This is a genomic window from Photobacterium nomapromontoriensis (assembly GCF_050336815.1).
GTDB classification, from domain to species: Bacteria; Pseudomonadota; Gammaproteobacteria; order Enterobacterales; family Vibrionaceae; genus Photobacterium; species Photobacterium nomapromontoriensis.
The window spans coordinates 1-55,549 of sequence record NZ_JAKJSL010000052.1 but is presented as its reverse complement, the minus strand read 5'-3'; the positions used below and the strand labels follow the sequence as shown (position 1 = coordinate 55,549).

Below are 55,549 nucleotides of genomic sequence, written 5' to 3'. Positions count from 1 at the left end.
ACAACACCAGGTGTTGCCCCCAGAACCAGCGATAACCGACGGTTTGCTTTTTCTTACTACCCATGGCATTCCCTGCCTTGTTTGAATTTATTGATGACCGTTGTGATCAGCGGATCGCCCAATGCCAACAACTGATCGCAATCAGCCCCGTCTTTAACAAAGACAGCCCAGCTCAGGTTATGCGCCTCAAAGACTCCGCGAGCGCCGCTGCAACAAAAGCCAAGCGGGGCCAAGTCTCGGGGATAAATCCTGTTATTGCTGTGCTTATTTCCGAATCTTTCGATATGAAATATCCCCCCACCAATAGACAGTGCCGCTGGTGATTTTGACTTTGCCAAACACCACCCCCAATGGTTTGCCCTTTTCAATCACGGGCGCTTTAGGCTCCTGCAGATCAGGCGCATCATGCTCCTGATTAACAGCGCGATAACTGATAGCAATGGATACCACGGCCATGATGATACTGACCCAAAACATGACACTCTCCTTGTGAATAGGATGAAATTAGCGGTCGATAGGATCGCCGACATAGGGATTCTTGGTAGGCAGGTTGGCCGCGCCGCCAAAGTTAATCGCGTTGTTGAATCGGCGATGACAGGTTGCCAGCGAGCGGTCACAGCCTCGGACAATGACCGCCTTATCTGCCGGATTGAAGTGAGCAGAATGGAGTAACTTCAGCGTCACTCCATCCGGCTGGCTATCAATAAAATGGGTATTACCGCCTTGCTTGAGATAACCAAAACCGTATTCCAACGCGACAGGTTCAGTCAGGGTAAGACGTGTCCCCGAAGCCGATTTGATGGTGATGGCTCGCGGTGATTCAGTCACGCCACATTTTCGGCAGCCCAACGCATAGCGACACAAAGGGGTAATGGTTTCATTGAGGCCCGTCACCTGCAGTTCGGTATGTACCGCCTCCAGTTCGAGCGTCACAAACCCTTCGTTCCATACCCCAGCCATCAGACGACCTGCAAATACGGTGTAAAACGTGCTGCCATCTTCAGAGCGGAGAATGGTTACCCTCGGGGCGATATTAAGGGGCGGATTAAGTGCCAAATCAGCCAGCTCACTTCCCGCGGCAACTTCGAATGAGGTATCGGCTCGCAGCGGATCATCGGATTGCTCAATCGACGCATCGCGCTCAATGACATGGGCTCGCCAATGAATACCATTGACCATCACATCTTGCTGATGAGAGGTGAAATACCACACCTCATGGTGGATCTCTATTTTGTACAGCTCAATCACCGCCATCTCATGCCTCCTTTCTGGTGATTTCAGAGCCCTGCACCTCGGTATCAGACACTTCAACCATCGCCATCATTACCTGCATTCGGTGGCGTGGCAGATAACTGATTTTGACCTGATCATCATCCGGCCTCATCAATCGCATCACATGGCCGCAGAGCAGATCCCCCATATTGACGGCTATCAAAGGATCGCCACCGATATCGAGGATGTCATTACCTTCGGCATCCACACCATCGGGGCGAGCAAAAGCCATTTGCACCCCGTCCAGCCATTGCAAGTAAACATGGCACCCCCCGAACTGATTAAAACCCGTCGGCCTGACCACGATCTTTTGCCGATTCCCTCTCCCAGCTAGGCGTATTTCATGGTGATACGTGAGCCACCAACAGGTGTTTAAACGCCCTTTAAACTGATACAGAAACTGCCTCAGCTGCCAGCTGGACTCACGCCCGCTTGCCAACCATTCAATGGTGGTCGCATGCTGGCCATAGTCCCGCCCGGTCATCAGCATCTGCTGGCCACTGGCGGTGGTTTTATCTTTCCAGGTAAAGGCCATGTCATCGCGTACCCCACCCGATTTTCCACGCTTGATCACCACCGGTCTGCCAAGGTATTGCTGTACAAACTCGACCGGCCATTGTGTTGGAACGGGTATCATGAGTGGCTGACTGTTCACCCAGCTGATCTGCTGCTCGATACGAGCGCCACGGCGCACTGATTTCAGTCCGTCCGGTGCAATGGCGGTGATTGCGGGCATGACCACAACATTGGAGTGATCAAACAACAGCGGCTGCTGCAATATCAATCCCGTGGCAGTTACCCGATCAACAAAAGCCACCTCGTAATACTCGGCGTCCTTATATAGCACCATCATGCCATCGTTATTAAAATCACGGCCTGTGACGTCAGTATGAATTTCCGTTGCGCCGGATTGCACCGTGACCGGGGGTGTTGCATCACCCCAGACAGGAACAACATGCGGGTTTTTACCTTGTGCGGCATAACGGGCGGTTTGTTCAGCCCCGACACTAACGGGCAAGGTATAGCGATAATCAAGATGTTGAATAGGCTGGTTGGCATTACTCAGGCGCTGTTCACTGGAATGGGTTTCAATCACCGCTGTGAACCATTGCCACTCTTCGGTAATGGGGTAAATCGGTGGGTATGGCCACAGTGCTATCTTTGTTCCCGTTATACTCAAACAAGTGGTGACAACACCGTTATTAAACGACCATTCAAAGTGCGCCTCGATATTCATCTCAACATCGAGTGACACCGCCAGCTCATAGTCCCAGTGACCACCATAAGGAGCCAGAACGTCACCGGGTTTGGCCCCGTGCAGCGCCATGCCTTTATCATTGACGCGGACGATTTCATTCAAGTTGAGCGGAGTGGTATAAGAACTCCACATTTCAACTGGCACCCGAGAGGCGTTGACGACAAAACCCAGGTCTATTTTCTTTGGTTTGATAAAGAGAGTATTTTTGAAATCTCGGTCCCAAAAACCCGGATTAACCACCGCGACCATACTGGGTAATGTAGGCAACCACGCAGCTGGATCTGTTTTAACTGAAACAACAGCCGCACTCGCCATCATGACAAAGGGCGCTGGTTCCGGTAACGGTGGCGCAAGATATTGTTCACTGGCAAACGGGGCGGTGAGGCTATATCCAATTGCAACGACCGTGCTCATAGTTAGTCATCCACACGAAAAGCGAAACCCCTAGGCTCAGGATCTTTTCCGCCCGCATCGAGTTTGGTGAAAATCATCCAGCGTTTGTCCTGATAGGTTTCAATATCACCCTGACCATAATATTTAGTGCAGAGTGTACGAACCCCAGGCAACTCCCCTTTTAATTCACCATCATAAGGACTCCCTCGCCCCACCATATAACAAGGCATGAACAGTGTTGTGCCAGATTGCGTAAATAAGGTGTGATGAAGAATGTCAGGGTAAAGACAAGCATAGCCATAACTGCTGGCATAACGGATCATGGGTAAAAAACCAACCTGAGTAGTCATACTAATTCCAGAAGTGACATGACTGTTTTTCTCGCGGTCATAAGCCAACATGCTCGGATAGCTAAAACTACCATCTGACTCCACGCTCAGAAAAAATGAAGAACGATAACGCGCAGCACATGGGCCGGACGCAATTGCTCCCCAATAGCCGCTATCTCGCACATGAGAAATACCCATTATGCCCAGTAAATTTTCTTGGTTAGAAACAGCATCATGAAAATTAACGATAAATAGGTCGTTGCAAGCAATAATATACACCTCGCACGGAAGTGGGATCGGTAAATAGTTAGAACCTTGATTAAATAGGCCCGGCCAAAGACCACCTTGTATCCAATTACCCACCATGTTCCAAGCTTGCCCACCCACATTTGTATTCGCATTAATGTCCATGCAAAACAAATAACTGTGCTCTTTGTGCACAACACCCCACTGTGTCGATGACTCATTTGAAAAACGGGCCATCTCAAACGGTACATTGGTATTACTCGCCAAGAACTCGGAAACAAAAGGAATAATGGCATCAATACTATTTATGCGGCGTTTTTCGTAAGGCATTATGCTAACTCCACGGCCATATAATCGATAAATCCCGCACGATAAATATTCTGTAAAATTACATACTCGCGGCTGTTATCTGGCGATGTTAACCGTTGCCAGGTCGCGACATCGCGGCCACTAAGATAAAAGCACCCTTGAAACTCACCCAATGCACCGTGCTCATTGTGTATCGCGAACATTTGGATCATCCAGCGGTCATTACTGCTATTTATGGGCTTACCATCAAGCGCAGGGAAGCCGCCCTGACGGGGGTAGTTTCTCGCCACATTTAAATAGGTGTTATCGACCCATAACACCGCATTGGCACGAGGAATGATGTTTTGGAAAGTTGAATAATCCCCGCCTTCATTGGACCAGCGGCCGGACGCAATATCACTCTCACCAAAAACCACCACTTGACGAGGCCAATGACCCAGCGAGCAATATTGGCGTAATTTTCCTAAATAACAGGCATGTGATTTTGTCGACACTTGGGCAATCACAATTATTCTGTCCTTATTAACAACAAAGTAATAAGGGATCGTGTTCTTCCACAAATAGATATATTTGTTGCTGGATGAATTGGGCATTTCATGAAAAAGAGCGCCTTCTGAAAACATCGGTGAACAACGCAATGCCACATTAAATCGGTCATTTGCCGGATCGGACTCGGTTCTAAAACCAACAAAAATCGTTTCTTTCCCGGATTCCCCACCACTTTGCAGCCAAAGCTCATGCTCACCATCCGCTGGCGTTAACGACCTCACAACGCCCCAACCTTGAGCGACCGCAAATACAGCCAGTTTGGCCAATACGTCACGATGGTTTGTTGCTGTCCCTGTTTCCCATGCCATCTCAATTCCTTTTCAGTCTTTAATTCAAGTTTGACCGGTTACGCTGGACGATTTTCACCACGGCTTGTTCGCCGGCATCGCTGCGCAGGTAGGCTTTCAGCTGCTCCTGGTTATCGAGGAACGCGACATGCACTGCCGGGGCGGCGACGTTGATATTCGGATTGCCGCCCACACCCATGCTCTGTTGCTGCATCTGCAGGTGTTGCTGGCTTTGCATCGCCTTCATCTGCTGCATCATCGAAACCATCCAGCGGAAGTTGTCGGCCTGCTTGGGGTTAAGCACCATTTCATCTTTACGCAGCATCCAAGTGCCTTCGTTCTGAGCCGGTACACGATCAATGCCGTCATGGGCCTGGCCCGCCAGCGCTTGTCCAGCAACGATCCCAACCGAGGCATAGCCCATGGCGCGCACAGCAGTAGACAACGCCATCCCGACGGGCGGTGGGCCAAAGCTCAACGCCTTGGTCGCCGCTTCTTCGGTGGCCACCACCATCGACGGGATCGCCGCCAGTTTCTGCGCCGCAAACAACACCCGGTACAGACCGCCTTGCTCATCTCCGGCCTGTTTCAAAAAATCTGTAGTAATACTCAGCTGCTGCTGAGTAAAGTTGAGGGTCGATTGAGCCACCTGATACTGGTATGCCTGGCGCTCATCTTCGGCCTTACGTTTAATATCAGTCAGGTTGGCTTCATGGTCAGCCCGCAGTATTTCCCGATTAGCAAAGTATTCCCGCTCCAGTTCATCCTGCAGTTGGTTGTTATCACGGGCTTGGGCATACGCGGCTTGGAATGACGCCGACAACTGTTTCCGCCGCTCGTTATAGGCATACTGTTCTTGGATCTGCGCCTGATTTTCCATATCAGCCTGCATGGCCAACCGCATCAGCCAGGCGGTATTCAGTTCGTCAGATTCCTGATAGAAAGCATCAATAGCCGAAGTGTCTTTGCCCTGCAGCGAATCCAATTTCTCTGCTTCCAGCAGCAGCTTCTTGGCCAGCTCTTCGTTAATGCCTTTTAGGGCTCCATGCTCGATGTCATAACGCAGTTTGGCCGCTTCAGAGGTTTCCCCAAACAGGGCAACTTGGCGCTGCATCAGGGCCAGTTGCTGTTGGGCGGTTTTAGTGTTCCCGTCATCGACTGGTGGTTTAGGTGTGTTTTGGGGTTTATCCGGATCGATCCAGTCGGTGGGCAGACCATCGTTAAAAATAGCAGTCTGCTTGGCCGAGATTTCAACGAGCTGCTGATCGAGTGCCTGCGCATGGGCATTTAAACTTTCAATTTTACTGCGGGATTCAACCCGGCCAGCAGCATCGAGATACTGCAGACTGCCTGACAGTAGTTCAACCTGCTGACGGGTCTGCGCCAGTTCGGCTCTCACTGTATTGGCCTGTGTGCCTAACTGGGTGATCATCACCCGGCGCTGGGCATCATTTAAGTCCCGGAAACTACCGGATAGCTTATTGACCTCATCATCGAGGTTGATGGTGGGGGTTTTAGCCTCGCTGGCCTGCAGCGCAAAGTAACCTATTGCTGATGCGGCCAACATCACCACGCCCACCGGGCCACCAAGAAACGCCATGGTGGCATTCAATGCACGACCGGACACACTGGCCGCCGCTTGGGCTGCTGATAGCTGATTTGTGGCGGCGGTTAACTGCCCCCTCGCGACTGCTAGCGCCTTCTCTCCACCGGTGGATCTAAAAATAAACGCATTGGTCAGCTGCAAGGTTTCCAGTCGAGCAACTTCTGCTGCCGTCACCGTTATCGTGGCCTGAACCTGTTTGATTAACGCTGCAATTTGGCTGCGGGTTGCCAGCATGTCGCGGGTCTTGGCGGCGGTCATATTCATCAGGGCTGCCGTACCGCGACCAAGCGCCAAGGCCATGGTCACACCGACGGCGGTTGAGATCAGTTCAGCGTTACCGGCTAACAGATCTAAGCTGTCAGTCAATGACAGCACCAACGGTGAGAACGCATCAGAAATAGGCACCTCAAATGCCACTACCGCTTGGGTGTAGGCAGTCGAGAGATCGCCATACATCGCATTGACGTTACCCGCTGTTCTGGCGGCGGCCCCGTCATAGGAAGCCAGTGCCTTGACCAAAGTTTCCGCGAAAAACGCCGAAGTCACTTGCCCTGCATTGACCATCTGGCGAAATCCCCCGGCACTGAGGCCCGCCGCCTTATCCATTCTGGTCAGCAGACCAGGCAAAGGTTCTACCGTCTGATTAAGCTCTTCGGCTCGAACAATCTGGCTCGCCATTGCTTGCTGCAAACCAAACATTGACTGACCCAGCTGATCATTGGTGGCACCATAAGTGGCCGCCGCATTGCTCATCCCTTCAAAGATGGCAATAGTCTGCTGGCGGGTGATCATCCCTGAATCTTCAATCGAGGCGACACGGGCATAACTGCCCGCCATCCCAATCAACGCCTTGTTGTGTTCTTTACTGACTTCAATCAGGTATTGCTCGGTTTCCAACCACTGCTGCTGCCCACCGACTAGCGAGGTGATTTGGGTGCGGATGTCCTGGTACGCGCCCAGCCGTTCGGTAGCCTGCTGCGCCACTGTAATGGCCGAAAACCCGGCTGCAACGCCTAATAACTGATTGCGTAGGGACACCATCTGCCCCTGCATCATGTCAGACTGGTTCGCCATCGACTTCATCTGGCGGCCGGTTGTCACGGATTGATCGCCCAGGCTATTCACTGCCTGGCCCGCCCCTTTTACCTCGCCAACAAATTGCTTGGTCTCAGCATCAAACTTGAGCGTAAACGTCAGGTTATTACTCACGGCAGTTCAGTTCCTCGGTCATGGTGTGGGCGATCAGTTTCAGCTTGTGGTAATCATCGGGGTTGATAGTGCGGTTTGACAGATCGGCATCGGCTTTGACCTGGCATACATCCATGCCTAGGCACACCGGACCATTCCATCGCAGAAAAGCCGGGATATCCAACCACCATTCCAGCACACTCTGGTGCTCATCCCAGACAGTGACCACCTCGGTCTCTGCCTCGGCCCCGATCTTGACGAAGGGATCGGATTCAATCCCCCAACTGGCCAGCTCGTCCTGCCAGTCCTGCTCTTCTTTTGCCGTAGCGGGGCGACGTTGAATAGCCGCCCGCACGGCATCTAGGAGTTTTTTGTGCTGGCGACCCCGCTCATCGCCTTCATGTAGCCTTGCAGCGCTCCAGCGGTGAAATGCTGGTTCTGGCAAGCGGCAGTTAGATTATCAGGGGTAAATGGCAGCGGCTCTCCGTCTTCCCCAGCGATACCACTCCAACCGGTTACCACCTCATTAAACAGTTTGCTGTCGCCTTGCTGGCTCATCTGACGAAACTCATCACTGCCCACCAACTTGAAATCCAAGGTGATATCGCAGGTTTGCACCTTGCCGCCATCCATTGGCACGGTAATTTTGACTGGCCATGCTTTTACTTTTCGCTCTGATACGAGTTTGAACATGCTTATTATCCTTTTATGCATAGATTCGAGGTTCGAGTAACGAGGAAAGGCAAAAGACTCGAACCTCGTCCCTCGCGACTCGTGACTGTTTAACGGGTAAAAAACTGGTCGCTGTCGGCGATTACCGTCAGCGGAATGCTGTAGGTCTGGGTGCCTTCCTGCTCGCCATAACTCGGGCGGCCAAACTGCACCCGCGAGCTTTGCCAGCCCACCTGATTACCCACCGGACCATTGCAAAATACCAGCTCATGCTCTGCGCCAGCCTGAGCCAGCGCGAACACATCCAGCACCGACAAGGCCGGGGCTTCAATCACCATGGTGGCGGTCGGCTTGTAGTCGGTGATCATCACTTCTTCATGGCCGACGTATTCCTGATACGGCACTTGGTTAGCCTGGTCGTATTCCAGCGAGATCAACTTGATGGCAGCACCATCAATGGTAAAGCTGGAGTGCTGCACCCCAATCTTGAGTGGCGTCACCCAGGCACTGAAATCCGGCACGGGGTTATTAGCGGCAGTCACTGGCGCAAACAAGCCGGTGAATGCAAACTTGATCCCACCAAAGTTTTTAGCCGATGCGGTGAAAGACAAACTGCCCCGCGCGCCGACCATCTTGTGCAATGTGCCGGACTGGTAGAAATAGAGCGTCAGGCTACCGGTTGCCTCTTCATCAATGCGATAAAACGTCTCTGACTGGGCGGCGCTCTCTTCCACCGTGCGCAGACAGGCTTTCATCAAGTCGCCCCATGGCGCAGCCTTGGCCGGATTGGTTGAGGCCGCCAAATCCACGGTAAATTCCACCGTGACGTAGGTTTCAGTCATGATTTGCGGGGATTGCCCCATCGCCCCGTTGTCATATTCCAGGCTCTGTGACTCACCGGCTAACGGCGTAATAGAGAACTCTCGCCCCAGCACATGCTGCATGACTGCGCCTATTGCTCCGCTCTCATCCGGCGTAAAAGCATCGAGGCCGTAGCTGGTTTCCAAAGCAAAGCCGATAATTTTCTTTCTGTTTTTACGGGCCATACGCGTTTTGATCCTCGGTATATTCAGTTACAAAGTTATCCAGCCAGCTTGCGCGGCCACTTTCAATCGTCAGCAGGCGACCACCGCCGAGCCAGTACGGCTCAAAAACATCCGATCCCGACCAGCCAAACAGCCGTTTTCGCAACGCCTGGCGCAAGGGCTGGCGCAAGGGCTGGAGGTCAATCGGCTTGCCGTTGCGCGAGGTATCCACAATCACCACCCCGACGGTGGCGGTCAGTGATTGCAGGTAAGCGCCGGAGCCACGAACATCCGGCCCCGGCGTTTCCCCTACTAAAAACACATACAGCGCAGGGGTTCGGGTGGTGCCCGTTTTCTTCAAGTCCAACTGACTCAGGGCATCAATCTCGCTGACATCCTTCCACAACGGGTTACCTTCCTTGAGCCGGGCCACCGTCAGTGCCACCACATCTTCCATCAGATAAAATCATCCATCAGATAAAGCCCTTGCCGTTCTGACGGCTGAACACCGCCCCTGCACTGGTCATGGTCGCGGTATTGTGGGTCACCGGTTGGTGGTTGTTGCGATCAAGTCCCAGCTGCAACACCCCGCGCCCGACCTTTTCCAGATACCCGATGGCCTCGGCATAGCGCTTGGCGGCCTGATGCTCGTCACCCAGTTGGTCGTCATAGAGGTAATAGCGGGACAAATCGCAAGCGGTGCGCGTCAGTACCCGTGGCACCACTGGCAACGGCAGGTCATAACGGCCGCCGAGATAACCATCAATGGTGGCGCTGGCATCGTCCATCACCTGATCCAGCACGGCATCAACAATGCCGCCAGCGTTGCCGTCACGGTCAGTCAGTTCGGTCAGTTCCTCTTCACCAAAGCGGGCAACCATGTCGTCACGGGTACAGTACATAAGCGATCCTTGTTTAAAGCCGTTAGGGGCTAGGTTTTAGGGACGAGGGGCTAGAGAAGCAAGAGCAAACAACGCCTGCCCTGCATCTCACAGTCTTACGTCTTATTCATCTTTCTTTGTGGGGGTTGCTTTGGCAGTGGCCTTCTTTTTCTTGGCTACGCCGCCAGATAGACCTGCTTGAACCACAGCCCCTGGCGTATCGTCAGCCGGAGCTGTCGGCCCTTGCGTAGCTGGGTCATCTTCTGCTGTTCCAAGTAGCGCCAAACGCGGATCGGCTTCCAGCATGGCCAGCTGCGCAGGGGTGATCGTGTCAGCCGCCAGCGTATTTTCACCGGCGTTAAACGCCAACCCAGCACGGCGATAGCCATTGTGTGCCAGGCTTTTAACAATAAGGGCTTGAGTGATGAGATTACGTTTTTCCATAACATGAATGTCTCCGCTTATATGTGGCTAATTCTCGATACTCGACTCTCTAAACTCGCTACTCAGCCATTAGGGCAACCAAGGCACCACGACCAACTCGACGGCTTTGTAGTTGGTGTTTGATTCACCCTGGGCTTTGTTTTCCGCTTCCAGCACTTTCTTCGCGGCACTGCGATTACTTGGCCCGCACACCAACACGCTGGCCATGATCCCCAGTGGGCGGCCTTCGTCAGACTTGAATGCCATCATGGCGGCCACTGCTTTATCAAAGTTGGCATCGGTTAATTCGGCCTTGGAAGCAAACGCCTGCTGCCAGAACGCCACGCCCCAGTTACCACGACCATCAACGCCATAGACATATTCATCAGCCATGAAGACGTGATCCGACTGGCCTGCATCCGTCTTGGCATTAAGGCGATAGTCTTTGCGTTTCTGGTAAATGAATGGCTTGAGTGGACGGCGGGTATCGAGCAGGAACCAAGCGGCTCCCTCCCCGGCCTGCATGTTAGAGACCGAGGCCTCTTTGCTTGTTTCAGGGTTAACCACGGGATGATCGGTATCGAAGAAATACTGGCCGTCGTAGCATTTGGTGGTGAAGCCCGCTGCCATCAGAGCAAACAGCATTTCATCGGGGTGCGATGCCGCCGCATAGCCCATTTCCTGATACAGCGGCATGAACACGCCGTAAGCATCGTCATCAATGGCTTCCGCCGGAATGGCTACAGTGCTTTCGTACTTCTTGTTCTTGAGCGTATAGTCATGGCTGGCCAGTTTCTTGACCTGACGATCCCCGACCCATTCACGCAGGCGGGGGAACTGCCCCAGCCAGGTATAGGCTTCCGCCGAGGTAGACGACGGCACCATGGTGGCAAACTGCGGCCACAGCGCTTTATAGCTGCCGCTACCGGTGTTAAACGCGGTTTTAATCGCCGTATAAAGGGCGCTTAAATTCTTCTGATTAATATCCACTTGTTACTTCTCCCTGCGCGATTGCGCGTCCCTATTTGAACCCTGTTTGGCTCCGATCTAACTGCCATGCCCTGCTATTGGATCCCCAACCACACCCAGATCCCGTCGTCATCCACTTGGGTGATAACTCCGGCTTTGGGCCGTGTGTTGGTGGCGCTATCCAGTGACAAGCTGTGTTCATCAGCAAAGAACGCGTCACTGCCGACACTGGCATTTACGATATCGCCGCTGTTTAAAAACTTGTGCTCACCGACCTCGACGCTGATACGGCTTTCCCCGTCTACGCCGTGGCTATTGTCGATGCCCAGTGATGACACCCCGGCACAACTATCACCTGGCGCGGCACTGGCTAAGCCAATAGCCAATCCTGCTGCTAGCATCACCACCATATTGCCGCCGATGTACTGGCCCCCTCTCACCGGATAATCGCGGCGGTTGCCACTGCGTTTTGCTTCGCTCATTAGCTGTTGTCCTTTTTGGCTGCCAAGAACGCGGCTTTGTCGAGATCGCAGGCCTTGAGAACGGCCAGCTCTTCGGCGGTTAGGCCGTCATCGTCTTGGGATTGTTGTTGAAGGGTGGCGCTGGTTTGCTGGCTCGTGGTTTGTTGTGCTGTGAGTGCGGCAATCGCCGGACGGTTTTGCAACATCGCCGTTAATGCAGCCACGCCTTGCTGCTGGCCAAACTGGGTGAGGTAGTCCACCTCTGCCTCAACAATCTGGCCTTTGTCCTTAGCTGACTTGATCACCGTTTCGATGCCGTTGGTGTCAGTGCCCGCCTTGAGTACCGCCAGTTCACCTACCACACCGTTGTAAGCCCCTATCGGGACGTACTGGGTGAGGTCAACCGCCTTGCCTTTTTCGGCAGTCAGCACCGCCACTTGGCTTTTCAGCTCACCGCTTTCATTGGCTTTGGTGTGCAGGGCATCCAATGCTGTCAGGGCGGCTTGTCCTTGTTCTTTGCTCAGGGTGTCGCCGCTGATTTCAATGCCCAGCTTGGCGAGCATGGCTTTGAGTAGTTCATCCACGTCACGATCCTCCATTTGACCGTATAGGTTGATTTCAGTACCGACACCGGCACTGTGAGAATTGAATCTAATAGAGAAGTCCGCCGACTTTTCGGCATATAGCGCAGCCAGCGATTCCATGCCCACCACGCCGGGGTCATTGGTGATCGCGGCCATGCGCAGCAATAGCGGGCGGCCTTGTTTGTCATAGGGGAAAACAGCCGAGAGAAATGCGTACTCGTCGTTGTCGATGTGCGCTTTGGCGTTGCTGGTCCAGTCCGGCTTGATGTACAGACCGAGACCGTCACGCCATTCAATGTCGGTCTCACTCGTCAGCCAGCCTGCGGCCGGAGCGGGTTTACCATTCTCGGCGGCATGCAGGGTCTGGTGCTCGTAGTCGATAAGCACTTTAGGGGCAGCCGCCTTGGTGGCGGCAATCATCTGCGCAGCAATATCTGCATCTAAGTGCCAGTGGCCGTCCTCGGTATCATGCGGGCGACCGTCACGGGCTTTGAATGGCCCAGCTGGCAGCAGCTGTACCCAGCCGTTGTCGTGGTGGTTAAGGTCAGCGACCAGAACCGCGACGTTACCGGTTAGGTTGGCAGATAACACTGCCTGGGCGATGTGAGTGAGATTTGATGTTTTCATAGCGCCAGTGTGGCGCTATGACGGGATTAGCTGGGAAGGAAGGGATTCCTGTTTAATCAGAGAGGTTATCTGATTGGAAATGCTGCTTAGCAAAGACTGCGATCTCTGCTGGGTCGGTCGATAAACACGACAAATGATCAATGAACTGCACCTGATCCAACGTCTGGTCTTTCGCTCCAGGTGTTAAATCGATACGTATCATACTTGAAGTTTTCGAAAATTCAGAAAGAGCCTGTTCAAACTTAGCTTCGATAACTCTATCCCCCACCAATAATACGCCAAGCTGATCGCTAAATAAGCCTATTTCCCAACGAGGTTGGATTTGGCCGACAGAGCTTCTAATCCGAGAATGCTCAAAGACCTTTCGCAATTTATCAGCCACAAGACTATGGTGGTCACCATCAAGCTCATAGGTCGCAATCATACAGCTTTTATGCAACCAGGTTCTTTCACCAATAGCCTCTGCTGTCAACCCAGTGTCAGTGAATATCGCCTTAGCAAACCGTTCTCCCAAACTTGAAAGCCCACGATGAGCCTCATCAAGAAATGCCATTGCATCCAGTTTAGCGATGAGTACTTTGGTCAATGGTTCCTGTGATTTCAACAACGACTGAGGCCTAGCTTGCCCTCTGTGAGACATCACATCAAACTGCGCGTAAATATAAAGACGGCGAATAAAATCCAAATCATGGTATGACAACTGATTCATTGACAAGATAAAATGGCGACTTATCTGAGGAGAGTAATTGTAGCTAATCAACGCGGCCATCAAGTTGGCATACAGCTCGGTCTTTTCATTTTCAATATCGCTGACACAAGCATTTAGCAATGCATGGTAGTCATTCAGATCGAGTTCCTGCTCAAGGAATTCTTCAATATTCTTCTTATCTCCTTTAAGGCATGTATTCACCAGCCGTTTGTGGAACTCTTCAAGGCGCTGCTCTTTCCTGTCGTTGTAATACCTCTGGCCATACCCAAGAAGTGCTTCAATCACATCCCAAATCATCGGGGCTCCCGGAGCAAGGTTCGTAATAATTTGCTTCAGCATTACTTTACTGCCATTTGCCGCTAAACTCTGAGTCCTCAAGTAACTTCTTCTGGTCTTATTCTCCACCAAACTCTCCTTTTTATATTCGAAAGGCACCCAGAACCATTTCAAGGATGTTTAAATCCCTTCAACGGTGTTTAACTATCTCTTTTGAATGCCATTCCATCATTAATGGATATATTCTCTCATAATGGATTAGATCGCGCCTTAACCCCCCATCAAGAAATCACCGAGGGTGTCATAGATCTCGCTGATATCAGCTTGAGAGACACCCACTAGTGACGGGCGGTAATGGCGACGTTTTGTGGGCACAATGTAGAACAGATGCAATTTTCACAAAAAATAGCCTCGACTCACACTTTCTCTCCCTTAACCGCTCTATCATTGCTGACATATCTGCGCCCTGTTAACTTGGATATTAACCTAATGATATAGAGGTACTTTTTAACGCCATGATAAATACCTTGTTTACTATCGATAATTCGATTTGCAGCACTGTTGATTACGAGAAGGAACCTGAAAAGTATCGGGGACAAATAATTTGCTTTGAGTGCAAAGAGAAGGCTTGGTTTATTCGCAGTTTTACTCGTGGCGAATCCGAAAGAAGCGCCTGCTTTGCCGCTCATCACCTTGAAAATTGCAACGCTTCAACTGTTATCGTTAGCAACGAGGAAGATAGCGATAATGACGATAACACCAACAACTCCGATTTTGTCGTCGATCTTGACCGAGCCAAGCAACACTCGATACTGACCTCTGAACAGGGCAACAAACACAATGAGGAAGACGCTAACTGGATCAACAGGAAACCCGTTAACGAATACAACCAACAAGGCCGTTACGCCGTTAACAAATCACTGCGGCAGATTTTAACTTACCTACATAAAAACCCACACTATGCCGATGACGGCCAAACCATTCAGATAAGAACCGACTCTGATCGCGTTATTCTAGATGGCGCATTACGCAATTTCCTCGTTCCTTTTTCTGACATCACCGATACCCATTCCGAGCAGCTTATGATTTTCTGGGGCTGTATTAACAACGTGAACACCGACAAAGACGGTGCGCTATGGCTCAACCACGGCAACAGCTATTCAGAGCCCAGCATTTACTTGGACAAGGAACTCAAGCAACAGTTAAAACGTAATTTCAAACTCAACGACTTTGACGAACTGCAAGGTGCGTATGCCATTGTAGTGGGTAACGTTGCCCTATCCCCCAAGGGCAAAGCAATTATTCGATTTAGCTTCACCAAGTACATATCATTCAGGAAAGCGCGTGTTCTGTTAAAGGGTGAGCCACAAGTTGTTTTAGACCCCGTTTAAATCCCTTCAACGGTGTTTAACTCGTTTTCACCTAAGCCGTTATACCTCGTCAGGCGCTAACCGCTTAGCGTCGATTACAGAGCGTCTATTTATCCAGTAAGAAATCACCGAGGATGTCGTAGATCTCGCTGATATCATCTTGCGAGACTCCTAACCAGGGACGAGCGGGAATGGCGGCGTTTTGTGGGCGCATTTCAGTGGAGCCACCGAAATGATGGATTGCGCCGTATTCAGAGTTAGTGCCAAACTCGAAGGCTTGTGGGGATGCGAGGTAATTCAGCTCTCGGCCGAGGTGCTGATTCAGTACGAGGATCAGGCTTTGGTTCTTTTTCTTCCGCTTCTTATAGTCATCATTCAATGCAGCCCAAGGCACACCATCTGGCGAGACTTGCCGTTCCCAACAGTCTGAGTGGCTGATGAGCAACATCTCACCGATATCCTGAAAGGCAGGCTGTAGGTTTGTTCCGGCTTGCAGCAGGTGGTTGATCCGCTGTTGGATAGCCTCTTGCCCATCAATGGTGATGGTATAGCAAGCCCCAGCCATTACAATAGCCCTTCTTCTCTGGCTTGGTTAAGCAGGGTTTCATCTGCAGCAGCAAAGACGGCTTCCCATAACTCGCCGATATAATCCGCTTCTTGGCCTCTTGCTTGGCGCTCTAAGGCATCTAACTGACGCAGCGATTCAATGGTTAAAGGCTGTTTAAACAGTGCTTCCGCTTGCTCTAATTTGTCCATCTGGCTTGCTCCTTCATTTAGCTTCCACTCTTTACGTACCGTCCTTTACATAGCGGCTTTATCGACCAGCTCACTAATGAAGCCATAAGCATCGGGTAAGGCTTGTTCCAGCGCTTGGGGTGATAGTAACCAAGCCGCAAAGTGTTCGGCAAACCATTCGCTGCCATTGGTGCCCCCGTACTTGGTCAATGATGGTTGCCCTTTTACCTGTGGTGGGATCGTTGGTTGCCCTGCTCTATAGTAGACCTGATGGCCCATCTCGTGTGCCCAGGTGGTTACCACTCTGGCTGAGGTATTAATTTGGCTCTCTGCAGCCGCCGAGAACGACCAGTACCGCATATCCGTTTTGCCTTTACTAATCGCGGCGGCAATCACATCGCGCAGCTGCAAGGCATCGACTTTCACCAGCTTATCACTGGCTTTGGTTTTAACCACCACATGGTTCCAACTGCGAGAGGTAAAACCATTGGTGCGGTTGATCTTACGGGCAGTATAGTTCCAGTGCGAGTACGCTGCGCCAGACTGCAGATAAGATTCGACATCCTCGGCTATTGCTCGGCCTTTCTTGGTTCCTGTCATTTCCCCCACTTTGAGAAACAATGTTTTCAAATCATGGTTTTTCAACACCTGCGCAAAAGCGGCGACTTGCGGGGTATCCAACTCGGCCAATAAGGCGCTTATTCCGCTGGCATCGACCCCTTTGACGGTCGAGAACGCATGATCAACGATACGAGGGGTTAGCCGTTGTGCCAGTGGCGGTTTGTTACCGAGCAGTGTTTTGGTTTTCTCGGTGAGCTGGGCACTGTTCTTGGGGGTGTAGTCAAAGCCGGGATCGATCCCTTTGGGGATGTGATGCACCTCCCCGGTGACCTTATCGACCCACTCATAGGTGGTGACTTTAGGCGCACCAGTGACGGTAAGCCCGAGCCGTTTTAAGTCCCGTTCGCTGGCGGTCAGCTTCTTGCAGCTGCAACCATAGCCGTTGATTGGGGTATGGGTTTCCCACCACGGGTCGTCAAGCGGAATAACCAAATTGTTCCAGGCTAAGTGTTCATGACGGGGATGCTCGGCCCCCGAGTGTTTATAAATGCCATAAGGGCGACGGCTTTTGACTTGTTCGATCTGCTGCTCTCGCCCTGCAGTGTAGGCCTGGCGAATATTGGTTTCATAAATCACCTGAGCGCGCCAACTGGCAGAGCCTGTATGTTCCCAACCATGACGTTCAACAATGTCGTTAAACTGGCCTTTAAACCAGCCGAGGGATTTTCCTTCGGCGATGGCTTTATCTACCGCCTGGCGAAAGTCAGCCAGCAAATCAGTCTGCATGGCTCCGGCAACCATAAAGCCCCGGTCGTGGGCGTTCTGCCACACATCAGCCCAACGCTCAGACGGCACATCAGCCTTATGGCAAAAATAAGCGATCTGCTCTTTGAACGGCAGGCTGCCGTATTGCACTGGCATTACTTGCCATCCTTCACATCACTGATCCCTGCCAGCTCGGCGGCAGCCATGGCTTGTGCCATAACCTCACCCAGCTCTTCAGTGCCAATCACACCTTGTAAGGCCAATATGTCATCACGCAGTTGAGTGAGCGAGGTTGCTCCGGCAACCAGTTCCCGCACCGGTTCGACCATCGCAGCCAGTAAACCACCCGCCTCTTGGTGTAGCCGTTCAGTTTGCAGTTCGGCGGTATCTTTCTGCTCAGCTAACGCCTTCAGTACAGCCAACCCTTTCAACTCAGCTTGTGGCATGTTCTGCTGACTTGGCGCACCCAGTACCGCTTCGCCGTCTTTGGCTTGGGGAATTTGGGTTTTATCGTGCGCCCATGCCAGCGGAATACGCATCCCCAATTGCACCAATCCCGGTAAGGCGGTCGATAACATCTGAATGTCTTCCGCTTCGGTGAGGTCAAATTCAAAGCGCGGAATACGGTGGCGGGTGCGGTAGCTTTTACCGTTAAGGGCATAGAGCGGAAACACCAGATCACGGGTTAAGGTGGCGGCGATTCGTTTCAGGTCAAAATCGCGGATCTCTTCTCGGACTTCGTTATGGACGTTGCCCAGCGCATTGGTGCTGGTTTTGCCATCGGCCTGACTGGTTAAAGTGCCACCGAGAATGGCTTTGGACTGGGATTTCTCACACCAGCTCACCATGGCCATGAAAGGATCGCTGGCACCATCGGCAGCATTATTAAATTCAATGTCCATGCCTTTGGGGATAATACCGCCCGCGTTATGGCCAATCGACATCACGGCTCGCAGCAAAGTAGCTTTCTCCCGCTCGGTCGCTCCTTCTGGGTATTTACCCAGGCGGATCGGCAAGCCGTAGATCTCCAGGAACTCGGCTAAGTCACGCACGCTGTAGTTTTTGAACAGGAACGGCCAGGCTAATACCCGCACCAGACCACGGCGGGTTAAGTAGCCTGATTTAGCCTTGGCGGTGTGGGCTATCCAGCCGAACGGGTTCAGCTCTGCCCCTTCATGGCTGCCATCACGTAACCGTAATTGATTGCGGTTATCAGGGTGGGTTTGAAACCAAGACGGGTCACGGTGATCGTAGCCGGTCACCAACTGCATGCCCTCGACCACATCCCAGCGTAATTCCAGATTGGAAAAGCTTTTAAGGGTCGCGTCAGCCATATCGAAAAAGGCATCTTCTAGCCAAGTCGCATCTTCCAGCAGCTCTTGCAGCATGTCGGCATCGCGCTGCTCTTCTGCGGTAGCGTTACGAGGCGGGCGAATATTCCAGTCGATATTGAGCAGCGCCATCTTGCGCTTGGCCAATTCTGACTGGATATGGGCGTCTTTCTCTTCCATGTCCTCGGCCAGCTCGCACTGGGCGATCAGGTCGCCGTCTTCGGCGCGCTTCATGATGCCCGCCAGTTTCATCGGGGTCAGCCCGGATGAGGGATGCTCGGCAAAGTGGCGTTTGAGGGGGGTGAGACGAGAATCCGACTCGGTTTGTTGTTCGTCGAGATCAGCCGTTTCAATGGGACGGCCCCATAAATCGACAATGGGTGATGTTGCCATATTCTTATTCCTTGAAGATTGGCTTTTTAATAGCAGCCAGATTCCAACGCACTGCCTATGTCATCGAGGTCATCGTCGTCGCTTTGTGCGTTTTTACCCGGCAGCGGAGTGAATTCAATCGCGGCCCCGTCCATCCAGCTGGCGCGCACGGCCATCGCCAGTCCTACTGCAAAGTCACCGTGGCGCTGCTTGCCGTCTTGGCCTTTACTTTTGCCCTTGTCGATTTTCGGGACGCCGTTGATCACCTGGATATGGCAGAGGTCGTCTTTAATATCTTCATGGCGTGGCAGTTCTAGGTTCAGATCTTCGAATTCGGCTTTGAGCTTGGGCATCCACTCGCGATACCACGGGTCGTTGAGCGAAACCTGATCCACCATGTCGGTGCCGTATTTCAGGGCGGCGGATTCTGCCAAGTAGCCGCCGTTACCCGTGGCATCAAAGGCCATGCCGCGTTTTCTGGGTAAGGCTTCAAGCAGGTAATGGAGAATTTGCCGCTGGGCGTCGTAGGTCATGTTGCGTAGCTCAACCACGAACGGGACATATTTGCTGAGGTTCTTGCGGATCCCCAGCGGGACGAATATCGACAAGTCGCCTTTGCGGGCAAAGTCTTCGCCAAAAGCATGGGAGTGGCTGACATCGAGCTTGTTTAATTCCGGCTTTAACACCTGTTTACACCAGTCATCGACGTATAGTTTTCGCTGGCCGTCACTCCATTCCATGAAGCCTTTGGGGGCTTCGATGGTCAGGATAGGCGCGGTGTCTTTGCCAGGCTCTGCGGTGGTCGTTCGGGTCATCGCCGAATCAATCAGTACCAGCGGGATATACTGGCCGCTGGAGGCCTTGGGAACACAGTAATACTCTTCCAGTGCATCGTCTTCGGTGGCGGTGTCGTTGAGCAGGTTGGCTTTCCACTCGTCTTCTTTTTCTTGTGACCATTCAATTTTCTGCACTTGGCAGATCCGCTGATACAACCCTTCGGCACAGGCATCATCCAAGGTGATGGTGTGGACGCTGTAGCGTTTCTTGCCTGCCCGCGAGTCATTAATCAGGCTGTTAAACAGGTTACTCACGCCATTGTGGGTGCTGATTAAACGCACCTTCGCGCCCCACATGGTCAGGGCCAGCGCGGCTTTGAGCACTTCGGCCAGACGATCATGAAACGCGGCCTCATCAATGATAACCGTACCCTGCATCCCTCGCAGGTTGGACGGGTTGGAGCTGAGCGCCTGCACCTTGAAACCGGAATCGAAGTACACCACAAAGGTCAGGATGTCTTTGTCTTCATCGGCTAGCACTTCTTCCTGTACTTCGCTGGCAACCTTATTAAATGCCTTAGCCCACATGGCGACGGCATCAATAAATTCACGTGCCATCTCTTTATTCGAGCCGACATAAAACACGTTACTGCCGCCCTCGCCTTTGGCTGCACCAGCGCTTAATGCTGAATCTGCCGCTTCGGCAAAGGTCAGCCCGGTTCGGCGGGATTTCTCGGCAATCTTGAGCACTGAATCATCTTCAATCCAGCGTTTCTGGTAACCCAGCAACAGCTCATCGGGATCAAAGGCACAAGCCGTATCGCGTTTAGAGTGGCGAGTTTCGAGGGGAAGAGCATCGTTGACCATCAGGCTATCCCTAAGATTTCTTTCTTGATGTTAGAAACGGTTTCGGCGGTAAGTCCGGCTTTCTTGGCGACGGTTTCCGCGACCTTGGCCGCTTCATCGGCAAACGCCTTGCGGATTTCCTTCTCGCGCTTATGGCTCGACATCGCGGCACTTTCGAGACGCTGCGCTGCCAGCATGGCATCTTTGATCATGCCTATATCAACTGGGCCGTCGTTTTCATTGGCGTTCATCATGGCTTTAAACAGCTGGGTACGACCAATTTCAAGGATAAGCTTGGACACTTCCCCAGTCGGCTTATCACCAAGTTGGGCCACCAGCGCCTGAGAAACCTCACGGACATCCCGCAAATCTTTGCCGATGGCTTCCATGCGGGTGGCATAGCGGTTGAGGCCACTACGTGAGGGTTTGAGATCTTCCGGCAGGCCCAGCTGGTCGATATGATCATGCACCGCATCCAGCACATCTTGCTGGGAGTTTCGGCCATCGCGCAGCAGCTCATCGAGCAGCCGTTTTACGGTATCGGGCAGCAAATCAATCTTGCTGCGGCGGCCTCGGGTTAGCTTGTCTTGTTTCTTATTCTCGGGCTTGTCACTCATGTCACTCTCCCGGACGTGGTTTTTTAATGCCCGACACGGTGACACGACCACTTGCTACCTCTTCACCCCGTCCCGTCAACGTCGCGATATAGGTGGAGCCTAGCTTTTCAAGCGTGACCAATCCCAGTTCCGCTAACCATTCCAGCGCCGCCCGCAATGCGTCTCGGCTGATGTCTAGGCCATAGCGGTCTAACCCATCCTGAATAATTGATTCATTCAAGTCATACCCCGGCACCTCAGACAGCAGGCGCAAGATAACCAGCCGTTGGTGCTCTCGGAGAATTTGCGTAATTGCCATTATTTTTGCTCCTGCCTTAATTCGTTTTCATACAACATCGCCAGCCGATTCTCGATGCTCTTCATCGAGGCGAGAATAGACTCATTCTGGGTGGTCACTTTCACCACGTTTTTATCCATCTGGTGCCACTCTTCCCGAGACGGCAGACTGGCCTGCTCTTTCTCTATCGCCGTCACCCGATCTGCAAGCTTGCTGTGATCGGCTTTGGTGGCAAAGCGATTAGACAGCCAGGCAAATACCCCAGCCCCTGCTAGACCTCCCGCCACCACCACAATCGGCCACCAGGTTTTGATCAGTTCACCGTCCATGTTTCCCTTTCTCTTTATTGCCCATCTCGATGATGGATTCGCACGGCACGCAGCGCACCGCCTCAGGGGCTTTTTCTAGCCGACGCGGATCAATCGTTACCCCGCAGCCCAGACAGTAGCGCCCGTCATTATCTTCATCCGGGGTTTCAACCGGCTTGCGTTGCCGCCGGATGCACTCAGTAATGTAGGCATCCGTTTCGACAGCGGCCCTGTCTACGACATCTGACATGCTTTATTCCTTTAAATGCTTACGTCGCCGTGCCTTGGCCTTTCTCACGATGGCGAATACCCATATAAGCGGTCGCCAACGCGAACATGATCCCGGCGATCACCATGTCAGGCCCGTCGCCTTTGCCAATCGCGTGCAAGGCTTCCGCGCCAATGACGTAAATCGAACCCGAGAACGCGCTGATATAAGCCAGGTTCGGACGGCATGCCGCCACTTTGTCGCTGGTTGATTGGTCGCCGCGCTGAATGGTTGCTTGCCCGACAGAGAAAATGGTTTCTTCATGTTCCAGCTGGCGGGCTTCACGTTCAGCATCGATTTGTGCCAGCTCGACTTGGATTTTCTCCAGCTGCTTGATCTCTTCCGGCGTCAGCGTTTTCACCAGCTGTTCCATTTTGACTTGCTGTGAATCCGGCGAAGATAACGAGCCGCTGATCTGCTCGACCGCATCGGCAACTTTGACTGCCGTCTGGCCGCTCTTTTCACCAAACAAGCCGCCCACGGTTTTAATGAGCGTCGGGCCAGCTTTAAGCAATGACGACGCCAGGCTGATAAGTGTGATCGGATCCATGACGCCTCCTTAGTGTTCAATGATATCGAGCTGCCAAGTTTCACCAGCAAGCAGAGTCATCAAGCCATTAAAGGCCTCGGTAGAGTTCATCACCGCCCATTCCCCACGGCTGACACCAAAGTGAGTGCCGGGCGCAAGGCAGCCTTGCAGTTCATTGGGTCGGTTAGCTTTATGGATAAGGCAGTGAGTACGGACACTTGGCCCGTAACGGGTGACGCCAAGCGTCGGTGCTTCAAGGGCGTAACAAGTACCAAATTTATTGCTTTGATGTGGGATGAGTTTATAAGTACCCGGCGGCACACAAGAGATATTGGGTTGGTTGTTTAGCCAAGGCCGCTCGACCATGCAGCAAATCTGCTTGCCATCTTGGGTATGTAAAGTAGAAAACGTGCCGTGACTAAAATGGCGACGCTTGAGAGTAAGGGTATTCATGGGCATCCCTGTAAATTGTTTGGTTACAGGGATGGTATGGGGTGTGGAACGCTAGGTGATATGGAGGTAAATCCTGAAATATGTAATTGGACCAAATGCGGTACAAGTTTGGTTTGTTATCTGCCAACTTTGCTGCGTAATTCATCATCTAGCATAGCTAGCGTATGATGCGTGAAATTAGGCTTCAGCACTAACTCCTGTTCGCTTTCCTTACCTTCAAATAACACCTGAGAATCATCAATTGTAATAACAAATATGGGCTTGGATTCAAGTATAGATCTGGATAAGTTTGATGCATCGCAATACGCTCTCAAACCATCAATACTTTTTGCCCACGAACATCCCAGATTCCCCTCACATTCTCCATCTCTGCCTATCCGGTATAAGGTCATGACTTGATTGTTTTGAGTATAGGTTTGTGGAAATTTAGACAAATTGAAACGAAAACAATCATAACCGCCTGAAATTGTGCTTGAGGTATATAGCTCGATAAGAGTTTCCTCTCTACCTTTACCCTGCATTAATTTGATAATATCGTTCTTATGAGAATGAAGAAAAAACAGTAAACATTCTAAATTTTCCCCATGCTCGCCAGTATAAAAATGTTGCTCTAGATCTTGCTCTGATTGCAATGCTTTATTGAGATGCATGAGTTCATTCGCACTCAAGTATTCCTTTCTTAAGTGATTAACATCTATACCAACAGCATTAAAAATTGATATTAAATATTGATTCAAATTGATATTTCCTTACAAAAACCTATCAATTTTGTATTTTAATCAAATTTTTAAAATGGTGATATTGATAAATGTGAATGGCAACGAGATTATCCCCACAATCTAAAATAACTCCCGTTGCCTGCGCTTCACTTCAGCTTGGCGTTGTTCGCGGATGATTTCGGTGATTTGCCGCTCGGTCAGCTTGTGGTGATTCGCCAGCTGTTCGATATTGCGACCGTTGTATTCGCGCCAGATTGAGATATTACGTAGAGCGGATTTTAACTTGATGCCCGTGGGGATGTAGATGTCACGACCACCGAAGTAATGACCAAGGGCAATGGTCAGCTTATCAGCCAGGTGCGGTGCTTCAATGTTGGCGCGCTTGAGTTCGCTGTTTAGCACTTCGCTCAACGATTGCAGCGTCGATGGCCAACGCTGGCGGACGTTATCATCGCCAATTTCAGACACGCTGTTAATCAACAGCTCAAGCTCTGCCGCTTCAGTTTTAAAGATCTCCTGCTGCTGTTCCATACCCCACCCCCAACTTTTACGAATCACATTATTGAACAAGGCGGGGATCGCTGAGTCAATCCAACATTTCCGATAGGAGGAAAACAAAAACCGCCGGTGGGCGGTTTTAATGGTTATGGGTTTATCCTATGTTAAAGTGTCCTAGCCTGGACGCTTTACGAACATTATGTTCTATATAGAGCATGATTACTGATCATTAACTTTCATAGCTTCAACAATCTTATCTGCGTAACCGGAAAGATTTTCCATGTGATTTTCAAGAATATATGTACTCTTTGAAGATGTTCCTCCAGTAGAGAATGAAGCACTAATGTCCGTTCGAATCAACTCGAGCGCTGCAGTTACAGCAAGCTGACGCTTAATTTGCTCACTCTGATTAGCAAAGAGTGTTGAAGGATTTTTCTTAATGTCAGGATATTGACCAGTTGCATTATCAACAACATGAGTCATCAAGATATCTTTAAAATTAACGGTATCTAACTTTACATTGGTATTAGTCATGTGCATCTCATATGAAATTAAACTCTATATGTACATGAGTCCTTTTCTACGTACATTCAATGCCCACTATGTTAAATCTGTGATTTAACCATCAAAAAACATCATTCTGAAATGCGTGTGTCAGATGATGAATGCCAATAAAAAACCGCCAGCGGGCGGTTTGAATAGATAAAGGCTAATGGATTTTCTCAAGTTTCTTTATCGCTATTCGAATTCATATTCTGAATAAAGACACTCTCGACAATAGCCCGACCAGTGTCTACTCCGTCAACACGACCATCACTGTAGTAAAACGCTGAAGAACCTTTTTCATGCTCTTGGCGATCGCCTTTTTCAATTTGAATGCGGTCATCAAAAGCTTTCAATAATGTATCGAGCAGTTTATCGTTGGTTTCCATGCTTTTATTTCCTTCTTTGCTGCTTCACCATGAATTCATATTCATCCACCACCGCCTGATACCCAGCTAATCCCGTACCATTGCGATTGAGTGGAATACAGTGACCAACTTCTTTCATCCTGTCGGTCAACGCCCGCTTGTGCCAGTTCTTGAGTGATTCCAACACCGTGTAAGCCTGGTTCGAATACAGCCAGCCAATATGTTCGACACCTTGCTGACCGCCTCGGCTAGTCATTCGGCACACATACTTATCAAGCGCCGCTTCTGAACTATCACGGACGATGCCATGCCCGGCCATGGTTATCCAAACCGCCCGGATCTTATCAATCTGTGCATGTTTGGCCTTACCTGACTTCGGACTTAAACGGCGTTTAAACGGTGTTTTAATTCCTTTACCTATTCGTTTGACATCCATGGATGGATTAATGTCGCGGGAGGCAGGACGCCGGGAGCGACGAAAACCCTGCATCTCCATCACGGCCAATACCATCTCTAGCTGTTGAATATTCATTTTGCTACAGCTGGAATGCTCACCATTGGCAAACAGTAAAGCGCGGTAAGTGTCATCATCAAGGGCCAGTTCACGCTTACCTACGTGAATAAGCTGGATTAGTCGGTTCCGGTTATTCATCGTCACTTTCTCCCCCATTCAAATGGCGGATAGGTTCATTCCTTGGCTCTGTTCGCCAGCCCTTAGAATGGTTATCAGCCCAATTTTCAGCGGTTCCTCTATCCATTTTTCCGACCGACATAAGGTAATCAATTAACTCGTTATCCATGATTAACCTCTAGGCAACGCGCCTTTACCAAAGCAAGACCATCCAACTTTTTAAACTGACGACAAAGAACCGATGCTTTCGGAAAGTACGGATCTAACCAATGCTGCTTTTGATACAGCTCTGGGTACTCTTTTCTAGTTCGTCGCTTACCGAATTGTTTTTCAAACTTTTTGACCTTAGAAGGCGCATACATAGACTTAGTACGCGCCTTCCATACCTTGCCCAAAATGCTCGGCTTATCCTGACAATCATCACGTAACCACTCACCTTTAATGAGATCATCGATGTAAACGGCCAGCACCGTTTTCCCTTCACTTTCAAGAGCACGAGTCACCGTCACTTCATAGCCCTCAAGCGAAAATACGACATTAAAAACGAAGCCTTCTAATTCGGCCTCAATTTCTTTCCATTGTTCTTTGGTAATTTTCATTTCCATATAAACCTCAAATTCAGGTTGCACGGATCCCCACGCGGGTGCGTGTATCAACGTTTAAATTCAATTTACAGACTGTTTTAGACTTGGCTGCTCATCAGTACCCAAGCACCACCTTGGGTAGATACCGCCCTCAGTGAGAGCGGCATTTCGCACTTATTCGCTGGGCGGTGGGATTTCCCCCATTACCCACAGCAGGGCATCACTCACGCCTTCGGTATAGCTTTTACCTATCACCTCGGCGTTAATTTCTTCCAGCTGTTGCGCTTTATCCAGTTCATTCAGCACCGCCATCCGGGAGTGTGGCGCGACAAACGGCATGTTAAGGTGGCTCATCTTCTCCATACGGCCTCCTTACAGTGCTGCTAAGTCGAGAGGGATATTCATCAACTTGCCTTCGCTGTTACGCTCACGGAAATTAAGGTAGGTTTTCGAGCCTGTCACCATGACGGCATCGGCGATGGCTTCCATGGCGTTAACCCAGCGCTCATCGTTGATTTTGTCTTTATGCTTACGCAGTGACAGGATGCGGGCAGTATTGAGGTTACCCTCGCGATCGACTTCAAAGGCATCGTTAATCAGCACTTTGAGGTAGTCGTTGGCGTTTGAGCTCCAATCCTGCACGCACTCATCAATCAACTCTTTGGCTATCTGTAGTTCTGGGCCGAAGGTGATGCGATCTTGCACGGTGATTTTAATCTGCAGCTGGCCATCATAGGATGAGAATGAAAAACCGCCCTTCGCGCCACCACGCTTCTTCTTGGTTTCATATTTTTCTGCCAGCAATTCAAGGAAGGCGTAGCAGTCTTCATACACCCGCAGCTTAAAGGCTTTTAATACGCCCTGAATATTACGTGCCTCAGCCACGTGTTTATTTACGAAGTCGTTAATTTCGATATCGTAATCATCGACGGTAGAGAGCGGCACCAGGCGCTGTTTACTATCGAGCATGTACCCGTCAGGCACAGTGGTAGAAGTGGTACAGTTTGTTTCTTGGGTATTCATTGAATGTCCTTATTGCGCTTATTACTTGAATCCAGCCGTATTCCAATTCTTTGCCCACGTAATAAACGTTGGTAAGAAAGTGAGCAGGCATCGTCTTTGGCAAACGGTGATACTTTGTAAGACGCTTTGGCCTTCTTGGCTTGTTTCGGTTTAACTTCGCCTACCCCGCGCACATTGGTGCAGTAATGGCAGGTGTCACGGTGTACTAACCAGCATGGCCGTTCCACTTTGCAGCAGTGGCATGTCACTAACAGGCCATCTTCTTTTATAAGGCGGTAGCGGTGACTCCGTTCGCTGCCTTCTCTTGTCACAAAGCCATGGGTTTGCAGGTATTTCAGCTGATAGAGCAAGGCCCGACTGGTTAACTCAACGATATGGATTGACAGTTCAGGGCGTGTAAGAGGCCGTTCCCGAAGCGCAATCACTATCCTTTCGGCGGTGTTCATGGCTACGCCCTCCAGGTCACCAAGCATCCTTCCAGCGAGGCAACATTTAACATCGCCACGTCATGACCATGGCGGGTGGTTATGGTGAAGCCAGGGCAAAGGTTGTCTGGCCGCTCAATCTCGATGACCGGGCGCAGGTTACCAACCCGTGTCGAGCGCACCTGCAGACCACACCGAGTCAGGCGGCGAACGACTTTATTAATTAGATCGGTTCTGGTGTTTAGATTACCGGTTGTCATTTTTCGCTCCTTGAATACTTTTTGCTCCACAATAATTGGTTATATCGTGTCGCTAATTTGGTGAGTTCCGTTTCTAACAATTCACTTAATTTCAAAGCATCACCACCAGCAATCCGATGAAAATAAGCTAACTGACTCTCTAATGAATAAAGATTTTCGCCTTTTGTATTTCTGTGTTTTCGCTTTGTTTCTGCATTTTTATTTTCATTTGACGATGATTGATAAAAAATTACCTTTCCCTCACCGCTCCACTCTTTATCTTTTGGAGGGAAAGGGTTAGTGCCTGTCAGCTTTTTCTCGATTTTAATCGTTACTGGTAGGTGAGAATGAGGACAACCACTTCTGCAAACTTTGTATAACATGACGCGCTGAGGGTTAGTTGCTGCAAATTCTCTCTCTTGATGACACTGACATTTATCTACACTTAACTCACCAAGGACGGGACATATGACAACTTGATTCATGTAGCGCCCTTCAACTAACTTACAAATTCTGGCAAGATCCCCTTTATAATTTCCCTTTAGTACCTGATTGACCTGCGTGGCACTAACACCCAGTTCAGTTGCAACAATCCGCTGTGATCTAGGTGGCTGGCATTGTTTTCGTAACACCTCAAGCCATGATTCATTACTCACGATGCCTCCTTATTTTTGAAGAGTTTGTCTTCATTTGGATCCCACATCCCTTTTTTACTTCGTTCAATTGGTGCCAGAGGCCCAGTATCACGAACTAATAAGAAAACAGCTCCATCACCTAGCCTTGGTTTGCTCGGGCTAATTTTTCGAACATAACCAGCTTGAATTAATCTATTAACAAATTTTGATGCTGTACTTCGCCCTACTTCTGTGGCCATCATCAGATCTGATAATCGAAATTTGCGCAACACTCTCAACGTTAACCACATTTTTTGTCGCGGGCGGTTAGCCGGCAATCGAGTCTTTGTGGTTTTTGCTGAACCTGAACCAAATAACACTCCTTGACTATTTATCACTTGGAACTGATAAGGCCTCCCTTTACTTATATTGATCACGAAATTGTTTTTGATAAGTTGTTGCACGAAATTAGAAATATTCTGCTTCGGTACTTCAGCCTTTACTGCCACATCCCTGACAGTAAAGACGTTTAAATCGCGCATTACTTTCCAAGCTTTTTCCCTGGGTGTTTCGTTGTTACACAGCATGAAAATCACTACCTCATTCTTACTCAATTCTGATTAAAGAATCGGTCCATCCCCCCAACTATCAGAGTCAAGTAATTTCACACCATCCACCTGCGCCTTACGTTCAATCGTCTCTAGTGCAATAGCGCAAAGGCGATACGAACCATTTGTTTCCAAGAGAACGCGGCGCAAAAGGTCATTGGCGACTTCAATACCATCTTCGAGCAACTCATTAACCATTACCTGTAGATCATCAATTGCTGCTGATTGGAATTCATAACGGGCAGAAATACGGCTATCTAACTGAGGCAGATTTGCGACCTTACGAGCAATCTTGTCCATTCCGACAAGAATAATGACGGTGTCTGTTAAATCATGAATGTCTCGAATCATTTCTAAGAGCTCAGGCTGATCCATGTAGTAATCAGCTTCATCAAGGAAAATAACACGAGGTTCCATGGTTAGTGCATCAACAACCTTTTCAAACTTTGCCATCTTGTTACGTGGACGATCTCGAATACTTAACTCTTTAAGCAAGCGGTCAAGAAATGTTGCGGGGGTTTCAAGACGAACCGCACGGAGATATACGCCATTATCAATATTATTAAGCAACTTGAGTGTGGCCATTGTTTTACCCAACCCCGGACGCCCATCCATCAAGCCAATACTAGGAACAGCAGGAGAACGAGACAGTAATTGACTTAATAGAATGCTTGCTTGTGCAACATTTTCGGTATACGCAATTGTATATTTCATCGCTTATGATCCTTATTTATATACTTGTTTACACATGTAAAAATGTTAGTTTGACTAACCAAGGCTACTTAACGGCTGGTCTTCTTGACTGAATTTCCAGTTTTTAAACCTTCTGCCATTTTTGCCAACTTCGGCTGGGCCTTACGGAAATCATTCATAATTACAATTTCTTCCGTCGTAAGAGTTCGTAAGTCCTGCTGGCGCAGGTAATACGTAAATTCTTCCATCTGATTTCGAAACCGTGGCTTAGCCTCTTGCGCTTTAAGTGCTTCATCAATTTGCAGCTGCTCTTCCCGTCGCCGTTCAAATTCGCTACGATCCATACGCTGTTTTTCAGGCTCTTTTATCGCTTGTTTAGCACCTCGAATCGCGGCGGTATTAACGATTTCAGTCCGATGCGGTAATCCAGAAATTGACGCATTGCGCTTTTTAGCAGCAGCTAATACATCCATTGCAACGTCACCTACACCAATCTTTTTACTCGATTGACGTAGAGCTTTACGCTGCTCTGCCAGTTGTATGCTTTGCTGGCGACGTGCTTCTTTTGAAAGTTCGCTAAGTGTTACCCCTTGCCCAGCTAAATCAGGATTACGAGCAATACAGATAAATTCCATATTTTCAGGGTTAAACACGTATAGCTGGCCAATATCATGCGGATTCCACGAACAATAAATATTCTGGCCAATACGTTCGCCTAACTCAGCAGCAAAATAGCTGATACCTTCAACAACAATTCCAGCATCTTTATTGGCAACTCTCACCCCAGCTGCACGCCCAGAGCTAGCAGGAACCGGGCTGAGTAGAATGTCTAATGTTCGTTCACAATCCATCGTGCGAATGGTAGTGCGGTGTTTCTGCCATTGTTCAAATGGTGTACATCCCAGTTTCCTGTGGTGTTTATGGAGGTAGAAATTATTTATCCAGTCATCAATGATGACCTGTAGCTCTTTTGATGAGAGTGATACTTCAACATCAGCCCCTTTGCTCAAGCGCATTTTTCCATCACGGCCTTTCACTTTTGTAGTCGCCATGATCTGGTCAGCAAAACTTTTACGAGAACGAAGCTCCTGCCGTTTTGTTACGTTATGGCCACCATAGCCCGGTAATAACGTACTAATCCCATGTGCCCAGGTTCTAAAAAAACGCTCGATAAACGGCTTTTCATCACCCGCAAAAGGTTTAGTCAGAACTTGTTCTATCTCAAGGCTAGAGATCACGCTCATGACGCGACGGCTGGTGTAATCTTTACCGTTATCGGTTTTAACCGTGTCGGGTATACCAAATTCAAGAATCGCTTTTCGCATCAGTAAACAAACGGCTTCAGCGCTGGATGTCGGGTGTACGATCAGAATGGGTCGACGGCTGTAAACATCAATGCCACCTATAATGCTGTGGCGTCCATCGGTCAGTAATACATCTGACGGCGTTGAATCCAGTTCCCAAAGCTGATTAATGCGCGAGATATTTTCAGCAGCATTTCCCCACGCAACCTGTCGGCGATTTTTAAAATCATCAGGATTACTTAGCTGATTAAGTACTAACTCAAATTCTTTATGAAAAGACTGAAGCCAACGACGAACAGCACTGATCGAGGGAAGCGATGCATCAATTTTGTCTAACTCTATCTGTGCCCTGATCGCTTCTTGCAAGTTAGTCGCTTGGATATCAGGCTGATGCCAGAGCATCCCTCGGCAAAATGTCTGTAACTCCGCATGCTCATCAATCATGTATTTACGTTCTGATTGGTAGCTACCGGCCAGAGCGCCTGCACCTTCATTCGCCAGTGTTTGTTCCCAACGACGGAGTGACCGCATACTGACGCTTTGCACAACCTGATAAATATCAGCATCAAAATTTAGCTGTTTCCGGTTGTACTCTTTAATAAACGTTTCTTCCCCTACCACCTTTTGCTTCTGTGCTACAAACGGGGCTATATACTGTTTGTAACAAGCAACAATTAATAATCTGACTTCAGCTCGGGTTTTAGCTTTACCTTGCAGCCGGCCAAATTCTTGAGTGCCTTGCTGTAATGCCTTATGTCGGTCTTCTTCCTTTTTTTGTTGTTTGGCAACATTGCGTTTAGCGTTAGATTTTCCAATCGCGAATGTCGGTGATTCCTTTGCCAGCTTATTGGCAAAATATTTAGCCGCTGCGACTTGGATCTCTTCCGGCAACCCTGTAAACGCATATTCTTTGCCACCGCCACGTCCTTCTCGTGTCCGATTAGGCCAAGCTTCTTTCGTCGCTCGTATAGTGATGTTTCTTCGGTTTTTGCCACAAATGTGTGATAACTCTAACGATGAGATCCAATCAGTCATCTGTAACCTCACTCAACGGCTTTTCATTCTCTTCAGCTTTGTTAGACTGTCGAATTAGGTTGTGTGGTATTTTAGCACCACGTTTCCTAACACATTTTTTAGGATGGCCTTCAGAGTTATAGCGAGTGGGCCAAATCTCGTAAGGTTTATATCCAATCGCTGAGGCAATGATTAACTCAGCCCTTGGATACTGCCTACGTAAGGCATGGCCTACTGCATTAGCTGATAATCCGCTATGTAGCGAAAGTTGTCTTAGAGACCATCCAACCTTATCAAGAGCAGCTTTAATATCGGCGGGATGCCAATCTGATTGCTCTTGGCCGGTTGCCATACCGGCTTTTTTTCGGCGTTCTGTTGTGTTCATACATACAGATTAACGCACATAATTTTGCGCATACAAGCAAATGCACATAAAAATGAATACATTTCGTGGCAAATCACGATTTGATGCAAAATAATGAATGCACATTATTTTGTGCTTTGCATTTTTATTATCGAACTTGGATCAAAGCCGACTAAGTTCAATGCAAACTATGCGTTTCTTAATCAGGGTAATATCCTGATTTATAATGGATTTATTTAACTTGGATCGATGGCTTTACTAAACATGTCATGATCCAAGTTAATCGTTCGGAACCTGGATCATGGATACGCTTGCAAAACGATTAAAAATAGCTCGAACTCACCTTGGTTACACCCAAGACGAGATTGCGAACTTAATTGGTGGGAAACGGCGGGGATATCAAGCCAATGAGTCTGGCAACTCTGATCCTCGAAGTGATGTTATTACTGCATTTGTTAGCTTAGGTATTAATGCAAACTGGTTACTCACAGGTGAGGGCCAGATGCTAATAAATGACGATAGTGGGTTTCAGCAAGCCGAAACTCACCTTTCACCATGTGTGGCCTCTGAAGATAACGATCAAATTGATTTGCCTAAACACTTAAAAGATAAATTACAATCACTTAGCCATAAGCAAAAAATGCTCTGGGAAGAGTTACTTTCTGACTTGTTTAAGGTAGGTAAAGCGACAGAAAGTGATTTGGATGCTTTGCTGAGTCAAATTAGTTCTCAAGCACCCTCTATAACCGATGAACGATTTAATGAAGAATTTGTGTTAGTTCCTGGCTATCACATCCAGGTAAGTACAGGGAATGGAGCCTGCTTCCAAGGTGAGGAGGTAAAGCGACATCTTGCATTTCGTCGCAAATACCTAAAGTACCGCCAAAGTAACCCTGACTTGTTGGCCGTGGTGTTTAGCAAAGGCGATAGCATGGAGCCGACCATCAAAGATAATGACAGCCTGCTTATTGATTTAGGCTGCACAGAACCTAAAGATGGTAAAATCTTTGTCGTTCGATTTGGTGATGACCTGTACGCCAAGCGTATCCAGCAACTGATTAGTGGTGGCTTGGTCCTTATCAGCGATAATAAAGAATACAGAGAGCAGATTATAAGCCCTGATGAGGTCAATCAACTTCAGGTTATTGGCCAAGTCATCTGGATTGGCAAAGACGTCTAAAAAATGGCTCCGTGTTTTGCCAAACCATGCGGAGCCATTTCCTTAAACACTTCTTAAATTGCCATTTTACGCGAATTTGTAGTTTTTCACTCAATTCCACTCGAAGCCAGTCATATCAAGGCCTCCCACGGATTTCCGTCTCTTCCCAGTTATTCCCATATTTGTCATTCTAAGTGGTGTCCTACACTGACCGTCGAATTATAGGTCTGGATAACCTGTTGGGTTAGCTGACTGCCAACGCCAAGTATCTGCGGTCATATCATCAATCGTGCGAGTGGCTTGCCAATGAAGTTCCGTTTTTGCCTTCTGTGGATCAGCCCAGCATTCTGCAATATCGCCTGGGCGACGAGGCGCAATTTTATAAGCGACTTCAACATCCGCAGCTTTAGAGAACGCGTCAACCATCTGCAGTACACTGAAACCGTTACCAGTGCCTAGGTTGTAAATATGCAGTCCTGCTTCTTTGCCTTTATGAGTCAAAGCGGCAAGGTGGCCATCGGCCAAGTCCAGCACGTGGATATAATCACGAACGCCTGTACCGTCAACAGTTGGATAATCGTCCCCAAACACAGACAAAAACTCACGACGCCCCACTGCCACCTGAGAAATAAATGGCATCAGATTATTCGGAATCCCTTGTGGGTCTTCACCCATCTCACCCGACTGATGAGAACCAACCGGATTGAAATAACGAAGTAGTGTGATACTCATCTCTGGGTAGGCCTTCTGAATATCCGTCAGGCACTCTTCGACCATTAATTTACTGCGCCCATACGGGTTAGTCGCACTGGTCGGGAAATCTTCAGTAATAGGCACAGATGCAGGATCGCCGTATACCGTTGCTGATGAACTAAAGATCAGGCTATTAACGCCCGCCGCACGCATTGCTTCCACTAACACCAACGTACCGTGCACATTGTTATCATAGTATTCCAACGGTTTTTCAACTGACTCACCCACTGCTTTCAGACCAGCAAAGTGGATCACCGAATCAACATCGTTTTCAGCAAGAACCTTATCAAGGAAAGTACGATCACGGATATCACCTTGATAAAATGCGGGTGTCACACCAGTCAACTTCTCAATGCGAGCTAATACTGACTTCTTACTATTGTATAGATTATCAACAATAATTGGCGTCATACCTGCTTCAATCATTTGTACGCAAGTATGGCTACCAATGTAACCCATACCGCCAGTCACCAGAACACGCATGTTACTCTCCCAATTAAAAATCTTCAGATCAAAACAATATTATGGTTTGATTTATTCAAAATACCATAACTTATCCAAAATTAAACGTGTTACCGTAATCGCGCATATTTTACTCAATTATCTCTCTTATATTAAACGGCTTTTACAGACAATAAAACACTGTATAATAATCAAGGTTAATTTTCGAGGGAACGCTCATGTACTCCGCGCTCATAAAAAAAATACATCAATTTGCATTAATACTCGCAACACTTAGCTCACTGACTGGGTGTGAGCTGGTTGACTGGAAAGCACAGCACGATCGAAACGAATTGATCAGCGCTGGTTATCAAGAACACTTCTTACCACTAAAAGAAGGTGGCACGGTAAAATACTGGGTAGCAGGAACAGGGCAACCTCTGCTCTTGCTCCACGGTTTCGGTGGTTCTGCTGTTTCAACATGGAAGAATGAGATGCTAGAGCTTAGTAAATATTACAGAGTCATTGCGCCAGATCTTCCATGGTTTGGAGGATCATTCAGCCAAGGTGAACCGAATCTCACTACGCAAACAGACGCAGTATGGCAAATTGTTGACTCATTAGGCATTGAGAAATTCAGTGTTGCTGGCATTTCATACGGTGGATTTGTTACCTACAACATGATGATGCAACCAGACCGAGTTGAAAAAGGCATAATTATCGCCAGCCCAGGTCCATTGTTTAGTGATGATGATCTTGCGGCTCTTTGTTTACGCGCTGGGGTTGAAAAACCTGAACAGCTCTTTGTCCCGCAAAACAGCAATGAAGTCAGACGCCTTTTTGATCATGTTTTCATCGAGCCAAAGAAAATGCCTGATTTTATCGCACAGCAAATCTATGACGGATATTTTTCATCTTTCCAGACTGAAAAAGAAGCATTAATACAATCACTTCCTCAAGACAGAGAGCGTATTTCTCGCTACCCTGCACACAGCCTGCCGCCAAGCTTACTCATTTGGGGGGACAGTGATGATATTTTCCCACTCAAGAGTGGTATAGCGCTGAGTAAGTACCTGAACTCAGCCATCATCGTTCTACCTGAAACGGGTCATGGCGTCACAAATGAGCAGCCAGAAACCGTCACGAAGCTGTTACGGTCATACGTTGGATAGCAAAAACGCGATACTTATCTCAGATCATGATATTACATCGTTTTCATCGAAAAAATTAGACATGTGACAACCCCTGATTTAAGCTAGTCCAACCAGTGCAAGCAGTTGCTCATTGGTTGGATTAGCTTAATCAAGGAATGACACATACCATGAGCATGGTTTTCAAGAGTCATCAGCTTCAGTCTGATAACAGTGCCTATATTGAACTAAGTCAGGAAACACTTCACCGTCAGCTCTCTATCCTTTTTCCGGCGACCGGGCTTGTTTATCTCGTTATCACATTCTCTTATTTTGTTTCTGATATTTCAGATCTCTTTACATCGCTGTCTGTCACTGGTGCTTTACTGGCTTACCTGCTCGCTTTTATCAATAAACGTCGAAGCAATCCGACCTATTTGATCTGGATATTCATCCTCTTTACCAGCGTAAACTGTGTCTATGGTTTTTATACCGATTCCGCGAACCTTGTTGCTAACACCATTGCCTTAACCATTCCACTATTATGCTTCTTTTCACTCAAGCACCAGCACGCATGGTGGTATAGCCTATTATTTGGCATGTTCTATATCACCTTAAGCGCAGGTGAGATTGTACAAAAGCATTTACAGATCAATGAGGCATTGCAGAACATCAGTGCTTATTCTCTCGTTTTAGTCATGGCTTATCTGCTTGCCCAGCACCGAAATGAAGCCATTAGCCGAGTGAAACAAACCGCCACTACTGATTTTCTAACTAGCCTACATAACCGACAAGGTATCGAAGCTATTTATCGGCATGAAGCTCCCCGCTGCCGTCGCTATTGCAAAGATCTATCGTTGATTTTGATTGAGCTTGATGGACTCAAAGACATTAATGATCGCTACGGCCTTGACGTGGGTGATCAGCTATTGATGATGTTATCGCGCTACCTCAGAGAAAAAACGCGCAACTCAGATCATACTGCTAGAATGGGCGGTGAAGAATTTTGTCTGTTACTACCCGAAACATCCTTAGCTGAAGCGGAAGCCTTTGCTATTAATCTGAAAAATAAAGTCGCTGACTGGCAGCTTGAATTAGAATCAGGCAAACGGATTTCTGTCACAATCAGCATCGGACTTACTCAGGTGGAATATCAAGACTTTAGCCTCGATTACCTGAAAGCGGACAACGCCTTACAACGCGCCATAAACTGGGGCCGAGATCAAATCGTGATCGGCTAGTGTGAAGATGATGACAACCAAAACCCTGTGCCAATGGAAATGTTTTTCTATTGAACAAACAACTCACACCCTACCGGATGGGCGCGATATTGAGTTTACTACCGTCAAACACCCTGGCGCGGTCGTTATAGTCCCCATTACAGATAACGGTGAATTGGTTATGGTTCATCAGTATCGCCCTGCTATCAATGATTGGATCCTTGAATTCCCTGCAGGTACCCTTGAATCAAAAGAAGATATTCTCGGTGGAGCCAAACGCGAGCTTGCAGAAGAAGTCCAGCTAAGTGCCGAACACTGGCAAGATATCGGCGATCTATTCCCGGTACCGGGATTTTGCGATGAAGTGCAGCACCTGTTCGTTGCTACCACCCTGACCCCATGCCACGGTGAATTAGACGATGATGAAATCATTGAAGTTGTCACCCTCTCAGTGCCTGACTTTTTAGCCAAAGTCGCCAGCAACAACATTAAAGACGCAAAAACTCTGGCTGCATTCTTAAAAGTGCAGGCGATGGGGCTGCTCAATGAAAAACCTTAATTCACTTCGCTATTTCACTGCAAATATGGCATCTTTAGCGACACACTAACTCGTATCGATTAAGGTTCAAAATTATGGACAAACTCTTTCCCATCCTGAACAAATTTGCCTCTATCATGGCAATGCTGATGTTTGTCATTGGTGGTGGTTTAGCACTGTTTGTTTTCTTTTATGGCTAACGCTACATCCGCATTCCACCATCAACTTCTAAGACTCTCCCGGTAAAGTAGTCATTCTCAACAATATACTTTACCGCATGAGCAATCTCCGAAGCTTCACCTGGTCGCTTAAGCGGGATCATCGCTTTTAAGCGTGCAATAGCTTCCGGTTTAAATTGCTCTGCCATCGCCGTTTCAACCACACCCGGTGCAACCGCTGCCGCACGAATACCATAACGAGCCAGCTCTTTCGCCCAACTTACCGCCATGGTTGCTACCGCCGCTTTGGAGGCCGCATAATTGGTCTGGCCAATATTGCCTGCTCTGGCCACACTGGATATATTGATGATCACCCCCTGACAACCTGATGCAACCATGGCTGCGGCGGCTTCTCGGCCACACAGAAATGACCCTGTCACATTCACTGACATCACGCTATTAAACTGCGCTAATGACATTTTGCTTATACCGTCAGGGGTGGGTTTTACAAGCATACCATCGCGCAATATACCGGCATTGTTAATCAAGCCATTTAACTGGTCAAAATCATTCATGATAGCGGCAAAAGTTGCTTCAACCTGCTGTTCATCGGTGACATCCGCACAATAGGTTAATGTTCTGGCATTTAACTGCTGGCATTGTTTCTGAGTGGTTTGCAGTCCTTGCTCATTAATATCAATTAAGGCGAGTTCGGCACCAGCCTTAGCCAATGTTATCGCCATCATCTGGCCTAACCCCTGCCCCGCGCCTGTAATGGCAATCACACTCTGTTTTATATCCATATTCCCTTTCTCCTATTCAATCTTGCATTTGCAGTACCAAGCCGTACTATCAAAACGTGCTAAGGCTTATTTCGATAAAATTCAAACAAGCTGGAAAAGTCACGCAACTCATTGCCACTGGCATTATGGAAAGCATAAAGATTGCGCGCGAGCGTTCCCATCGGAATGGGAGACTGGCTTTGTGTTGCCGCTTCTAAACCTAACCCGAGATCTTTGAGCATCAGCTTTGCCATAAAACCGGGCTGATACTGATTCGATGACGGGACTTTAGCCATAATGCCCGGGCACGGGTTATATAACTCCAACGCCCAGTTTCGTCCTGAACTTTGCAACATGATCTCTGACAATACTTGCGGATCAAGCCCGTTATCCATTCCCAGACTGAGTGCTTCGCAGGTGCCCGACATTAAAATACCGAGCATCAAGTTATTGCAGATTTTCGCCATCTGACCATCGCCGGCTTTGCCCGCGTGAAAGATGTTCTTACCAACATATTGCAGCACATCTTTGGCTTGATTGAAGGCCTTGTCGGTGCCGCCAACAATAAAGGTCAAGGTTGCCGCCTCTGCGCCTGCCACACCACCAGACACAGGTGCATCAACAAACTGAAAGCCTTGTTTATCGGCTTCTGCCGCCACCAGCCGAGCTGAGTCAGGATCTATCGTGGAAGAGTCGATCAAAAAAGTACCTTTATCCACCATTTTGAGCAGGCCGATGCCACCGGAATGATCGCCTAAATAGACCGCACGCACATGCTCACCAGCGGGTAGCATGGTAATGATGATATCAACGCCTTTAGCGACCTCATCCAGTGAATTCGCCACGTTAGCCCCTTGAGAGGCCAAGGCTTTGGTTGCATCCTGACTGAGGTCAAACACCTTGAGCGAGTATCCGGCTTTGAGTAAATTGCTCGCCATCGGTTTACCCATGTTACCCAATCCGATAAAGCCAATTTGCATGATATTTCTCCTCTAGCGATACGATCCAACCATTTAACAGACATCACTACCACGTTACTTAAGGTGTTGAAGTGGATGTTCGTTATCAGCCCATAATGGTGTGAACAGCTGCTCGATTACACCCGAATCAACCGAACTCACATCACTGTAGAGCCAGTTAGGTTGGCCTGTTTTTTCAATCAGCCTCGCCCGTACCCCTTCATGAAACTCACCTAACTCGCTACTTCGAACGGATAACGCTAACTCTAACCGGAAACAGTCAGCCAGCGATTCATTGTGAAATTGGGTGAATTGCCGATAACAGATATGTGCAGAAATCGGGCTCCCCTCCCGTAATGTCGTCTTCGCCTGTTCTAACCATTGATTACTATTAACATCATTCACTGCATTAGCGCCTTTAACTGGTGGTAGTTGCTCAATGTGCTGGCAGATCTCATCAAGCGAGCCGTACTGACAGGCCGTTTGAATAGCCGCTAAGTGAGGTAATAACTGGCTAGGTGGATGGCTGTCAGTAGCGAGATGGCCGAACGAATCAAGCAACTGAGTCACAATAATATCGGGATCATTGTCTTCCCAATGGGCTTGAATCAGTCGCTCAAGCAATCGTGATTTGTGCTCTGGTAGCAAAATATGCTCGGTCATTGCGAGTGCTAATGCATCGGTGGCGTTGACTGCGACTCCGGTGAGTCCCAAGAAGAGCCCGATCCCTTGTGGCAGATGATTTAAAAACCATGTCGCCCCTACATCAGGGTACAAACCAATACTAATTTCCGGCATGGCTAATCGGCTAGAGGGCGTCGTCACACGGTGACTGGCTCCAATATACAGCCCAATCCCACCGCCCATCACAATCCCGCCCCCCCAGACAATCACAGGCTTGGGGTAGGTATGGATCAGATAATCGGTACGGTACTCGAGAGTGAAATAATCCGTCAGGTACCCCATAGTAGTGACAGTGTCACCTTGAACCGATGAGGATGGGGATGCAGCTGATGATGTTTGCGCCTTATCTAAAATACGGTACATGGCGCGTACATCCCCGCCCGCACAAAAAGCTTTATCTCCCACCCCATGAATAAGAACACAAGCGATATCATCATCATGCTGCCAATGGGTGAGTGCCTCATTAAGCTGGGCAAGCATGTCGTAAGTTAATGCGTTTAACGAAGTCGGATTATCCAACTCAGCAATGGCAATCTTATGCCCGTCGTCGCAGAGGCATTCTCGTATGTTCACCGTTGCGGTCATCCTGATCCTCCCAGAAAGTCATTCGTTTTTTGATTTTTATTAATATTACGGGTTATTGATTCTTCCAATTTGGCGGGCGTTTCTCCAAGAACGCATTGACCCCTTCAGCTTGATCTTGGGTATCGAATAATTTGACGAAAAACTCTCGTTCCTTCATTAATCCATGCGTCAACGGGGCCGAGCGACACTGCTGAATCAATTGCTTACAGGCCGCCACTGACGACGGTGACTGATTCGTAACGGCCTGTGCCATTTTCATCGCGACGTCGAGTCCGAAGCCGGAGGCAACCACCTCTTCCACCAAGCCGATCTCTAACGCTTTCGCGGCATTCACTCGTTCACCACAGAGAATCATGCGTTTAGCCCAGCCTTCACCCACCAGCCATGTCAGGTTTTGTGTCCCACCCGCGCAAGGTAATAACCCCACTTTAGGTTCAGGCAAGGCAAGCTCTGCATGCGCTTCTGCTATACGAATATCACAGGCTAAAGCGACTTCCAGCCCGCCCCCCATGGCATACCCATTGATTGCAGCTATCGACACACCACGAAACTGGGTTACGGCCTCAAACGCCGCACCGAATGCCTGTGCCATCGTAACAGCGATCCCTTTATCACCACTGGCAAACAGGTTGAGATCGGCACCTGCAGAAAAGAATTTCTCACCGTGTCCGGTGATCACCAACGCATAAATGTCTTTATTCGTATTTAAGGACTCAACGGTCTCTCGCAATAGATTCAGACTCTGTTCAGTCCAGGTATTGGCGGGGGGATTGTTCATCGTGAGCACAGCAATGTGATCGTCAATCACAATCTGAATAGCTTTATCAGGCATAACGACTCCTGTAGTCAGTTAAGGTAACGGCGTTCACAACAGTTCGCATCCCTCGGCAAGTACTCGACGAGAAATAATCAACCGCATAATCTCATTGGTGCCTTCAAGAATTTGATGTACACGCACATCCCTGAAATAACGCTCTAACGGGTATTCTTTGATATACCCATAACCGCCATAGAGCTGAAGCGCCTGATCACACACTTTAAAGCCAACATCCGTAGCAAAGCGTTTCGCCATAGCACAAAACGCTGTCGCTTCCGGATCGCCCTGATCAAGCTTAAACGCGGCATAACGCACCAGTTGACGAGCCGCCACCAGTTCTGTCGTCATGTCCGCCAACGTAAATTGAATCGACTGAAAATGAGATAGCGCTTTACCAAACTGCTTACGCTCAGTCACATACTGCTTTGCTTGATTTAACGCCTGCTGGGCTGTGCCTAATGAACAGCTTGCAATATTGATCCGTCCACCGTCTAACCCCTTCATCGCAAACGTAAAGCCTTCGCCTTCCTCACCTAAACGGTACTGGGCAGGAATGGCCACATTATCAAGGATTACTGAACGTGTTGGCTGGCTATTCCACCCCATTTTTGGCTCTTTGCGGCCATAGCTCACGCCATTGGTATCAGCAGGAACAATGAAAGCGGTGATCCCGCTATTTTTACTCGGGCCACTGGCATCGTCACATCGCGCCATTACAACCAAGACGTCTGTCGCACCAGCACCGGAAATAAAGGCTTTCGCTCCATTGAGTACATACTGTTCTCCAACCCGCTGTGCCGATGTGGTTAATGAGGCCGCATCGGATCCCGCACTGGCTTCCGTCAGGCAATAAGACCCCAGCCACTCGCCGGAAATTAATGGCGGACAAAAATGCGCTTTCGCTTCATCCGCTGCAAAACTGGCTATCATCCAGCTCACCATATTATGGATAGTCATAAAGGCCGTTGTAGATGTACACCCCATCGCCAGCTGCTCAAATATGATTGAGGCATCCAATCTTGTCAGCCCTAAACCACCTTGTGCTTCAGGTACATACAGACTCAAGAATCCCATGTCTCCCGCTTCACGTAGCACCGCTTGGGGGAAGGTCTGGGTTTCATCCCAACTCGCGGCGTTAGGGAGCAATTTTTCATTAGCAAACTGGCGCGCAGCATCGGCAAACGCACGCTGATCGTCATTGAGAGCAAAATCCATCACGATCTCCTGTTTGAATGACTACTTAAGCTGAATGGTCATATTCGGCCCATCGGGAATATCTTCATCGAACCAACGTGCTGTCACGGTTTTGGTTTCAGTATAAAAACGCACAGCTTGTTTTCCGTAGGCGTGCAGATCACCGTAAAAACTGCCTCGCCAACCGGTAAATGAAAAGAAAGGTAATGGTACTGGAATAGGCACATTAATCCCGACCTGCCCGACTTGAATATGATGCTGGTATTTACGAGCAGCGGCCCCGGAGCGAGTAAAGATGGAAGTACCATTGCCATAAGGATTGGCATTCACCAAAGCAATCGCCTCATCCAGCGTTTCCACTTCAAGACACACCAGCACCGGGCCAAATACCTCTTGCTGGTAGATGGCCATGTCTGTCGTTACCCCACTGAATAACGTCGGGCCAAACCAATTGCCGCCAGGATAGTCAGCGACAGTACAATGACTCCCATCGAGTTCACACACCGCACCTTGCTGTTTCGCTTCCTCCACCAATGTTGTCACGCGTTGCTTGGCATCAGGACTGATCAACGGACCAAACGCGGCGTTCTCATCATCCCACACGCCGGGTGACACTTTAGACATTGCCACACACAGATCCGGAATTACCTCTTTAGCGTCCCCCACCAGTACAACAACAGAGATAGCCATACAACGCTGTCCCGCCGCTCCAACCGATGCACCAACCAAATTGTTCACGACCTGATCCATATTGGCATCTGGCATCACTACCATATGGTTCTTCGCCCCGGCAAAGGCCTGTACCCGCTTGAAGTGCTGCGTAGCCGTTTGATAGATATAGCGCGCCACAGGCACTGAGCCGACAAATGAAATTGTCCGAATGTCGGGATGGGTCAGCAAATAATCGACCTGCTCTTTGCCGCCATGTACTATCTGCAACACCCCTTTAGGTGCGCCTGCTTGCTCAAACAATTCCGCTAATCGAATCGCAGTCAGTGGTACTTGTTCAGACGGTTTGAGAATAAAGGTATTACCCGCCGCAATCGCCATGGGAAACATCCATAAAGGGATCATCGCAGGGAAATTAAACGGGGTAATGCCACAGCACACCCCAAGCGGCTGTACCAGTGAATAACTGTCAATGTCACTGGCGACATTTTCAACGGTTTCCCCCATCATCAGGCTCGCCATATTGGCGGCTTGTTCCACCACCTCAATACCGCGCCACACATCACCTTTGGCATCCGCGAGGTTTTTCCCGGTTTCAGTCGACAATAAGGTCGCGATTTCATCATGGTGGGTTTTCAACAAATATTGATAAGAGAGCATTAACCTCGCCCGCTCAGGCGTCGGCACTTCACGCCAGGTGGTAAATACCTCACAGGCACTGGCAACAGCCTCAGCCATTTCCTGCTCAGTCGTGTCGGGTAACTGTGCTATTGGCTGGTTAGTGGCCGGATTGGTCACATCAGTCCACTGATCAGAGAGTGATTTTTTAAATTCACCGTTGATGTACAGAGGTACGGTTGGAATATCAATATTGTCATTCATTGTGGCACCTCAACAGCAATGGCCGTCGCTTCACCGCCACCAATACAACACGCCGCCACGCCTGTAACAGCACGGCCAGTCATATCTCGCTGACGGTTTAACCGGTGGATTAAGGTCACTAAAATACGCGCACCACTGGCCCCTATCGGATGCCCAAGTGCGCATGCGCCACCATCAGGGTTAACCCGATCAGGTAACAGGTTCAATTCCCGCATCGCCATTTGAGTGACAACTGCAAATGCTTCATTAATTTCCCAGCTGTCGACCGCATCGGTTTGCCATTGCAAATCTGTCATTAATTGGCGAATGGCATAAACGGGAGCCACAGTAAATTCACTCGGCGCTCTGGCGTGTGTGGTGTGACCGCGGATGATAGCCAGGGGTTTGATACCCTGCTGACGGGCAACATCGGCATCCATTAAGATCAATGCCGCTGCACCATCTGAGATCGAACTCGAATTTGCAGCCGTCACACTACCAGCAGGATCGAAGGCGGGTTTCAGTTGGGCAATGTTATCTACATTGATTTCGCCGGGATGCTCATCGACACGAACGATATGGTGGCCATGTCGTTCTGATACTTTAATCGGGACAATTTCTTGTTCAAACCAGCCCAGTTCCTGTGCGGCTAATGCACGTTCGACTGATTTGATAGCCCACTTGTCCATACTCTGGCGGGAAAAATGCTGATCATCAGCCAGTTTCTGCGCATAAACACCCATTAATCTACCGTCATACGCATCCTGTAAACCGTCGAGGAACATATGATCATGTAAGGTGCCATGACCCAGACGCTGACCCGCTCGCGCCTGCAACTGCAGGTAAGGGGCATTGGTCATGCTTTCCATTCCGCCTGTGACAACTGTTTGATGATTACCAACACGAATTGCGTCGTATCCCAGCATGACGGCCTTCATTCCTGAACCACACACTTTATTGATGGTAGTACACCCCACAGAGCTAGGAATACCCGCACCAAGGGCAGCCTGACGTGCCGGTGCCTGACCGACACCTGCCGTTAATACATTCCCCATCAGCACTTCATCGACCATTTCAGCCGAGATCCCTGCGGCGTTCAAGCTGGCAGCAATGGCATACTGCCCAAGCTTTGGGGCTGATAGTGACGATAACTCCCCTTGAAAGCTCCCAATTGGGGTTCGATTGGCTGCGATAACCCAAACTTCTTTATTCATACCGAGCTCCGCCTATTGCGAATGAAGGATGATTCTTGACGTTTACGTAAGCATAGCACTAACATTTACGTAAACGTTAAGAAACACAATACCCACAAGTCGACCGATACAGGGGTACAGTACGGTGGAAACGTTCAAGATAAGCGAGCTTGCCAATGAATTTGATATCACCACCCGAAGCATCCGGTTTTATGAGGATGTAGGACTGCTACAGCCTGATCGTCAAGGCAATATCCGGGTATATCAACGACGGGATAAAATAAGACTGAAACTGATTTTGCGCGGGAAACGTCTCGGGTTTTCGCTGGCTGAAATACGGGAATTATTCGAACTGTATGACACCCATCAGAGCCATCATCAACTGCATAAAATGCTCGATATTATTAATGATAAACAGGCCATTCTTGAGCGCCAGCTTGAAGACATTACCGTTGTGATGAAAGAGCTAAACATCGCCAGAAACCGCTGTCAGCAAGCATTAAACAGCTCATAAGTCATCGTCTGCTTCTTCTTGTTATTCGCTCATAACCCCCTATGAGGAAAATCTCTAGGAGCGCCAATGAAAGACATCATTACGCCGCTGAATTTTGGATTAGGTGAAACCATCGACATGCTACGAGAACATGTCAGTGGGTTTGCCGAGAATACTATCGCCCCACTCGCGGCTGAAATAGATAGTGACAATCAATTTCCCAATCACCTATGGCCCAAACTTGGTGAAATGGGACTCCTTGGCGTCACCGTCAGTGAACAATATGGCGGGGCCGATATGGGGTATCTCGCCCATGTGGTTGCCATGGAAGAAATAAGCCGCGCATCAGCCTCTGTCGGATTAAGTTACGGTGCCCACTCAAACCTCTGTGTAAACCAAATATTCCGCCATGGTACGCTCGAACAAAAAGCCAAATACCTCCCGCCGCTGATTTCAGGGCAACACGTTGGTGCCTTGGCAATGAGTGAACCCAATGCTGGGTCTGATGTGGTTAGCATGCAGCTAAAAGCAGAACAACAAGGTGACCACTACGTCCTTAACGGCAGTAAAATGTGGATCACCAATGGTCCTGATGCCCATACAGTGGTGGTGTACGCCAAAACCGCCCCAGACCAAGGCGCACACGGTATTTCAGCATTCATTATTGAACAGGGCTTTAGTGGATTTCACCACGCTCAGAAACTCGATAAGTTAGGCATGCGCGGCTCTAACACCTGCGAACTGGTTTTTGAAAACTGCATCGTCCCCGCCGATAACCTCTTGGGCGAGCTTCACCACGGAGTCAATGTACTCATGAGCGGGCTCGACTATGAACGCGTAGTACTTGCAGCAGGGCCATTAGGGATCATGCGCGCCTGTTTAGATCTGGTCTTACCCTATATTCATGACCGAAAACAGTTTGGCCGCGCTATCGGGGAGTTCCAACTGATACAAGCGAAAATCGCCGATATGTACACCCGCACCAACGCCGCCCGTGCCTATGTATACACCGTCGCCGCTGCCTGTGATCGCGGGGAGGCAACCCGCAAAGATGCAGCGGGGGTGATCCTCTATGCCGCCGAGCTTGCCACCCAGCTGGCATTGGATGCTATACAACTTCTTGGCGGTAACGGCTATATCAATGAATTTCCGGCCGGCCGTTTATTGCGCGATGCCAAGTTGTATGAGATCGGGGCTGGTACCTCTGAAATCCGGCGAATGCTAGTCGGACGTGAATTGTTTGAAGAATCTAAATAAAGAAAGGAATAGCCATGGCTATCATTCAAACAGCCATCGACCACGATGACCGTTTCTATCAAAACAATTACCGCGACATGTCACTCTTGGTTGAGCAACTGCAAGCACATATCGATACCATCAAATGTGGTGGCGGCACTGCAGCAATGGAAAAACAAAAGCAAAAAGGCAAAAATCCGGTACGTACTCGTATTGAAATGCTAATTGATCCAGACAGTCATTTTCTTGAAATCGGTCAGTTTGCCGCGTGGGATGTCTACGACGAGGCAGTTCCTTGTGCAGGCGTTGTCGCCGGGATCGGTCAGGTATCCGGTATTGATTGCATGATCGTCGCTAATGACCCCTCAGTTAAAGGCGGCACCTATTACCCCCTCACCGTTAAGAAGCACCTACGGGCACAGGAAATCGCCGAACGCTGTCACCTGCCCTGCCTGTATTTGGTAGACTCTGGCGGTGCCAACCTGCCTCATCAGGCTGAGGTTTTCCCCGACAGGGATCACTTTGGCCGCATCTTTTACAATCAAGCCCGCATGTCAGCCAAAGGGATCCCACAAATTGCGGTAGTGATGGGTTCATGCACAGCGGGGGGCGCCTATGTCCCGGCCATGGCGGATATGTCAATTATAATCAAAGAACAGGGCACCATTTTCCTCGCCGGCCCGCCACTGGTAAAAGCGGCTACAGGTGAAATAGTGACGGCAGAAGCCCTTGGCGGCGCTTACGTTCACTGCAAAACCTCGGGGGTCGCCGACTACTTCGCCAACGATGAACAACATGCGCTAGATCTGGCAAGACAAGCGATAGACAACTGCAACTTGCCACCGACAACATCCGGCAATCAACCACCACTGCGATCACAATCCTGGCCATCCCCACTTTATCCTGCAGATGAATTACTCGGTATTGCCTGTACAGACCTGCGCATGCCACTCAGCATCCGCGAAGTCATTGCCCGAGTTGTTGACGGCTCAGCATTTGATGAATTCAAAGCACTGTACGGCACCACTCTGGTGTGTGGGTTCGCCACATTATTTGGTCAACCTATCGGCATTGTTGCTAATAACGGTATTTTATTTTCAGAGTCAGCGCAAAAAGGCACGCACTTTATCGAGCTCTGCTGTAAACGAAAAATCCCCCTGCTGTTTTTGCAAAACATTACCGGATTCATGGTCGGCAAAAAAGTGGAAGCCGAAGGCATCGCCAAACACGGCGCAAAAATGGTCATGGCAGTCGCGTGTGCCGATGTGCCTAAGTTTACCGTGATCGTGGGCGGCTCCTATGGTGCGGGCAATTATGGCATGTGCGGCCGGGCCTATAGTCCGACCATGATGTGGATGTGGCCCAATGCCCGAATATCAGTCATGGGGGGTGAACAAGCCGCTGGGGTTCTCGCGCAAGTGAATAATGACAATAAACAGCAACGGGGTGAGCAATGGACAGCCAGTGATGAAGACGCCTTCAAACAACCCATTCGCGAACTCTATGAACAGCAAGGCAGCCCCTATTATGCCAGTGCCCGATTATGGGATGACGGCATCATAGATCCCCGCCACACCCGTGACGTCGTAGGCCGCGCACTCTGTGCCAGCCTGCGAGCCCCGATACCAGATAGTCAATTTGGCATATTCAGAATGTAGAAAAGGCCTAACCATGACGATGAAAAAAGGAAAGATAGATAGCCTAACGCTTCATCAACACGCGACAGATCCGGTGCTGTGCACGGTCGATGCCGATGGTATTGCGACCCTCACCCTTAATCGGCCTCATGTTCACAATGCCTTCGACAACCACAGTATTGCCACCCTACTCGACTACCTAAACCAGTTAAGTGCGCTGCCGATGCTAAGGCTTTTGGTACTACGAGCTAATGGCCGCCATTTTAGTGCTGGCGCAGATTTAGGCTGGATGCAGTCCATGATTACAATCAGCAATGAAGAGAACATCAAAGATGCCAATCAGTTAGCAGATCTGCTTCACACACTCGATACCTTCCCGACACCAACCATTGCCCTCATTCAAGGCTATGCTTATGGCGGCGCATTAGGACTGATTTGCTGCTGTGATATCGCCATCGCCAGCAGAGACGCCCGTTTCTGCTTTAGTGAAGTAAAAATTGGCTTAATTCCAGCAACAATCGCCCCTTACGTCTGCCGATCGTTAGGACAACGGCAAGCGCGTCGCTATATGTTAACCGCTGAAATTATCAGTGCCCACCAAGCCACCCACCTCAACCTGATTCATCGCATCGTCGCAACATCAAAAACATTGGATGATTCACTACAGCACCATATCGACATGATCTTAACCAACAGCCCCAATGCCATGCGTAAAGCAAAAGTGCTTTGTAAAGCCTGCGAAACCGACGCCATTGATGCGGCTCTACGCCAAAAAACGGCACAGATGATGGCTGAAATCAGAACATCCCCAGAAGGTCAGGAAGGATTAAATGCCTTCTTAGCGAAACGACTTCCAGAGTGGAATGATGGCAATGAGTAATCTCGTGAATGATTCACACCCAGACCTACACATAGGTCAAAAAAGTGCCGCCTTTTCCTCCGCTATAGCTGCGAGTCTTCCTGATAAGGTCACCATTTTCGAAGTCGGCGCAAGAGATGGCCTTCAGAACGAACAAGCAATAAGTACAAAAAACAAAATCGCCTTCATTAACGCATTATCAATGACTGGCCTCAAAAACATTGAAGCAGGTGCGTTTGTCTCTGCCAATCGCGTACCACAAATGGCGGATTCTATAGGAGTACTGCAAACGATTAATCGTCGTGATAATGTACGCTACTCAGCCTTAACCCCTAATATCAGGGGGTTTGAAATGGCACTGTGCGCCCATGTTGATGAGATTGCCATTTTTGGGTCAGCCTCTGAAGGCTTTAGCCAACACAATATTAACTGCTCTATCAGTGAGAGCATGGCGCGGTTCGAGCCAGTGATCTCACTGGCAAAATTGCATGGAATACCAACCCGAGGATACCTTTCATGCGTCACCGATTGCCCTTATGATGGCCCGACATCCCCCGGTAAGGTTGCCGATATTGCAAAAGCATTCATCGACATGGGCTGCTATCAAATCTCGCTGGGTGATACCATAGGTACAGGAACTCCGCTACGTATTGCTACCATGCTAGAAGCCGTTGCCAATCAAATCCCCGTCGAAGCACTGGCGGTACACTTTCACAACACCTGGGGACAAGCGCTACCTAATATCTACCAAGCGCTATTAATGGGAATAACAACGATAGACAGTAGCGTTGCAGGGCTTGGTGGTTGCCCCTACGCTCCCGGCGCAAGTGGCAACGTAGCCACCGAAGATGTCGTTTATCTCTGTCACCAACTTGGTATTGAAACAGGTATCGACCTCAATAAGATTGCACAAGCCGGCTGGCTGGTATGTCAGGCATTACAAATAAAACCACGATCGCATGTCTCACTTGCATTACAAGCCCTGCATAAAATAGGATAGCCAGCCTAAATCGCGGTTAACTCTCAGAACGGAGAAACCGCTGTTCTGCTTCAAGTTCATTCACTGCGCGCCATAATTTAAGCTCTCTATCACGAAACTTATCGGTATGCTGAATAGAACCTTCAACCTTTAACAAATCCATTGGACCAATATAATGGTCAATATGACTATTAAAGATCGTTCGAAATTCCTCTAACGTTGGCATTCTATTATTGTCATCTTCAAATGATTCAAAGATATCAGTCACTTTGCATGAAATATCACGCTTTATGCCATCGAGATCTACACTATTCATTCGTCTACTCCAACATGTCTTACCTGGCTGCCTTGTTATCAAGACACATAGAGTGTAGTTGAACAATTGAATCCCGGTTGGAAAATGGAATTTTTCGTTTATTAGAAACTAATCTCATTTTATCCACTGCCAACATTCACTCAATATGACTGAATGAGGATAGCTATAATCTATCCAGACCAACTCACATTTGTGAACTATGGGAGGAATGTAAGATGAAAACATCAAGAAATTTCGCCCATAGAGAAATAACCACGAAAAGACAATCAATAATTCTCATATCAATATTAATCTTTGTTTATTCAACCCCCTCGTTTTCTGACACGAACTATTTCGGATACGATACTCATAATGAGGCAATAAACAATGATGAAATATCTGAAGACACCAACGAAATCCAGCAGTGGATTAATGAAACGCAAGACACCATCTCAAACACAATTCATGAATACTGTCGCTCAATCGATCATTTTCTTGCTAAAAATGACGATGAAGACCCACTTCTAAATCGCAGCTATTTAAAGATCAAATTCAAGCCAAGGTACAGTCACCGTGAAGACTTTAGTGGTGATGCCAGTGTTAAACTTAAAATTGACCTTCCTCATACAAAAAGAAACTGGAAGCTCATATTAGACACTGACCCTGATGACTTCGACCGATTAGAAGATAAAGAACGTGGTATCAGTGATAACAGCGACAGCAGTTTATCAGGGGTTGTCGGAGGCGTGAGTCTGCAGGGCCGACAATGGGGGCGCTGGGAAACGAACTTTGACCTTGGTGTCAAAATTAAGCTGCCTATCGACCCCTTTACCCGCGCCGACCTTCGTCGAGTCGATAGGCTCAGCAGCAGCTGGACCAGCCGCATTAAACAAGAAATATTTTATTATCACTCAAAGGGGCCTGGCGCAATTACATCGTTCAACTTCTATTTTGCACAACCCAGTGATCCAACAACCATATTACGATTAAGTACAAGTGCACAGTATCTTGATACTGATAACAATTGGGAGTTTGTCTATCAGACTGAAATTTTTGACCGCTTAAACAATGATAACTTAATGCAGTATTCATTAGGACTCAGCGCTGATTCACGGCCAAACTACTCAATTACCAACTCATGGATTTCAATATCCTGGAAGCACCAGCTATATAAAGATTGGTTATACATGACTGTAACGCCAGAGCTCAATTTTCAGGATGAGTTTAACTATAAAGTCAACCCCGGGATCATGTTTGAGTTTGAGCTCTTTTTCACCGCTGAAGGAGGCATTGACCGATTGGCCCGGAAAATACCCAAACCTAATTAGTCAGCCTCTGCCGCCTCGCATTACTTAGCCCGAGACATCTCTAACGGATCGCTATAGTAATTTTCACAGTCATTCACCAACTGCGTATGCAGAAAGCGGTAAGTCGTTTGGATCATACCTTCAACCTCGTTGATATACCTCGCCGTCAGATCTGTATTCGCTTGCAATAAATTAGTTGAGAAAAGAGGCTTTATACTAACTGTCCCCCAGTCATACTGAATATGTGCAACATAAATACTGGGGATATTTTCGGGTATTTTAAAGACCAGCGTTTTATTACAAGGGATGAAATCGCCTTGGTTTTGTCCACTCGCATCCATCACCGACGTCGTTGATATACCAATGACATCGCCGGGATAAGCTTCGCCAATAATATAATCGTTATCAACGGTGCTTTGGTATTTGACGGTCGAGACCATATCCTCGATAAATACATAGTTATCGATGGTTCCTTTCGATAAGGTCAAATCGTAGAGCGCATTGTTATTGCCAATGACAAAGTAGACTTTGTCTTTGCTGGCTTCTGTGTTCTCAGCAGCCGTATTGGAGGTAGCTGCACAACCTGATAACGCCATGATCGCCATGGCACCCGCGAACGTTCTGATCATATCTCCTCCCTGATGCATGATAGCTACACTACTTACAGTATCAGACTAACACCGTGTCTGCATAATCCAGTCACTGCAAGATTGTCGTTAACCAATTTTCCCACTCTGTGACCACAAACAAAAAAACTCGCTATTACTGAAATTCACCATATCTCAACCGCCATTCTTAACGAGGAGTTGAGCTAACCATATAAGGCATGATTACATTTACTTTATTACAAAGAAAAAATGTGAAACTCACTATAGAAAACCACACTGCCAGTTGACCAAGAATAACACATCACATTTAAATTAAACATTGATATAAAAATACTTATTTTGACTATCATGAAATAATTTCCTTCTTCACGTAAAAATAGTATATAAGGATACATACATGACATTTAAGCATAATGAAGAAATAGTTTTCACAAAACTATCTCGTCATGTTCATACTGTGTTTTTGCACTGTAGTGCATCAGATAACCCTAGCCATGATTCAATTTCAACCATTAGAAAATGGCATTTGAAACGAGGATTTAACGAAGTTGGCTATCATTTTTTTATAAGTAAAAATGGTGATATTCATCTAGGGAGAAGTCTAGAAAAAACACCCGCTGCTCAAAAGGGTCATAATACTGGTAGTATTGCAATTTGTTTGCATGGCTTAAAAAAAGAAAAATTCACTGAAAAACAAATCAGTTCAGTAAAAAAACTCTGTTCTGTTATAAACAATGAATATAGTGGAAAAATGAAATTTCGAGGTCACTGCGAAGTATCAAGTAAATCCTGTCCTGTCTTTGATTACAAATCCACACTTAAATTAGATGAGGACCATTTGATTAACAACTCAATCACAAACACTCAATTTATTACTAAAGGCCGCATCGCTATTGCACATAATATTCTTGAATTATTTTCAACGGGAAATAAAGTTATTGAAATTCAAAAAGTTCTTTTTGAATCTGGCTATTTTACTAAAATTGATGGTATATATGGACAAGCGACAAAAGCTAGTGTTGAAGCATTCCAACGAGATAATAAACTGAAAATTGATGGTATCGTAGGACCTAAAACAATTGAGATAATGGGAACGCTTCGATTAGGCTCTATAGGAACTGCTGTAAAGTTATTACAATCACAACTTAAAATTAAAGGATATAAAGAAGTAATTAATGGGAAGTTTGAACACAAGACAGATAAAAATGTAAAAGCATTTCAAACATCAAATAACCTTAAACCTGATGGGATTGTAGGAAAGAAAACAAAACAAAAATTATTTGGAACTATCAAATCACAAAAACAATATTAAGTAGATAACCTCATGAATAATAATATTTTCATTGTGACATCTTTATCATTTTTACTTAGTACCACAGCATGCGCAGAGGATAGCCACAATACACAATTCAATACATTACATTGCTTAGGTACTGAACCTTTTTGGTCTATTGATTTACAGGAAAATGACATTAGACTCGAAGATTTAAACATGACTGAGCAGCACTTTAAATTAACACAAGTAATTATGAGCAGTAACCATACTAATAAATGGTTTCTCACAGCAAAAAGTAAAAACCAGAATGATTTGCTAACAATCTCCTTAAGCAAAACCGGGCAGTGTTCAGATGATATGTCAGACTTTAATTATGAATACGAGATAATTGTATCAACACCCGATGCCCTTGTTTTAAGCGGGTGCTGTAATAGAATTGATACCACTGAAAAGTGAACCGTTATTTCTGATTGATACCGACTATTGTTGTTGTAGCCAAGCACCAGCAAATGATCCCTACGACTAAAGTCAATAGTTCATGACCACATCGAGTAGGGTGAGGCGTCGCCGCCTCATCCCTCTCACAGAACCGTACGTACGGACCTCGTATACGGCTCATGTACATTTCCATTCAGCGTAAGTGCTGAACACATGCCCTGTCACAACATGTTCAATATTGACTAAACCAAGTTCATTGAACCATTGATTTGTCATAGCGTAGCTCGATAACGGACTCGCAGAGCTTCTCCAGCCTGTCATTCGTATGTGACTAAACGGCGGTTTATATCCTCGCTGTTTCAATTCTCGATGAAGCTTA

68 protein-coding genes, 1 other RNA gene and 1 pseudogene (1 of these 70 cut by a window edge) are annotated in these 55,549 nt (G+C 48.3%); 14 read left to right on the top strand and 56 right to left on the bottom strand.

Annotation, left to right across the window (positions count from 1 at the left end):
* The 17 genes from L4D12_RS21410 to L4D12_RS21330 form a co-directional block, all read right to left on the bottom strand.
* Positions 1-64: part of a phage tail protein coding region (locus tag L4D12_RS21410; RefSeq protein WP_428449869.1), annotated on the bottom strand (this coding region is incomplete at its 3' end). The annotated region extends 1,135 nt beyond the left edge of the window; the window shows 64 of its 1,199 annotated nt.
* Between the two features lie 200 nt (positions 65-264).
* Positions 265-477: a hypothetical protein gene (locus L4D12_RS21405; RefSeq protein ID WP_428449868.1), complete on the bottom strand. Its 213-nt coding sequence runs from the start codon at positions 475-477 to the stop codon at positions 265-267.
* A 27-nt stretch (positions 478-504) separates the two neighbouring features.
* Entirely contained in the window at positions 505-1,254 is a 750-nt protein-coding gene (locus L4D12_RS21400; protein ID WP_428449867.1) for a phage BR0599 family protein, read from the bottom strand.
* A 1-nt stretch (position 1,255) separates the two neighbouring features.
* On the bottom strand, positions 1,256-2,944 hold the full coding sequence (locus L4D12_RS21395; RefSeq protein WP_428449866.1) for a hypothetical protein: 1,689 nt from the start codon (positions 2,942-2,944) through the stop codon (positions 1,256-1,258).
* 2 nt (positions 2,945-2,946) lie between these two features.
* Positions 2,947-3,828 (bottom strand): hypothetical protein, encoded by an 882-nt coding sequence (locus L4D12_RS21390; protein WP_428449865.1) that lies wholly within the window; start codon positions 3,826-3,828, stop codon positions 2,947-2,949.
* Positions 3,828-4,664, bottom strand: coding sequence for a hypothetical protein (locus tag L4D12_RS21385; RefSeq protein WP_428449864.1), 837 nt, complete (start codon positions 4,662-4,664; stop codon positions 3,828-3,830). The genes L4D12_RS21390 and L4D12_RS21385 overlap by 1 nt, the downstream gene beginning before the upstream one ends.
* A 19-nt stretch (positions 4,665-4,683) precedes the next feature.
* Positions 4,684-7,290: a tape measure protein gene (locus L4D12_RS21380; RefSeq protein WP_428449863.1), complete on the bottom strand. Its 2,607-nt coding sequence runs from the start codon at positions 7,288-7,290 to the stop codon at positions 4,684-4,686.
* A gap of 160 nt (positions 7,291-7,450) precedes the next feature.
* A complete protein-coding gene (locus tag L4D12_RS21375; protein WP_428449862.1) occupies positions 7,451-7,792 on the bottom strand; it encodes a hypothetical protein in 342 nt (113 codons plus the stop codon).
* Between the two features lie 5 nt (positions 7,793-7,797).
* Positions 7,798-8,130 (bottom strand): hypothetical protein, encoded by a 333-nt coding sequence (locus L4D12_RS21370; protein ID WP_428449861.1) that lies wholly within the window; start codon positions 8,128-8,130, stop codon positions 7,798-7,800.
* Between the two features lie 89 nt (positions 8,131-8,219).
* Positions 8,220-9,155 (bottom strand): phage tail tube protein, encoded by a 936-nt coding sequence (locus L4D12_RS21365; protein ID WP_428449860.1) that lies wholly within the window; start codon positions 9,153-9,155, stop codon positions 8,220-8,222.
* The gene (locus L4D12_RS21360; protein WP_428449859.1) at positions 9,145-9,591 is read right to left on the bottom strand and encodes a phage tail terminator protein; all 447 of its coding nucleotides are present in this window, start codon (positions 9,589-9,591) and stop codon (positions 9,145-9,147) included. The genes L4D12_RS21365 and L4D12_RS21360 overlap by 11 nt, the downstream gene beginning before the upstream one ends.
* Before the next feature lie 16 nt (positions 9,592-9,607).
* Complete coding sequence (locus L4D12_RS21355; protein WP_428449858.1) at positions 9,608-10,036, bottom strand: gp436 family protein; 429 nt, start codon at positions 10,034-10,036, stop codon at positions 9,608-9,610.
* 102 nt (positions 10,037-10,138) lie between these two features.
* On the bottom strand, positions 10,139-10,459 hold the full coding sequence (locus L4D12_RS21350) for an HI1506-related protein (RefSeq protein WP_428449857.1): 321 nt from the start codon (positions 10,457-10,459) through the stop codon (positions 10,139-10,141).
* Between the two features lie 69 nt (positions 10,460-10,528).
* On the bottom strand, positions 10,529-11,428 hold the full coding sequence (locus tag L4D12_RS21345; RefSeq protein WP_428449856.1) for a Mu-like prophage major head subunit gpT family protein: 900 nt from the start codon (positions 11,426-11,428) through the stop codon (positions 10,529-10,531).
* Between the two features lie 74 nt (positions 11,429-11,502).
* The gene (locus L4D12_RS21340; protein ID WP_428449855.1) at positions 11,503-11,889 is read right to left on the bottom strand and encodes a hypothetical protein; all 387 of its coding nucleotides are present in this window, start codon (positions 11,887-11,889) and stop codon (positions 11,503-11,505) included.
* Positions 11,889-13,079 carry a phage protease gene (locus L4D12_RS21335; protein WP_428449854.1) on the bottom strand — a complete coding sequence of 397 codons (1,191 nt, stop codon included), beginning with the start codon at positions 13,077-13,079 and terminating at the stop codon, positions 11,889-11,891. The genes L4D12_RS21340 and L4D12_RS21335 overlap by 1 nt, the downstream gene beginning before the upstream one ends.
* Positions 13,080-13,131: 52 nt before the next feature.
* The gene (locus tag L4D12_RS21330; protein WP_428449853.1) at positions 13,132-14,193 is read right to left on the bottom strand and encodes a hypothetical protein; all 1,062 of its coding nucleotides are present in this window, start codon (positions 14,191-14,193) and stop codon (positions 13,132-13,134) included.
* Positions 14,194-14,579: 386 nt separating this feature from the next.
* Between L4D12_RS21330 and L4D12_RS21325 the strand changes: the two genes are divergently transcribed.
* Positions 14,580-15,455, top strand: coding sequence for a hypothetical protein (locus tag L4D12_RS21325; RefSeq protein WP_428449852.1), 876 nt, complete (start codon positions 14,580-14,582; stop codon positions 15,453-15,455).
* An 85-nt stretch (positions 15,456-15,540) separates the two neighbouring features.
* Here the strand turns inward: L4D12_RS21325 and L4D12_RS21320 are convergent, their stop codons facing one another.
* The 28 genes from L4D12_RS21320 to L4D12_RS21190 form a co-directional block, all read right to left on the bottom strand.
* Positions 15,541-15,999 carry a phage virion morphogenesis protein gene (locus L4D12_RS21320; RefSeq protein ID WP_428449851.1) on the bottom strand — a complete coding sequence of 153 codons (459 nt, stop codon included), beginning with the start codon at positions 15,997-15,999 and terminating at the stop codon, positions 15,541-15,543.
* On the bottom strand, positions 15,999-16,190 hold the full coding sequence (locus L4D12_RS21315) for a hypothetical protein (RefSeq protein WP_428449850.1): 192 nt from the start codon (positions 16,188-16,190) through the stop codon (positions 15,999-16,001). Before L4D12_RS21315 ends, L4D12_RS21320 begins: the two co-directional genes overlap by 1 nt.
* Positions 16,191-16,235: 45 nt before the next feature.
* A complete protein-coding gene (locus tag L4D12_RS21310; RefSeq protein ID WP_428449849.1) occupies positions 16,236-17,651 on the bottom strand; it encodes a phage minor head protein in 1,416 nt (471 codons plus the stop codon).
* On the bottom strand, positions 17,651-19,219 hold the full coding sequence (locus tag L4D12_RS21305) for a DUF935 domain-containing protein (RefSeq protein WP_428449848.1): 1,569 nt from the start codon (positions 19,217-19,219) through the stop codon (positions 17,651-17,653). Before L4D12_RS21305 ends, L4D12_RS21310 begins: the two co-directional genes overlap by 1 nt.
* Positions 19,220-19,245: 26 nt before the next feature.
* Entirely contained in the window at positions 19,246-20,841 is a 1,596-nt protein-coding gene (locus L4D12_RS21300) for a terminase large subunit domain-containing protein (protein WP_428449847.1), read from the bottom strand.
* Positions 20,841-21,437, bottom strand: coding sequence for a DUF3486 family protein (locus L4D12_RS21295; protein WP_428449846.1), 597 nt, complete (start codon positions 21,435-21,437; stop codon positions 20,841-20,843). Before L4D12_RS21295 ends, L4D12_RS21300 begins: the two co-directional genes overlap by 1 nt.
* Before the next feature lies 1 nt (position 21,438).
* The gene (locus tag L4D12_RS21290; RefSeq protein WP_428449845.1) at positions 21,439-21,735 is read right to left on the bottom strand and encodes a VpaChn25_0724 family phage protein; all 297 of its coding nucleotides are present in this window, start codon (positions 21,733-21,735) and stop codon (positions 21,439-21,441) included.
* Positions 21,735-22,043, bottom strand: a complete 309-nt coding sequence (locus L4D12_RS21285; protein ID WP_428449844.1) for a DUF2730 family protein — start codon at positions 22,041-22,043, stop codon at positions 21,735-21,737. Before L4D12_RS21285 ends, L4D12_RS21290 begins: the two co-directional genes overlap by 1 nt.
* Complete coding sequence (locus L4D12_RS21280; protein WP_428449843.1) at positions 22,033-22,272, bottom strand: TraR/DksA C4-type zinc finger protein; 240 nt, start codon at positions 22,270-22,272, stop codon at positions 22,033-22,035. The genes L4D12_RS21285 and L4D12_RS21280 overlap by 11 nt, the downstream gene beginning before the upstream one ends.
* Positions 22,273-22,291: 19 nt before the next feature.
* A complete protein-coding gene (locus L4D12_RS21275; protein WP_428449842.1) occupies positions 22,292-22,840 on the bottom strand; it encodes a hypothetical protein in 549 nt (182 codons plus the stop codon).
* A gap of 9 nt (positions 22,841-22,849) precedes the next feature.
* Positions 22,850-23,272: a DUF5675 family protein gene (locus L4D12_RS21270; protein WP_428449841.1), complete on the bottom strand. Its 423-nt coding sequence runs from the start codon at positions 23,270-23,272 to the stop codon at positions 22,850-22,852.
* 116 nt (positions 23,273-23,388) lie between these two features.
* Entirely contained in the window at positions 23,389-24,009 is a 621-nt protein-coding gene (locus tag L4D12_RS21265) for a hypothetical protein (RefSeq protein WP_428449840.1), read from the bottom strand.
* A gap of 102 nt (positions 24,010-24,111) precedes the next feature.
* Positions 24,112-24,522, bottom strand: coding sequence for a Mor transcription activator family protein (locus L4D12_RS21260; RefSeq protein ID WP_428449839.1), 411 nt, complete (start codon positions 24,520-24,522; stop codon positions 24,112-24,114).
* A 186-nt stretch (positions 24,523-24,708) separates the two neighbouring features.
* The gene (locus L4D12_RS21255; RefSeq protein WP_428449838.1) at positions 24,709-25,023 is read right to left on the bottom strand and encodes a hypothetical protein; all 315 of its coding nucleotides are present in this window, start codon (positions 25,021-25,023) and stop codon (positions 24,709-24,711) included.
* Positions 25,024-25,211: 188 nt separating this feature from the next.
* A complete protein-coding gene (locus tag L4D12_RS21250; protein ID WP_428449837.1) occupies positions 25,212-25,421 on the bottom strand; it encodes a hypothetical protein in 210 nt (69 codons plus the stop codon).
* A 4-nt stretch (positions 25,422-25,425) separates the two neighbouring features.
* Positions 25,426-26,052, bottom strand: coding sequence for a gp16 family protein (locus L4D12_RS21245; RefSeq protein ID WP_428449836.1), 627 nt, complete (start codon positions 26,050-26,052; stop codon positions 25,426-25,428).
* Positions 26,045-26,200, bottom strand: coding sequence for a hypothetical protein (locus L4D12_RS21240; RefSeq protein ID WP_428449835.1), 156 nt, complete (start codon positions 26,198-26,200; stop codon positions 26,045-26,047). Before L4D12_RS21240 ends, L4D12_RS21245 begins: the two co-directional genes overlap by 8 nt.
* Positions 26,193-26,636 (bottom strand): hypothetical protein, encoded by a 444-nt coding sequence (locus L4D12_RS21235; RefSeq protein WP_428449834.1) that lies wholly within the window; start codon positions 26,634-26,636, stop codon positions 26,193-26,195. Before L4D12_RS21235 ends, L4D12_RS21240 begins: the two co-directional genes overlap by 8 nt.
* Positions 26,637-26,717: 81 nt before the next feature.
* Positions 26,718-26,789, bottom strand: an RNA gene (locus L4D12_RS21230) — hammerhead ribozyme type II.
* Positions 26,790-26,978: a hypothetical protein gene (locus L4D12_RS21225; RefSeq protein ID WP_428449833.1), complete on the bottom strand. Its 189-nt coding sequence runs from the start codon at positions 26,976-26,978 to the stop codon at positions 26,790-26,792.
* A gap of 9 nt (positions 26,979-26,987) precedes the next feature.
* Positions 26,988-27,638, bottom strand: coding sequence for a DUF3164 family protein (locus L4D12_RS21220; protein ID WP_428449832.1), 651 nt, complete (start codon positions 27,636-27,638; stop codon positions 26,988-26,990).
* On the bottom strand, positions 27,635-28,084 hold the full coding sequence (locus L4D12_RS21215; RefSeq protein WP_428449831.1) for a hypothetical protein: 450 nt from the start codon (positions 28,082-28,084) through the stop codon (positions 27,635-27,637). The genes L4D12_RS21220 and L4D12_RS21215 overlap by 4 nt, the downstream gene beginning before the upstream one ends.
* Positions 28,085-28,086: 2 nt before the next feature.
* Positions 28,087-28,323, bottom strand: a complete 237-nt coding sequence (locus L4D12_RS25560; RefSeq protein ID WP_489685951.1) for a hypothetical protein — start codon at positions 28,321-28,323, stop codon at positions 28,087-28,089.
* Positions 28,320-28,958 carry a hypothetical protein gene (locus tag L4D12_RS21210; protein WP_428449830.1) on the bottom strand — a complete coding sequence of 213 codons (639 nt, stop codon included), beginning with the start codon at positions 28,956-28,958 and terminating at the stop codon, positions 28,320-28,322. Before L4D12_RS21210 ends, L4D12_RS25560 begins: the two co-directional genes overlap by 4 nt.
* The gene (locus tag L4D12_RS21205) at positions 28,955-29,503 is read right to left on the bottom strand and encodes a hypothetical protein (RefSeq protein ID WP_428449829.1); all 549 of its coding nucleotides are present in this window, start codon (positions 29,501-29,503) and stop codon (positions 28,955-28,957) included. Before L4D12_RS21205 ends, L4D12_RS21210 begins: the two co-directional genes overlap by 4 nt.
* Positions 29,504-29,536: 33 nt before the next feature.
* Positions 29,537-30,238, bottom strand: coding sequence for an AAA family ATPase (locus tag L4D12_RS21200; protein ID WP_428449828.1), 702 nt, complete (start codon positions 30,236-30,238; stop codon positions 29,537-29,539).
* Between the two features lie 68 nt (positions 30,239-30,306).
* Positions 30,307-32,556 carry a DDE-type integrase/transposase/recombinase gene (locus tag L4D12_RS21195; protein WP_428449827.1) on the bottom strand — a complete coding sequence of 750 codons (2,250 nt, stop codon included), beginning with the start codon at positions 32,554-32,556 and terminating at the stop codon, positions 30,307-30,309.
* Complete coding sequence (locus tag L4D12_RS21190) at positions 32,549-32,920, bottom strand: helix-turn-helix domain-containing protein (protein WP_428449826.1); 372 nt, start codon at positions 32,918-32,920, stop codon at positions 32,549-32,551. The genes L4D12_RS21195 and L4D12_RS21190 overlap by 8 nt, the downstream gene beginning before the upstream one ends.
* A 280-nt stretch (positions 32,921-33,200) precedes the next feature.
* Between L4D12_RS21190 and L4D12_RS21185 the strand changes: the two genes are divergently transcribed.
* Positions 33,201-34,079 carry a S24 family peptidase gene (locus tag L4D12_RS21185; RefSeq protein WP_428449825.1) on the top strand — a complete coding sequence of 293 codons (879 nt, stop codon included), beginning with the start codon at positions 33,201-33,203 and terminating at the stop codon, positions 34,077-34,079.
* Between the two features lie 198 nt (positions 34,080-34,277).
* On the opposite strand, the gene galE is transcribed toward L4D12_RS21185, so the two are convergent.
* Positions 34,278-35,294 (bottom strand): UDP-glucose 4-epimerase GalE, encoded by a 1,017-nt coding sequence (galE, locus tag L4D12_RS21180; RefSeq protein ID WP_428449824.1) that lies wholly within the window; start codon positions 35,292-35,294, stop codon positions 34,278-34,280.
* 197 nt (positions 35,295-35,491) lie between these two features.
* On the opposite strand from galE, the gene L4D12_RS21175 reads away from it, so the two are divergent.
* The 4 genes from L4D12_RS21175 to L4D12_RS21160 all read left to right on the top strand — a co-directional run bounded on the left by L4D12_RS21175 (position 35,492) and on the right by L4D12_RS21160 (position 38,340).
* Positions 35,492-36,424: an alpha/beta fold hydrolase gene (locus L4D12_RS21175; RefSeq protein ID WP_428449823.1), complete on the top strand. Its 933-nt coding sequence runs from the start codon at positions 35,492-35,494 to the stop codon at positions 36,422-36,424.
* A gap of 149 nt (positions 36,425-36,573) precedes the next feature.
* Positions 36,574-37,623 carry a GGDEF domain-containing protein gene (locus L4D12_RS21170; protein ID WP_428449822.1) on the top strand — a complete coding sequence of 350 codons (1,050 nt, stop codon included), beginning with the start codon at positions 36,574-36,576 and terminating at the stop codon, positions 37,621-37,623.
* A 10-nt stretch (positions 37,624-37,633) separates the two neighbouring features.
* Positions 37,634-38,161 (top strand): NUDIX hydrolase, encoded by a 528-nt coding sequence (locus L4D12_RS21165; RefSeq protein WP_428449872.1) that lies wholly within the window; start codon positions 37,634-37,636, stop codon positions 38,159-38,161.
* Positions 38,162-38,235: 74 nt separating this feature from the next.
* Positions 38,236-38,340 (top strand): 3-ketoacyl-ACP reductase, encoded by a 105-nt coding sequence (locus L4D12_RS21160; RefSeq protein ID WP_428449821.1) that lies wholly within the window; start codon positions 38,236-38,238, stop codon positions 38,338-38,340.
* Between the two features lie 2 nt (positions 38,341-38,342).
* On the opposite strand, the gene L4D12_RS21155 is transcribed toward L4D12_RS21160, so the two are convergent.
* The 7 genes from L4D12_RS21155 to L4D12_RS21125 are packed head-to-tail and all read right to left on the bottom strand — an operon-like array spanning position 38,343 to position 46,063.
* Positions 38,343-39,101, bottom strand: coding sequence for an SDR family oxidoreductase (locus tag L4D12_RS21155; RefSeq protein WP_428449820.1), 759 nt, complete (start codon positions 39,099-39,101; stop codon positions 38,343-38,345).
* Between the two features lie 59 nt (positions 39,102-39,160).
* Positions 39,161-40,063, bottom strand: coding sequence for a 3-hydroxyisobutyrate dehydrogenase (gene mmsB, locus L4D12_RS21150; RefSeq protein WP_428449871.1), 903 nt, complete (start codon positions 40,061-40,063; stop codon positions 39,161-39,163).
* 51 nt (positions 40,064-40,114) lie between these two features.
* Positions 40,115-41,308, bottom strand: a complete 1,194-nt coding sequence (locus tag L4D12_RS21145; protein ID WP_428449819.1) for an enoyl-CoA hydratase/isomerase family protein — start codon at positions 41,306-41,308, stop codon at positions 40,115-40,117.
* A 52-nt stretch (positions 41,309-41,360) separates the two neighbouring features.
* Complete coding sequence (locus tag L4D12_RS21140; protein WP_428449818.1) at positions 41,361-42,140, bottom strand: enoyl-CoA hydratase; 780 nt, start codon at positions 42,138-42,140, stop codon at positions 41,361-41,363.
* Between the two features lie 33 nt (positions 42,141-42,173).
* Positions 42,174-43,340: an acyl-CoA dehydrogenase family protein gene (locus L4D12_RS21135; protein ID WP_428449817.1), complete on the bottom strand. Its 1,167-nt coding sequence runs from the start codon at positions 43,338-43,340 to the stop codon at positions 42,174-42,176.
* Positions 43,341-43,361: 21 nt separating this feature from the next.
* Positions 43,362-44,870 (bottom strand): CoA-acylating methylmalonate-semialdehyde dehydrogenase, encoded by a 1,509-nt coding sequence (locus L4D12_RS21130; protein ID WP_428449816.1) that lies wholly within the window; start codon positions 44,868-44,870, stop codon positions 43,362-43,364.
* A complete protein-coding gene (locus L4D12_RS21125) occupies positions 44,867-46,063 on the bottom strand; it encodes an acetyl-CoA C-acyltransferase (RefSeq protein WP_428449815.1) in 1,197 nt (398 codons plus the stop codon). Before L4D12_RS21125 ends, L4D12_RS21130 begins: the two co-directional genes overlap by 4 nt.
* A gap of 124 nt (positions 46,064-46,187) precedes the next feature.
* Here L4D12_RS21125 and L4D12_RS21120 point away from each other — a divergent pair, with 124 nt between their 5' ends.
* The 5 genes from L4D12_RS21120 (at position 46,188) to L4D12_RS21100 (ending at position 51,267) form a co-directional block, all read left to right on the top strand.
* Positions 46,188-46,556, top strand: coding sequence for a MerR family transcriptional regulator (locus tag L4D12_RS21120; protein ID WP_428449814.1), 369 nt, complete (start codon positions 46,188-46,190; stop codon positions 46,554-46,556).
* A gap of 66 nt (positions 46,557-46,622) precedes the next feature.
* Positions 46,623-47,792, top strand: a complete 1,170-nt coding sequence (locus L4D12_RS21115) for an isovaleryl-CoA dehydrogenase (protein ID WP_428449813.1) — start codon at positions 46,623-46,625, stop codon at positions 47,790-47,792.
* Positions 47,793-47,806: 14 nt separating this feature from the next.
* The gene (locus tag L4D12_RS21110; RefSeq protein WP_428449812.1) at positions 47,807-49,429 is read left to right on the top strand and encodes a carboxyl transferase domain-containing protein; all 1,623 of its coding nucleotides are present in this window, start codon (positions 47,807-47,809) and stop codon (positions 49,427-49,429) included.
* A 19-nt stretch (positions 49,430-49,448) separates the two neighbouring features.
* Complete coding sequence (locus L4D12_RS21105) at positions 49,449-50,288, top strand: enoyl-CoA hydratase-related protein (RefSeq protein WP_428449870.1); 840 nt, start codon at positions 49,449-49,451, stop codon at positions 50,286-50,288.
* Positions 50,281-51,267: a hydroxymethylglutaryl-CoA lyase gene (locus L4D12_RS21100; RefSeq protein ID WP_428449811.1), complete on the top strand. Its 987-nt coding sequence runs from the start codon at positions 50,281-50,283 to the stop codon at positions 51,265-51,267. Before L4D12_RS21105 ends, L4D12_RS21100 begins: the two co-directional genes overlap by 8 nt.
* 16 nt (positions 51,268-51,283) lie before the next feature.
* Here L4D12_RS21100 and L4D12_RS21095 read toward each other — a convergent pair whose 3' ends face one another.
* The gene (locus L4D12_RS21095; protein ID WP_428449810.1) at positions 51,284-51,562 is read right to left on the bottom strand and encodes a hypothetical protein; all 279 of its coding nucleotides are present in this window, start codon (positions 51,560-51,562) and stop codon (positions 51,284-51,286) included.
* A gap of 215 nt (positions 51,563-51,777) precedes the next feature.
* Here L4D12_RS21095 and L4D12_RS21090 point away from each other — a divergent pair, with 215 nt between their 5' ends.
* Positions 51,778-52,869, top strand: a complete 1,092-nt coding sequence (locus L4D12_RS21090) for a hypothetical protein (protein ID WP_428449809.1) — start codon at positions 51,778-51,780, stop codon at positions 52,867-52,869.
* Between the two features lie 20 nt (positions 52,870-52,889).
* On the opposite strand, the gene L4D12_RS21085 is transcribed toward L4D12_RS21090, so the two are convergent.
* Positions 52,890-53,477 (bottom strand): hypothetical protein, encoded by a 588-nt coding sequence (locus tag L4D12_RS21085; RefSeq protein ID WP_428449808.1) that lies wholly within the window; start codon positions 53,475-53,477, stop codon positions 52,890-52,892.
* Between the two features lie 376 nt (positions 53,478-53,853).
* On the opposite strand from L4D12_RS21085, the gene L4D12_RS21080 reads away from it, so the two are divergent.
* Positions 53,854-54,768: a peptidoglycan recognition protein family protein gene (locus L4D12_RS21080; protein ID WP_428449807.1), complete on the top strand. Its 915-nt coding sequence runs from the start codon at positions 53,854-53,856 to the stop codon at positions 54,766-54,768.
* Positions 54,769-54,780: 12 nt separating this feature from the next.
* Positions 54,781-55,188 carry a hypothetical protein gene (locus L4D12_RS21075; RefSeq protein WP_428449806.1) on the top strand — a complete coding sequence of 136 codons (408 nt, stop codon included), beginning with the start codon at positions 54,781-54,783 and terminating at the stop codon, positions 55,186-55,188.
* Positions 55,189-55,347: 159 nt separating this feature from the next.
* On the opposite strand, the pseudogene L4D12_RS21070 reads toward L4D12_RS21075, so the two are convergent.
* A pseudogene (locus L4D12_RS21070) lies at positions 55,348-55,549 on the bottom strand (group II intron reverse transcriptase/maturase); the annotation flags it as partial.

Bases quoted from the DNA above. Each gene is read 5' to 3' on its own strand.
- L4D12_RS21405 (WP_428449868.1), bottom strand. From the start codon at position 477: ATGTTTTGGGTCAGTATCATCATGGCCGTGGTATCCATTGCTATCAGT.
- L4D12_RS21400 (WP_428449867.1), bottom strand. From the start codon at position 1,254: ATGGCGGTGATTGAGCTGTACAAAATAGAGATCCACCATGAGGTGTGG.
- L4D12_RS21395 (WP_428449866.1), bottom strand. From the start codon at position 2,944: ATGAGCACGGTCGTTGCAATTGGATATAGCCTCACCGCCCCGTTTGCC.
- L4D12_RS21390 (WP_428449865.1), bottom strand. From the start codon at position 3,828: ATGCCTTACGAAAAACGCCGCATAAATAGTATTGATGCCATTATTCCT.
- L4D12_RS21385 (WP_428449864.1), bottom strand. From the start codon at position 4,664: ATGGCATGGGAAACAGGGACAGCAACAAACCATCGTGACGTATTGGCC.
- L4D12_RS21380 (WP_428449863.1), bottom strand. From the start codon at position 7,290: ATGGTGTCCCTACGCAATCAGTTATTAGGCGTTGCAGCCGGGTTTTCG.
- L4D12_RS21370 (WP_428449861.1), bottom strand. From the start codon at position 8,130: ATGTTCAAACTCGTATCAGAGCGAAAAGTAAAAGCATGGCCAGTCAAA.
- L4D12_RS21365 (WP_428449860.1), bottom strand. From the start codon at position 9,155: ATGGCCCGTAAAAACAGAAAGAAAATTATCGGCTTTGCTTTGGAAACC.
- L4D12_RS21360 (WP_428449859.1), bottom strand. From the start codon at position 9,591: ATGGAAGATGTGGTGGCACTGACGGTGGCCCGGCTCAAGGAAGGTAAC.
- L4D12_RS21355 (WP_428449858.1), bottom strand. From the start codon at position 10,036: ATGTACTGTACCCGTGACGACATGGTTGCCCGCTTTGGTGAAGAGGAA.
- L4D12_RS21350 (WP_428449857.1), bottom strand. From the start codon at position 10,459: ATGGAAAAACGTAATCTCATCACTCAAGCCCTTATTGTTAAAAGCCTG.
- L4D12_RS21340 (WP_428449855.1), bottom strand. From the start codon at position 11,889: ATGAGCGAAGCAAAACGCAGTGGCAACCGCCGCGATTATCCGGTGAGA.
- L4D12_RS21335 (WP_428449854.1), bottom strand. From the start codon at position 13,079: ATGAAAACATCAAATCTCACTCACATCGCCCAGGCAGTGTTATCTGCC.
- L4D12_RS21325 (WP_428449852.1), top strand. From the start codon at position 14,580: ATGATAAATACCTTGTTTACTATCGATAATTCGATTTGCAGCACTGTT.
- L4D12_RS21320 (WP_428449851.1), bottom strand. From the start codon at position 15,999: ATGGCTGGGGCTTGCTATACCATCACCATTGATGGGCAAGAGGCTATC.
- L4D12_RS21315 (WP_428449850.1), bottom strand. From the start codon at position 16,190: ATGGACAAATTAGAGCAAGCGGAAGCACTGTTTAAACAGCCTTTAACC.
- L4D12_RS21310 (WP_428449849.1), bottom strand. From the start codon at position 17,651: ATGCCAGTGCAATACGGCAGCCTGCCGTTCAAAGAGCAGATCGCTTAT.
- L4D12_RS21305 (WP_428449848.1), bottom strand. From the start codon at position 19,219: ATGGCAACATCACCCATTGTCGATTTATGGGGCCGTCCCATTGAAACG.
- L4D12_RS21300 (WP_428449847.1), bottom strand. From the start codon at position 20,841: ATGGTCAACGATGCTCTTCCCCTCGAAACTCGCCACTCTAAACGCGAT.
- L4D12_RS21295 (WP_428449846.1), bottom strand. From the start codon at position 21,437: ATGAGTGACAAGCCCGAGAATAAGAAACAAGACAAGCTAACCCGAGGC.
- L4D12_RS21290 (WP_428449845.1), bottom strand. From the start codon at position 21,735: ATGGCAATTACGCAAATTCTCCGAGAGCACCAACGGCTGGTTATCTTG.
- L4D12_RS21285 (WP_428449844.1), bottom strand. From the start codon at position 22,043: ATGGACGGTGAACTGATCAAAACCTGGTGGCCGATTGTGGTGGTGGCG.
- L4D12_RS21280 (WP_428449843.1), bottom strand. From the start codon at position 22,272: ATGTCAGATGTCGTAGACAGGGCCGCTGTCGAAACGGATGCCTACATT.
- L4D12_RS21275 (WP_428449842.1), bottom strand. From the start codon at position 22,840: ATGGATCCGATCACACTTATCAGCCTGGCGTCGTCATTGCTTAAAGCT.
- L4D12_RS21270 (WP_428449841.1), bottom strand. From the start codon at position 23,272: ATGAATACCCTTACTCTCAAGCGTCGCCATTTTAGTCACGGCACGTTT.
- L4D12_RS21260 (WP_428449839.1), bottom strand. From the start codon at position 24,522: ATGGAACAGCAGCAGGAGATCTTTAAAACTGAAGCGGCAGAGCTTGAG.
- L4D12_RS21255 (WP_428449838.1), bottom strand. From the start codon at position 25,023: ATGACTAATACCAATGTAAAGTTAGATACCGTTAATTTTAAAGATATC.
- L4D12_RS21250 (WP_428449837.1), bottom strand. From the start codon at position 25,421: ATGGAAACCAACGATAAACTGCTCGATACATTATTGAAAGCTTTTGAT.
- L4D12_RS21245 (WP_428449836.1), bottom strand. From the start codon at position 26,052: ATGAATAACCGGAACCGACTAATCCAGCTTATTCACGTAGGTAAGCGT.
- L4D12_RS21240 (WP_428449835.1), bottom strand. From the start codon at position 26,200: ATGGATAACGAGTTAATTGATTACCTTATGTCGGTCGGAAAAATGGAT.
- L4D12_RS21235 (WP_428449834.1), bottom strand. From the start codon at position 26,636: ATGGAAATGAAAATTACCAAAGAACAATGGAAAGAAATTGAGGCCGAA.
- L4D12_RS21225 (WP_428449833.1), bottom strand. From the start codon at position 26,978: ATGGAGAAGATGAGCCACCTTAACATGCCGTTTGTCGCGCCACACTCC.
- L4D12_RS21220 (WP_428449832.1), bottom strand. From the start codon at position 27,638: ATGAATACCCAAGAAACAAACTGTACCACTTCTACCACTGTGCCTGAC.
- L4D12_RS21215 (WP_428449831.1), bottom strand. From the start codon at position 28,084: ATGAACACCGCCGAAAGGATAGTGATTGCGCTTCGGGAACGGCCTCTT.
- L4D12_RS25560 (WP_489685951.1), bottom strand. From the start codon at position 28,323: ATGACAACCGGTAATCTAAACACCAGAACCGATCTAATTAATAAAGTC.
- L4D12_RS21205 (WP_428449829.1), bottom strand. From the start codon at position 29,503: ATGCTGTGTAACAACGAAACACCCAGGGAAAAAGCTTGGAAAGTAATG.
- L4D12_RS21200 (WP_428449828.1), bottom strand. From the start codon at position 30,238: ATGAAATATACAATTGCGTATACCGAAAATGTTGCACAAGCAAGCATT.
- L4D12_RS21195 (WP_428449827.1), bottom strand. From the start codon at position 32,556: ATGACTGATTGGATCTCATCGTTAGAGTTATCACACATTTGTGGCAAA.
- L4D12_RS21190 (WP_428449826.1), bottom strand. From the start codon at position 32,920: ATGAACACAACAGAACGCCGAAAAAAAGCCGGTATGGCAACCGGCCAA.
- L4D12_RS21185 (WP_428449825.1), top strand. From the start codon at position 33,201: ATGGATACGCTTGCAAAACGATTAAAAATAGCTCGAACTCACCTTGGT.
- galE (WP_428449824.1), bottom strand. From the start codon at position 35,294: ATGCGTGTTCTGGTGACTGGCGGTATGGGTTACATTGGTAGCCATACT.
- L4D12_RS21175 (WP_428449823.1), top strand. From the start codon at position 35,492: ATGTACTCCGCGCTCATAAAAAAAATACATCAATTTGCATTAATACTC.
- L4D12_RS21170 (WP_428449822.1), top strand. From the start codon at position 36,574: ATGAGCATGGTTTTCAAGAGTCATCAGCTTCAGTCTGATAACAGTGCC.
- L4D12_RS21165 (WP_428449872.1), top strand. From the start codon at position 37,634: ATGACAACCAAAACCCTGTGCCAATGGAAATGTTTTTCTATTGAACAA.
- L4D12_RS21160 (WP_428449821.1), top strand. From the start codon at position 38,236: ATGGACAAACTCTTTCCCATCCTGAACAAATTTGCCTCTATCATGGCA.
- L4D12_RS21155 (WP_428449820.1), bottom strand. From the start codon at position 39,101: ATGGATATAAAACAGAGTGTGATTGCCATTACAGGCGCGGGGCAGGGG.
- L4D12_RS21145 (WP_428449819.1), bottom strand. From the start codon at position 41,308: ATGACCGCAACGGTGAACATACGAGAATGCCTCTGCGACGACGGGCAT.
- L4D12_RS21140 (WP_428449818.1), bottom strand. From the start codon at position 42,140: ATGCCTGATAAAGCTATTCAGATTGTGATTGACGATCACATTGCTGTG.
- L4D12_RS21135 (WP_428449817.1), bottom strand. From the start codon at position 43,340: ATGGATTTTGCTCTCAATGACGATCAGCGTGCGTTTGCCGATGCTGCG.
- L4D12_RS21130 (WP_428449816.1), bottom strand. From the start codon at position 44,870: ATGAATGACAATATTGATATTCCAACCGTACCTCTGTACATCAACGGT.
- L4D12_RS21125 (WP_428449815.1), bottom strand. From the start codon at position 46,063: ATGAATAAAGAAGTTTGGGTTATCGCAGCCAATCGAACCCCAATTGGG.
- L4D12_RS21115 (WP_428449813.1), top strand. From the start codon at position 46,623: ATGAAAGACATCATTACGCCGCTGAATTTTGGATTAGGTGAAACCATC.
- L4D12_RS21110 (WP_428449812.1), top strand. From the start codon at position 47,807: ATGGCTATCATTCAAACAGCCATCGACCACGATGACCGTTTCTATCAA.
- L4D12_RS21105 (WP_428449870.1), top strand. From the start codon at position 49,449: ATGAAAAAAGGAAAGATAGATAGCCTAACGCTTCATCAACACGCGACA.
- L4D12_RS21100 (WP_428449811.1), top strand. From the start codon at position 50,281: ATGAGTAATCTCGTGAATGATTCACACCCAGACCTACACATAGGTCAA.
- L4D12_RS21095 (WP_428449810.1), bottom strand. From the start codon at position 51,562: ATGAATAGTGTAGATCTCGATGGCATAAAGCGTGATATTTCATGCAAA.
- L4D12_RS21090 (WP_428449809.1), top strand. From the start codon at position 51,778: ATGAAAACATCAAGAAATTTCGCCCATAGAGAAATAACCACGAAAAGA.
- L4D12_RS21085 (WP_428449808.1), bottom strand. From the start codon at position 53,477: ATGATCAGAACGTTCGCGGGTGCCATGGCGATCATGGCGTTATCAGGT.
- L4D12_RS21080 (WP_428449807.1), top strand. From the start codon at position 53,854: ATGACATTTAAGCATAATGAAGAAATAGTTTTCACAAAACTATCTCGT.
- L4D12_RS21075 (WP_428449806.1), top strand. From the start codon at position 54,781: ATGAATAATAATATTTTCATTGTGACATCTTTATCATTTTTACTTAGT.